Origin of the sequence: Rothia sp. HMSC061C12 (assembly GCF_001815755.1) — a bacterium.
GTDB lineage: Bacteria > Actinomycetota > Actinomycetes > Actinomycetales > Micrococcaceae > Rothia > Rothia mucilaginosa.
In genome coordinates, this window is sequence record NZ_KV821843.1 from 179,499 (window position 1) to 237,169 (window position 57,671).

The 57,671-nt window shown below is 57.5% G+C and carries 43 protein-coding genes (2 of these 43 cut by a window edge); 6 read left to right on the plus strand and 37 right to left on the minus strand.

All coding sequences use genetic code 11. The annotated features are described in order from the left end of the window. The 12 genes from HMPREF3055_RS02275 to rpsJ form a co-directional block, all read right to left on the minus strand. A protein-coding gene (locus tag HMPREF3055_RS02275) for an LPXTG cell wall anchor domain-containing protein (RefSeq protein ID WP_049347278.1) crosses the window boundary here: on the minus strand, positions 1–2,433 show its 5' portion. The gene continues 300 nt to the left of window position 1, outside the view; only the first 2,433 of its 2,733 coding nucleotides appear in the window; its start codon is at positions 2,431–2,433; its stop codon lies off the left edge, out of view. Between the two features lie 473 nt (positions 2,434–2,906). Further along, entirely contained in the window at positions 2,907–3,179 is a 273-nt protein-coding gene (gene rpsQ, locus HMPREF3055_RS02280) for a 30S ribosomal protein S17 (RefSeq protein ID WP_005508401.1), read from the minus strand. After that, positions 3,176–3,415 carry a 50S ribosomal protein L29 gene (gene rpmC, locus HMPREF3055_RS02285; protein WP_005504969.1) on the minus strand — a complete coding sequence of 80 codons (240 nt, stop codon included), beginning with the start codon at positions 3,413–3,415 and terminating at the stop codon, positions 3,176–3,178. Before rpmC ends, rpsQ begins: the two co-directional genes overlap by 4 nt. A 5-nt stretch (positions 3,416–3,420) precedes the next feature. Next, a complete protein-coding gene (gene rplP / locus HMPREF3055_RS02290; RefSeq protein ID WP_005504968.1) occupies positions 3,421–3,840 on the minus strand; it encodes a 50S ribosomal protein L16 in 420 nt (139 codons plus the stop codon). Beyond that, complete coding sequence (gene rpsC, locus HMPREF3055_RS02295; protein ID WP_005504966.1) at positions 3,841–4,638, minus strand: 30S ribosomal protein S3; 798 nt, start codon at positions 4,636–4,638, stop codon at positions 3,841–3,843. It abuts the gene before it with no gap. Further along, a complete protein-coding gene (gene rplV / locus HMPREF3055_RS02300) occupies positions 4,639–5,004 on the minus strand; it encodes a 50S ribosomal protein L22 (protein WP_005504964.1) in 366 nt (121 codons plus the stop codon). 60 nt (positions 5,005–5,064) lie between these two features. Next, complete coding sequence (gene rpsS, locus HMPREF3055_RS02305; RefSeq protein WP_004005282.1) at positions 5,065–5,346, minus strand: 30S ribosomal protein S19; 282 nt, start codon at positions 5,344–5,346, stop codon at positions 5,065–5,067. A gap of 12 nt (positions 5,347–5,358) precedes the next feature. Further along, entirely contained in the window at positions 5,359–6,195 is an 837-nt protein-coding gene (gene rplB / locus HMPREF3055_RS02310; protein WP_005504961.1) for a 50S ribosomal protein L2, read from the minus strand. A gap of 40 nt (positions 6,196–6,235) precedes the next feature. Beyond that, positions 6,236–6,538 carry a 50S ribosomal protein L23 gene (gene rplW, locus HMPREF3055_RS02315; protein WP_005504959.1) on the minus strand — a complete coding sequence of 101 codons (303 nt, stop codon included), beginning with the start codon at positions 6,536–6,538 and terminating at the stop codon, positions 6,236–6,238. Then, the gene (gene rplD, locus HMPREF3055_RS02320; RefSeq protein WP_005504957.1) at positions 6,538–7,155 is read right to left on the minus strand and encodes a 50S ribosomal protein L4; all 618 of its coding nucleotides are present in this window, start codon (positions 7,153–7,155) and stop codon (positions 6,538–6,540) included. The genes rplW and rplD overlap by 1 nt, the downstream gene beginning before the upstream one ends. Before the next feature lie 6 nt (positions 7,156–7,161). Beyond that, positions 7,162–7,818, minus strand: a complete 657-nt coding sequence (gene rplC, locus HMPREF3055_RS02325) for a 50S ribosomal protein L3 (RefSeq protein WP_005504955.1) — start codon at positions 7,816–7,818, stop codon at positions 7,162–7,164. 13 nt (positions 7,819–7,831) lie between these two features. Further along, positions 7,832–8,140: a 30S ribosomal protein S10 gene (gene rpsJ / locus HMPREF3055_RS02330; RefSeq protein ID WP_004005287.1), complete on the minus strand. Its 309-nt coding sequence runs from the start codon at positions 8,138–8,140 to the stop codon at positions 7,832–7,834. A 576-nt stretch (positions 8,141–8,716) separates the two neighbouring features. On the opposite strand from rpsJ, the gene HMPREF3055_RS02335 reads away from it, so the two are divergent. After that, a complete protein-coding gene (locus HMPREF3055_RS02335) occupies positions 8,717–12,046 on the plus strand; it encodes a Fe2+/Zn2+ uptake regulation protein (RefSeq protein ID WP_246824372.1) in 3,330 nt (1,109 codons plus the stop codon). 611 nt (positions 12,047–12,657) lie between these two features. Here the strand turns inward: HMPREF3055_RS02335 and tuf are convergent. From tuf to modA, 22 genes are all read right to left on the minus strand, one after another. Next, positions 12,658–13,848, minus strand: a complete 1,191-nt coding sequence (tuf, locus tag HMPREF3055_RS02340; protein ID WP_005504946.1) for an elongation factor Tu — start codon at positions 13,846–13,848, stop codon at positions 12,658–12,660. A gap of 200 nt (positions 13,849–14,048) precedes the next feature. After that, the gene (fusA, locus tag HMPREF3055_RS02345) at positions 14,049–16,163 is read right to left on the minus strand and encodes an elongation factor G (RefSeq protein ID WP_070737711.1); all 2,115 of its coding nucleotides are present in this window, start codon (positions 16,161–16,163) and stop codon (positions 14,049–14,051) included. Positions 16,164–16,235: 72 nt separating this feature from the next. Beyond that, the gene (gene rpsG, locus HMPREF3055_RS02350; RefSeq protein WP_005504941.1) at positions 16,236–16,706 is read right to left on the minus strand and encodes a 30S ribosomal protein S7; all 471 of its coding nucleotides are present in this window, start codon (positions 16,704–16,706) and stop codon (positions 16,236–16,238) included. Further along, positions 16,706–17,080 carry a 30S ribosomal protein S12 gene (gene rpsL / locus HMPREF3055_RS02355; protein WP_005504939.1) on the minus strand — a complete coding sequence of 125 codons (375 nt, stop codon included), beginning with the start codon at positions 17,078–17,080 and terminating at the stop codon, positions 16,706–16,708. Before rpsL ends, rpsG begins: the two co-directional genes overlap by 1 nt. A 637-nt stretch (positions 17,081–17,717) precedes the next feature. Then, the gene (locus HMPREF3055_RS02360; protein WP_246826878.1) at positions 17,718–19,754 is read right to left on the minus strand and encodes a neutral/alkaline non-lysosomal ceramidase N-terminal domain-containing protein; all 2,037 of its coding nucleotides are present in this window, start codon (positions 19,752–19,754) and stop codon (positions 17,718–17,720) included. 576 nt (positions 19,755–20,330) lie between these two features. Beyond that, positions 20,331–24,233: a DNA-directed RNA polymerase subunit beta' gene (locus tag HMPREF3055_RS02365; protein ID WP_070737719.1), complete on the minus strand. Its 3,903-nt coding sequence runs from the start codon at positions 24,231–24,233 to the stop codon at positions 20,331–20,333. A gap of 110 nt (positions 24,234–24,343) precedes the next feature. Continuing rightward, positions 24,344–27,850 carry a DNA-directed RNA polymerase subunit beta gene (rpoB, locus tag HMPREF3055_RS02370; protein WP_005504932.1) on the minus strand — a complete coding sequence of 1,169 codons (3,507 nt, stop codon included), beginning with the start codon at positions 27,848–27,850 and terminating at the stop codon, positions 24,344–24,346. 257 nt (positions 27,851–28,107) lie between these two features. Continuing rightward, on the minus strand, positions 28,108–29,604 hold the full coding sequence (locus tag HMPREF3055_RS02375) for an L-serine ammonia-lyase (protein ID WP_070737722.1): 1,497 nt from the start codon (positions 29,602–29,604) through the stop codon (positions 28,108–28,110). Positions 29,605–29,880: 276 nt separating this feature from the next. Beyond that, positions 29,881–30,999 (minus strand): glycine cleavage system aminomethyltransferase GcvT, encoded by a 1,119-nt coding sequence (gcvT, locus tag HMPREF3055_RS02380; protein ID WP_070737725.1) that lies wholly within the window; start codon positions 30,997–30,999, stop codon positions 29,881–29,883. 172 nt (positions 31,000–31,171) lie between these two features. Beyond that, positions 31,172–34,012 carry an aminomethyl-transferring glycine dehydrogenase gene (gcvP, locus tag HMPREF3055_RS02385; protein ID WP_049356342.1) on the minus strand — a complete coding sequence of 947 codons (2,841 nt, stop codon included), beginning with the start codon at positions 34,010–34,012 and terminating at the stop codon, positions 31,172–31,174. A 286-nt stretch (positions 34,013–34,298) separates the two neighbouring features. After that, positions 34,299–35,519 carry an MFS transporter gene (locus tag HMPREF3055_RS02390; RefSeq protein ID WP_049347292.1) on the minus strand — a complete coding sequence of 407 codons (1,221 nt, stop codon included), beginning with the start codon at positions 35,517–35,519 and terminating at the stop codon, positions 34,299–34,301. 30 nt (positions 35,520–35,549) lie between these two features. Then, entirely contained in the window at positions 35,550–36,383 is an 834-nt protein-coding gene (narI, locus tag HMPREF3055_RS02395) for a respiratory nitrate reductase subunit gamma (protein WP_049347293.1), read from the minus strand. Between the two features lie 26 nt (positions 36,384–36,409). After that, positions 36,410–37,150: a nitrate reductase molybdenum cofactor assembly chaperone gene (gene narJ, locus HMPREF3055_RS02400; RefSeq protein WP_005504922.1), complete on the minus strand. Its 741-nt coding sequence runs from the start codon at positions 37,148–37,150 to the stop codon at positions 36,410–36,412. Between the two features lie 3 nt (positions 37,151–37,153). Beyond that, complete coding sequence (gene narH / locus HMPREF3055_RS02405; RefSeq protein WP_005504921.1) at positions 37,154–38,767, minus strand: nitrate reductase subunit beta; 1,614 nt, start codon at positions 38,765–38,767, stop codon at positions 37,154–37,156. After that, positions 38,767–42,486, minus strand: a complete 3,720-nt coding sequence (locus HMPREF3055_RS02410; RefSeq protein ID WP_049349235.1) for a nitrate reductase subunit alpha — start codon at positions 42,484–42,486, stop codon at positions 38,767–38,769. The genes narH and HMPREF3055_RS02410 overlap by 1 nt, the downstream gene beginning before the upstream one ends. Positions 42,487–42,564: 78 nt before the next feature. Beyond that, on the minus strand, positions 42,565–43,758 hold the full coding sequence (locus HMPREF3055_RS02415; protein ID WP_070677589.1) for a ThiF family adenylyltransferase: 1,194 nt from the start codon (positions 43,756–43,758) through the stop codon (positions 42,565–42,567). Between the two features lie 113 nt (positions 43,759–43,871). Continuing rightward, the gene (locus tag HMPREF3055_RS02420) at positions 43,872–44,378 is read right to left on the minus strand and encodes a molybdenum cofactor biosynthesis protein MoaE (protein ID WP_049341113.1); all 507 of its coding nucleotides are present in this window, start codon (positions 44,376–44,378) and stop codon (positions 43,872–43,874) included. Next, complete coding sequence (locus tag HMPREF3055_RS02425; protein ID WP_049341111.1) at positions 44,368–44,886, minus strand: MogA/MoaB family molybdenum cofactor biosynthesis protein; 519 nt, start codon at positions 44,884–44,886, stop codon at positions 44,368–44,370. The genes HMPREF3055_RS02420 and HMPREF3055_RS02425 overlap by 11 nt, the downstream gene beginning before the upstream one ends. Before the next feature lie 56 nt (positions 44,887–44,942). Continuing rightward, positions 44,943–45,443 carry a cyclic pyranopterin monophosphate synthase MoaC gene (gene moaC / locus HMPREF3055_RS02430; protein WP_049341109.1) on the minus strand — a complete coding sequence of 167 codons (501 nt, stop codon included), beginning with the start codon at positions 45,441–45,443 and terminating at the stop codon, positions 44,943–44,945. A gap of 106 nt (positions 45,444–45,549) precedes the next feature. Further along, positions 45,550–46,929: a molybdopterin molybdotransferase MoeA gene (locus tag HMPREF3055_RS02435; protein ID WP_070677587.1), complete on the minus strand. Its 1,380-nt coding sequence runs from the start codon at positions 46,927–46,929 to the stop codon at positions 45,550–45,552. A 120-nt stretch (positions 46,930–47,049) separates the two neighbouring features. Further along, the gene (locus HMPREF3055_RS02440; RefSeq protein ID WP_070677585.1) at positions 47,050–47,919 is read right to left on the minus strand and encodes an ABC transporter permease; all 870 of its coding nucleotides are present in this window, start codon (positions 47,917–47,919) and stop codon (positions 47,050–47,052) included. 171 nt (positions 47,920–48,090) lie between these two features. Then, entirely contained in the window at positions 48,091–48,921 is an 831-nt protein-coding gene (gene modA / locus HMPREF3055_RS02445) for a molybdate ABC transporter substrate-binding protein (protein ID WP_070691034.1), read from the minus strand. 225 nt (positions 48,922–49,146) lie between these two features. On the opposite strand from modA, the gene moaA reads away from it, so the two are divergent. From moaA to HMPREF3055_RS02470, 5 genes are all read left to right on the plus strand, one after another. After that, a complete protein-coding gene (gene moaA, locus HMPREF3055_RS02450; RefSeq protein WP_070691037.1) occupies positions 49,147–50,358 on the plus strand; it encodes a GTP 3',8-cyclase MoaA in 1,212 nt (403 codons plus the stop codon). 126 nt (positions 50,359–50,484) lie between these two features. Next, positions 50,485–50,751 (plus strand): MoaD/ThiS family protein, encoded by a 267-nt coding sequence (locus HMPREF3055_RS02455; protein ID WP_049327549.1) that lies wholly within the window; start codon positions 50,485–50,487, stop codon positions 50,749–50,751. A 14-nt stretch (positions 50,752–50,765) separates the two neighbouring features. Then, positions 50,766–51,458 carry a molybdenum cofactor guanylyltransferase gene (locus HMPREF3055_RS02460; RefSeq protein WP_371326329.1) on the plus strand — a complete coding sequence of 231 codons (693 nt, stop codon included), beginning with the start codon at positions 50,766–50,768 and terminating at the stop codon, positions 51,456–51,458. A gap of 138 nt (positions 51,459–51,596) precedes the next feature. Next, positions 51,597–52,910: a molybdopterin molybdotransferase MoeA gene (locus HMPREF3055_RS02465; RefSeq protein WP_049353792.1), complete on the plus strand. Its 1,314-nt coding sequence runs from the start codon at positions 51,597–51,599 to the stop codon at positions 52,908–52,910. 156 nt (positions 52,911–53,066) lie between these two features. Continuing rightward, on the plus strand, positions 53,067–54,143 hold the full coding sequence (locus tag HMPREF3055_RS02470; RefSeq protein WP_049353793.1) for a LacI family DNA-binding transcriptional regulator: 1,077 nt from the start codon (positions 53,067–53,069) through the stop codon (positions 54,141–54,143). A gap of 103 nt (positions 54,144–54,246) precedes the next feature. Here HMPREF3055_RS02470 and HMPREF3055_RS02475 read toward each other — a convergent pair whose 3' ends face one another. The 3 genes from HMPREF3055_RS02475 to HMPREF3055_RS02485 form a co-directional block, all read right to left on the minus strand. Next, positions 54,247–54,900, minus strand: a complete 654-nt coding sequence (locus tag HMPREF3055_RS02475) for a GNAT family N-acetyltransferase (RefSeq protein ID WP_070737731.1) — start codon at positions 54,898–54,900, stop codon at positions 54,247–54,249. A 274-nt stretch (positions 54,901–55,174) separates the two neighbouring features. Further along, positions 55,175–57,172 (minus strand): PTS sucrose transporter subunit IIABC, encoded by a 1,998-nt coding sequence (locus HMPREF3055_RS02480; RefSeq protein ID WP_070737734.1) that lies wholly within the window; start codon positions 57,170–57,172, stop codon positions 55,175–55,177. Between the two features lie 239 nt (positions 57,173–57,411). Continuing rightward, positions 57,412–57,671: the final stretch of a glycoside hydrolase family 32 protein gene (locus HMPREF3055_RS02485; RefSeq protein WP_070737737.1), read on the minus strand. The gene runs 1,282 nt beyond the window's last position; only the last 260 of its 1,542 coding nucleotides appear in the window; the start codon falls outside the window, past its right edge — the gene reads right to left on this strand; it ends in the stop codon at positions 57,412–57,414.

Consider the following 57,671-nt stretch of genomic DNA (forward strand, 5'->3'; position numbering starts at 1 on the left):
CTCAGAGGGGTTAGTTACAGGTGCGTTAGCCGACTCGGATGCCTTCGGTTCCGAAACCTTCGGCGCAGGTGCCTGGTTTTCAACGCTGAAGGTGTATTCTGCAGCCACACCACCGCGCACGTTATCGTTCTCGGTCAGGGAACCGGAGAGCAGGTAGATAGCAACGCTATCGCCGGTCTTCAGTTCTTCAGTCAGGTTAGAGTTTGCCACGGTGGGGCGGTCGATGGTTGCGGTGAAGTTACCGTTTTCGTCCGCCTTGATGTATGCCCAGATGCCTGCGCTATTGCCTTCAACGCCTTCGAGCTTGGGCTCTTCCTTCGCGGAAATAGCGCCCTTGTTCAGCTTGACCGCGATAACGGAGCCCTTACCGTCCAGAGTCTTGAAGCCTTCACCGCGGAAGGTCAGCTTCTGGCCGTCCCAAGTCTTGGGGAAGTAGACCTTAGCGCCGTCCTTGTACTCGTGCACAACCTCATTGGAATTTGCGCTTTCGGAGGGTGCCGGGGTGCTCGGCTCGGGCTTAGCAGACTCGCTCGGAGCCGGAGTAGTCGGCTCAGGCTTAGCAGACTCACTCGGAGCCGGAGTGGGCTCGTTGCCACCAGGCAGGCTCAGCTTAGTACCGGCGGGGTAAGTGGTAGTCACGCCAGAGGGAGCAGCAGCGACCTGGGTAGTTTCTGCCGGTGCGCAGGTCGCAGCGGTGTCTGCCTTCTTCTCTGCAACAGTTGCGGAGAGCGCTTCACCACCACGTGCGGTATCGCCTTCAACCATGGAGCCGGAGAGCAGGAAGACAGATACCTTATCGCCGCTCTTCAGGTTTTCCTTCAGGTTGGAGTTTTCAGTGGTCGGGTACGGCAGCTCAGCGGTGAAGTTACCATTCTCATCTGCCTGGATGTACGCCCAGACGCCGGCGCTGTTGCCCTCAGCACCGTTGAGCTTCGGCTCTTCCTTCGCGGAGATGCGGCCCTTGTTCAGCTTGACTGCGAGTACGGAGCCCTTTGAACCGTCCTGAGTCTTGAAACCTTCGCCACGCAGCTTCAGGGTTTCACCGGTGGTCCAGTCCTTCACGGCGTAGAGCTTAGCGCCGTCGGCGTAGGTCTTCACCAGTTCTTCAGAAGAAGCCTGTGCAGCAGGCTTCGCGGTGGTTTCAACGGTGGTGTTGATCTTCACCATGACGCCGGGAGTAATCGGGGAGTCTGCGTTGTCCTTGCCCTTGGGCTCGGTGCTAGAGGTGCGGTATTCGCCGGTGGTCTTATCGATGGTGTAGTCGGTTTCGATAGCGGAAGCGCCTTCAATGCTGCGTGCTACAGCGTATGCACTGCCGTCTGCGGTGACCAGAACATCATTTGCGCCGCTGGTCGCACCGGTAGACACCTGAGAAACAACGGTGCCGGTTCGTGCATCAACAACACCGACGTTGCCGGTACCGTAATCGGTCACGTACAGCAGGTCACGGGCTTCGTCGGAGGCGAGAGCGAGGGCCTGGTTGCCGAAAGGAATGGTCTTCTTGTAGGCACCAGTTTCCAGGTCGTAGACGGTGATACCGGAGTTAGTGCCCTTACGGTCACCCTGGGTGCTGACGTAGATTTCCTTCAGGGACTTGTCGATAGTGACGTCCGAGGGGTTCAGAGTAGCTTCAGCATTTTCCTTGTGCAGCTGAATGGTCTTCTCAACCTCGTAGCTCTTGGTGTCAATCACCTTCACGGTGCCGGCACTCAAGGAGGGTACGTAGAGCTTGCCATCAGCGGAGTCTACGTGCATGTTCATTGCGATGTCAGATTCGCCCTTGGCGTCGGTGAATTCAATCTTCTTGACCAGGGCGTGCCGAGTGGTGTCGAAGACACTAATGCCGCCGGAGCCAGATACAAAGACCTTGCCGCTGGAGGGGTCGATGCGTACCTCACGAGGGTGGTTGACGTCGCCTTCTGCACTGCTCCAGATAATCTTGTTGGTCGCGGGATCGAAGACAGATACCTTGTTGACGCGGGTCTGGGTCACCCATACGTATCCGGTTGCTTCGTCGTAGGCAATACCGTAGGGAGATTCAATCTGCTTACCGGTCGGTGCGGTAGCGCCACGTGCAATAAAGTCCGTGGTCGGGAACTGGTAGACAGTAGCAAGGCTCGGGGTGGATGCAACGTTCCAGGTGCCGACGCCACCGGTCAGAATCGGCGGGCGGCCGGAGGAGAAGGAAGTGTAGAGGGAGGAGGTTGCTGCCGAGTATGCCAGCTGGTACTGGCCGGGCAGGCCCTGGTACTGGGTAGCGCTCACTGCAATGTGGCGGCATTCCTCAGTGGAGTTCTGGGAGTTCCCGCCGGGAACGGATGCGGAGACGTTTGCCGCAAAGGTAGCGGGAACGGCAGCGAAAGAGCCTGCAACAACGGAAAGTGCGCCAGCAATGGCGAGCAGCTTACGTGAGGGCTTGGGTGAAGAAGTCATGATAATCCTCAATGATGTGTAGTGGTACTTCTCCAAAGGTCGTGCAACCTCCGGAAGGTGCAAAGCCACCCGACTAATTATTAGGAAAGGTTATGCTAAGCAACTATAAAGTTGATAATAAGTCCCTAATCAGGTTGTTTTCAAGTGTTGCTCATCGGATTCCGCAGACCCCAGGCGCCTTACTCACGTATTACTTTTCATTTTTTCGCCCTAATTCCGCCTCCACATGCGTTTTCTTCTCTAGCAGCGTCTACTCATGGATTGCGCCATCAACGCGAGAGAAAAATATTGCTTTCTCGTATGACATATCAAGACATTTATGACAAATGTTGTCTTAGCGCCTGTTATTAGCCCGTGCCATAGGGCGCCCGCCCCGGTTTTTCCCGTACAAAGGTTAAAAGCAAAGAGCCCCTCTCCTACCGAAGTAGGAGAGGGGCTCTTTTACTGCTCTAGCAGAGAGTCATGAAGAGAGCTTACTTAGCCTTCTCGATGATCTCCACGATACGCCAGCGCTTGGAAGCGGACAGCGGACGGGTCTCTGCAATCAGAACGAGGTCACCGATGCCAGCAGCGTTCTGCTCATCGTGTGCCTTGATCTTGGAGCTACGGCGAACGACCTTGCCGTACAGTGCGTGCTTCACGTGGTCCTCGACCTCGACGACAACGGTCTTGTCCATCTTGTCGGAGACAACGTAGCCGCGGCGGGTCTTGCGGTAGCCGCGCTCTTCGTTCTTTACTTCACTCACTTGGACTCACCTTCAGTTGCGGGACGAATACCGAGCTCGCGCTCACGCAGCACGGTGTAGATACGTGCGATGTCGCGCTTGATAGTGCGGCGACGACCTGCGTTAGCCTGACCGGTGACTTCCTGGAAGCGGATGTTGAAGAGTTCCTTCTTCGCTTCGCTCAGCTTTGCAGCCAGCTCTTCGTTGGAGAGCTCTGCGAGCTTATCGATGCTCAGGTCCTTGGATCCTACTGCCATCTCGCTTATTCACCACCTTCGCGGCGACGCACAACACGTGCCTTCATCGGGAGCTTGTGGATTGCCAGGCGCATTGCCTCGCGAGCCACTTCTTCGGACACACCGGAGAGTTCAAACATGACTCGACCCGGCTTGACATTTGCGACCCACCACTCGGGCGAACCCTTACCGGAACCCATACGGGTTTCAGCGGGCTTCTTGGTCAGCGGACGGTCGGGATAAATGTTGATCCAGACCTTACCGCCACGCTTGATGTGACGGGTCATTGCGATACGTGCAGCCTCAATCTGGCGGTTGGTCACGTATGCGGGCGACAGGGCCTGAATGCCCCACTCACCGAAGCTAACCTCGGTGCCGCCCTTTGCGAGACCACTACGCTTGGGGTGGTGCTGCTTGCGGTACTTTACTCGACGGGGAATAAGCATTTATGCCTCACCGTTCTCTGCAGTCTTGGCCTCGACCTTTGCCGAAGCGTTCTCGTTGCGGCGCTCGCGACGAGGACCACGGTTGCCCTGGCGGCGGCGGTCACCATCGCGGCGGTTGCCACGGCGGTTGTTTGCTGCCTGCTGAGCTGCCAGCTCCTTGTCGGTCAGGTCGCCCTTGTAGATCCAGACCTTCACGCCGATGCGACCGAAGGTGGTCTTAGCCTCGAAGAAGCCGTAGTCGATGTTCGCACGCAGGGTGTGCAGGGGCACACGGCCTTCGCGGTAGAACTCGGAACGGGACATTTCAGCGCCACCCAGACGGCCGGAGCACTGGATACGGATACCCTTTGCGCCTGCACGCTGTGCGGACTGGATTGCCTTCTTCATTGCACGGCGGAATGCAACACGCGATGCGAGCTGCTCTGCGATGCTCTGTGCAACCAGCTGAGCGGAGAGGTCGGGGTTAGCAACCTCGAGGATGTTCAGCTGAATCTGCTTGTTGGTGAGCTTCTCGAGCTCGCCGCGGATGCGGTCTGCTTCTGCGCCACGGCGGCCAATCACGATACCGGGACGAGCGGTGTGGATGTCCACACGCACGCGGTCACGGGTACGCTCGATCTCGACCTTTGCAACGCCTGCGCGATCCAGGTTCTTTGCCAGCAGCTCGCGGATCTTTACGTCCTCGCGGACGAAGTCAGCGTAACGCTCGCCGGGCTTGTTGGAATCAGCGAACCACTTGGAGACGTGGTCAGTGGTGATGCCCAGTCGGAAACCGTTCGGGTGAATTTTCTGACCCATTTAGCGGTCCTCCTCCTTCTCCGGGGTAGCAACTACCACGGTGATGTGGCTGGTGCGCTTGTTGATTCGGTATGCGCGACCCTGAGCGCGGGGCTGAATGCGCTTCATGGTCGGGCCCTCGTTCACGAATGCTTCGCTGATGAACAGCTCTTCCTCGCGGAAGGGCAGACCCTGCTGGGTTGCCTTCTGACGAGCGTTAGCTACTGCCGAAGCAACGATCTTGTATACCGGCTCCGAAGCTGCCTGGGGGGCGAACTTCAGAATCGCCAGAGCCTCTTCCGCCTGCTTACCACGGATCAGGTTGACGACACGGCGGGCCTTCATAGGCGTAACGCGAACGAAACGCGCTGATGCCTTGGCTTCCATTGCCTATCTCTCTTTCGTCTATTGCCGAAAGGGAAACGTTAGCTTATCGGTGTGAACCGATTAGCGACGCTTGCCCTTACGGTCGTCCTTCACGTGGCTGCGGAAAGTGCGGGTCGGAGCAAACTCACCGAGCTTGTGACCAACCATCGACTCGGTGATGAACACCGGCACGTGCTTGCGACCGTCGTACACTGCGATGGTGTGACCGAGCATGTCGGGGATAATCATCGAGCGACGCGACCAAGTCTTGATTACGTTCTTGGTGCCCTTCTCGTTCTGAGCTGCAACCTTCAGGTAGAGGTGCTGATCAACGAAAGGGCCCTTCTTCAAACTACGAGGCATGTTTCAGGCTCCTTAGCGCTTCTTGCCAGTACGACGGCGACGAACGATGAGCTTGTCGCTTTCCTTGTTGGGACGGCGGGTACGACCCTCGGGCTTACCGTTGGGGTTAACCGGGTGACGACCACCGGAGGTCTTACCTTCACCACCACCGTGCGGGTGGTCAACCGGGTTCATGACCACACCACGGACGGTCGGGCGGATGCCCTTCCAGCGGTTACGGCCTGCCTTACCCCAGTTGATGTTGGACTGCTCAGCGTTGCCAACTTCACCAACGGTTGCGCGGCAGCGAACATCCACGTTGCGGATTTCTCCGGAGGGCAGACGGAGCTGACCGTACTTACCTTCCTTAGCAACCAGCTGTACAGAAGCACCTGCGGAACGAGCCAGCTTTGCGCCGCCACCGGGGCGGAGCTCGACACAGTGAATCACGGTACCAACGGGGATGTTGCGCAGGGGCAGGTTGTTACCGGGCTTGATGTCAGCTGCGGGGCCGGACTCGACGATGTCGCCCTGAGCGAGCTTGTTCGGAGCGATGATGTAGCGCTTGGAACCATCGAAGTAGTGCAGCAGCGCGATGCGAGCGGTACGGTTGGGATCGTACTCGATGTGTGCAACGCGTGCGTTAACGCCGTCCTTGTCGTGACGACGGAAGTCGATCAGACGGTACTGGCGCTTGTGGCCGCCACCCTTGTGACGGGTGGTGATGCGGCCGGTGTTGTTACGGCCGCCGGTCTTGTGAAGCGGACGAAGCAGGGACTTTTCCGGGGTGGAGCGGGTGATCTCGGAGAAATCAGCAACGCTCGAACCGCGGCGACCCGGGGTCGTCGGCTTGTACTTACGAATACCCATTTAGATATTTCTTCCTTCGTTAAAGTGGTCTCCGCGGGGCTTATGCCTGCGGACCGCCGAAGATGTCGATGGTGCCTTCCTTGAGGGTCACAATCGCACGCTTGGTGTTCTTGCGAGCGCCCCAACCGAAACGGGTGCGCTTGCGCTTGCCCTGACGGTTGATGGTGTTGACGGAAGCAACCTTGACGTCAAAGATCTTCTCGATGGCCTGCTTGATTTCCAGCTTGTTGGAATCGGTAGCGACCTCGAAGGTGTACTTACCTTCGTCGAGCTGACCGTAGCTCTTCTCGGAAACGACGGGAGCGATAATCACGTCGTATACAGACTTGGTGGAAACGCTCATTACTTAGCGCCCTCCTTCTTCTGAGCTGCAGCAACGAATGCGTCGAATGCTGCCTTGGTGAAGACCACGTCGTCAGAAACCAGCACATCGTAGGTGTTGAGCTGATCTGCGTACAGAACGTGGACGTTCTCCAGGTTACGTGCGGACAGAGCCACAACGTCCTCTGCACGAGCAATCACAAGAAGGATGTTCTTGCGCTCGGTGATAGCTGCGAATGCAGCCTTTGCAGCCTTGGTCGAGGGGGTTTCACCGGAGATGAAGTTCTCGACAACGTGGACGCGGTCGTGACGAGCGCGATCAGAGAGAGCACCGCGCAGTGCAGCGGCGATCATCTTCTTGGGGGTGCGCTGTGCGTAGTTACGCGGGGTCGGACCGTGAACAACGCCACCGCCGGTCATGTGCGGTGCACGGATGGAGCCCTGACGTGCGTTACCGGTACCCTTCTGCTTGAAGGGCTTACGGCCTGCACCGGAAACCTCGCCGCGGTTCTTGGTCTTGTGGGTGCCCTGGCGTGCAGCAGCGAGCTGTGCAACGACAACCTGGTGCAGCAGGGGCACGGATGCCTGCGCGTCGAAAATCTCTGCGGGCAGGTCTACCTTAAGGGTCTTAACAGCCATGATGTATTAGGCTCCCTTCACAGCGGTACGAACCAGAACAACGCCGCCCTTGGGACCGGGGATTGCGCCCTTGATCAGCAGGACATTGTTCTCTGCGTCCACACCCTGGATAGTCAGGTTCAAGGTAGTGTGACGTGCTGCGCCCATACGGCCAGCCATGCGCATACCCTTGAACACGCGTGCGGGGTAGGATGCGCCACCGATGGAACCGGGCTTACGGTGGTTCTTGTGCTGACCGTGAGACGCGCCAACACCCTTGAAGCCGTGACGCTTCATAACACCTGCGAAGCCCTTACCCTTGGTCTTACCAACGACGTCGACCTTCTGGCCTGCTTCGAAGAGCTCAACGGTCAGTTCCTGACCGAGGGAATACTCAGAAGCATCTGCGGTACGCAGCTCGACGATGTGGCGACGGGGGGTAACACCGGCCTTCTCGAAGTGACCAGCCAGGGGCTTGGTAACCTTGCGAGAGTCGATTGCACCGAAACCGATCTGAACAGCTTCGTAGCCGTCAGTTTCCTGGTTACGGATCTGGGTAACAACGTTAGAATCAGCCTTGACGACGGTGACGGGCACGAACTTGCCGTCCTCGTCCCAGACCTGGGTCATGCCGAGCTTGGTGCCCAGCAGGCCCTTCACCTGGCGCTCGAATTTGTTAGTCATTAGATGCGATCCTCTACAGCTTGATCTCGATGTTTACGTCTGCCGGCAGGTCGAGACGCATGAGGGCATCAACAGCCTTGGGGGTCGGATCAACAACGTCGATCAGACGCTTGTGCGTACGCATCTCGAAGTGCTCGCGGCTGTCCTTGTACTTGTGGGGAGAACGAATAACACAGTAGACGTTCTTCTCGGTCGGCAGCGGCACGGGGCCAACTACAGTTGCGCCTGCGCCCTTGACCGTTTCGACGATTTTCCGTGCCGAAGAATCGATGACCTCGTGGTCATAGGACTTCAGACGGATGCGGATTTTCTGTCCCGCCATCTGTCGGACTCTCTTTCTTGATGTATTCCCTGTATCGGAGCTTTTGCCCCTTTGTTATAGCGCTTAAGGAACGCGATATATTCATCACGTGCGCCACTCAGAACGGACTGAATCCGGCTTTGCCGGGTTCCTCACCCCGCCTGAGTACCGACCCCCGAACTCGGGCGTGTCGCCTATTTTCTAGACAAACTCGTCCCGTCATCCTTCGGACCGGGTCATACGTGGGCCTACCTTTAGTGCAGGTAGACGCTTTGACAACGTCGTCAATTCTCTCAGAGTTAGAGCCCTGATGCAATACGAACACAAGTTAAGTGCTTAAGAACACTTAACTGTCGCTGTCAACCTGAGGATACTCCCGCGATGTAACTCTCAGGGAGCTTTCAATCTACTTTCAGTAAGTTCCATGCGCTTTATTGCTCTTAATAAAGCTTTTAGGCCTAAAGACTCTCGTATCGTAGAAGTATCACTACAGCCTAAGGAGAAACCATGTCTCAGCCGACACAACCTCATCAGGCATCCTCTAGCTCTCACTCTTCGTCTCAGAGCCCTCAGTATGCTCAGCCGCAAGGTCTCGGCTTGTACGTTCCCCCGTCCCTATCGAGTCCGTATCCTCAGCCTCCTGCGCAGCGACGCCGGGTCAATGAGGATATCTTCCTCAATATTGTTCTGTACATCGGCTCGCTCCTGCTCATCGGCGCTGCAGGTCTTTTTGTCACCTCGGTGACTTCTTCTCAGGATGAAACGGCTATCTTCCGTGTCCTCGCAATGGCGCTTGGAGCAATTGTCTTCTACGGAGCCGGTCTGCTCACCTACCGTTTCGTAGAGCGCCTGCGTATTGCCTCCTACTCTTTTGCAGCAACGGGTCTTGCGTTTATTCCTCTGACCGGCGTTGCTATCTATGTCCTCAAGATTTGGACTGAAGGACGCTACATCTGGCTCCTCACGTCTCTGGTTGGCACTGCAGCTATTGTTGGAGCCTGCGCCCTCATGCGTAACCGTGTGATGGCGTACCTGCTGATTTCGTTCATCGTTTCGGACTCGTTGGCAGCTACGAAGGTGGCGGCTCTGCCTTTCGTTTGGTATTTCGTTTCTCTGACTGCCGTTGCCACTGTTCTGGGTTTGATTCTGCACTTTGCCCCGAATGCTGCCCCGAAGGGTATCCGCGAAGGTCTTGTTGATTCTTCCCGTATTTTCGTCCCGGCTACTGCCGTCGCCATTTTCTTCTTTACCAACGATCTGAGCTACACGGATGCAGGTATTGCCTTTGCGGTCATGTCTGTGCACGCCATTCTGTTCACCTGGCTGAACGGCACGGCGGATTACTACGCCCAGGCACGCATCTACCCGATTGCATCCATTCTCTCCTTCATCATGGACTCGGATCACGGCCCGTGGTTCCCCAGTATCTTCTTCGTCTCTGTTCTGGTTGTTAACCTGATTTCTGCCTACGTATTTATTCCTCGTCTGCAGAAGACTATTGCTGGTTCCGCTCCTGCTGCCGCTGAACAGTCCGAGCAGGTGCAAAGCACCCCGGCTATCCCCTGGGCGAAGGAAGCTCTTCACCAACCCGCTCGCAAGATAGAGTGGTTGCCGGCAATTGACGCATGCGTCGGCGTATTCTTCTCCTTCTTTGCTCTCCTTGATGCCTTCTACACTGCTCACGTCGCTGATAGCGTTACCTACGCAACGCGCTGGAGCACTTTCCTTCCCTATGCAGAGGGTAATCAAGGTGTCTTCCCCGCGCCCTGGGTTATTGGTGTCCTCTGCATTGTCAGTTTCTTGCTGTACCGCAAGGCAATTCAGCCTCTGGTGCTCATGAGTTTTGTAGCGCTCATCCCGGTCATTGGCATGTATGCTTCCCCTGGCAACCAGGGAACGTTCTACCTCTTCTTTGCCGCGGCTGTAGTCATCTATCTGGTCACTGCTAAGGCTCCCGAGGCACGTACTGCTGGAGCGGTACTGAGCAACATCGGTTATGCCATTGGTATGATTCAGCTCTTCCTCGCTCTCATTCCTGAGATGCAGACTTCTGAGTCACTTTTGATGTTTGCGTTGGTCTGCGCCGCTATTGCGCTACTGACTTTTGTCCTCTCTCAGGGCGTTGCAGCGCAGAACGCAAGCTACCGTCTTGTAGAGATGTCGACGTACCTCTTCTTGGGCGTTTTTGCTCTCTTCGTGGGGTACGTAGCTAACCATGCTGATGGCGGAGCACATGGCCGATTCTGGGTTGGTTTCCCTCTCTTCTCGGGTGCCGTCCTCTTCTTGAGCGTCCTGAGCGCTCTTATTCTGGCCCGCGCGCTACGACTTTCGGATGTTGGTTCCTTCCGCTCCACGCTTGTCATGTTTGTCCGTATCGCGTTCTACGCGACTCTGCTTATCGCGACGATTGGCTCGCGACACTACCTGCTGTACGACTTGCAGAAGGAGTACATTGCTGTAGCATTGCCGGCGCTCCTGACCGTCGTTTATGGTGCGCTTGGTTTCTTTATGCCGGTTGGCTCTTCGATTCGTTCGGAGCTACTCACCGTTGCGCGGTTCCCCATCTGCTGGTCGGTCATTCTGCTCGCGATCACCGGCAATATGAAGGAATCGCTCGTAGACTTCCTCGTACTTGCGCTGCTGGCGGTTCAGGCTCTGTGCAGCGTGCTACTCTACGCGTACTCCAAGCGAAACTACGAAGCATACGCGGCGGCGATTTTCTTCACGCTCGGTTCTGTCCTGAGCGCAGGCCGTTTCATTGGCGATTTTGATAATCTTCTGTTCGCGGTAGCAACTCCTGCTATCTTCATCTCTGTATGGGTGCTTGCCCTTATCTTCAGGGTCTCCCGCATGCAGATTGGTGCCTCCATCAGCATCACGACTTTCTGCATCGGTGCTCTGTGGAATCTCTTCAACACGAGGGAAAGCACAATGGAGATGACTCTTCTGGGCTACTACGCTCTGATTGCCGTCATCATCCTGTTCGTTCTGAAGGTCACGCTCCCGGTTGAGGTCTTCGGTGTGAGGGCAAATGTTCGTCCTCGCATCGCTGTTCCGGCCGGTAATACGATGGTTGATTTGCCGATGCACGGCCCGCTGGGTGCCCCCTACGCGCGTTTCATGTCTCGCCGTCCCCTGAGCCAGGGTATCTATGCACCGGTCAATACGCTGCTGATGATTCCCGCTCTGGCGGTGCTGGGATTCTACACCTTCGTTGGGTTGGTTTTTGAGCCCAGGCAGGTGGAGCTCAACGCACTTCTCTGGGGTCTGGGTGCTCTGTCCTTCGTATCTGTCACCAAGGCGAAGAACCTGCCGATTGTCTGCACCACGGCGTTCAGCCTCTTCATCGCCCGTCTGGTCATTGATTACTCGAAGTCCAACCCCCTGAGCGTCATTCTTGAGGTTGCTCTCCTGATTCTGTTGGCTGTTGTGGCAGCCAAGGTTCTCAAGAACTTCATCGCAAAGAGGCCTGTAGATACGCAGGTATCGGATTCTCCTCTGTACTGGGCTTTGGGTCTGCAGGTGTTCCTCACCCTGGTAACGTGGGCAGTTCCCGCTGATGGTCCGGATATCGTGGTGTTGGTACTCGGTATTGCCCTGACTCTCCTGAGCGCTCTGCTGCTCGACCGAGTCTGGACCTATATCGCAACTGCTCTGGTCACCCTCGACCTGGCAATTTTGCTCAACGGTCTGAACCCGCTGACCCTGCTAATCATCTCGATTTTGCTTATTGCCGGCGTTATCTGGCGTCTGCTGGCGCGACAGAATAAGCAGGATGTGGTAGCTCCGCACCAGGGTTCTGAGCAGCTCGAGGACTTCCCGCCGTCTCAGAATCAGCCGGGTATGTACCCTCAGAGCAATGTCCAGATGCAGCAGCCCCCGGCTCCTCAGCAAGGCTACGAGCCTCGTCATGAGGAAAACATCTAGCTATCAGCACGTATAGGTTCTATTCCTACGGCATTCTGTAGTAGGATTACCTATGTCCCTTCCGAGGGGCAGTCATTCGAATTGCGGTTCCCAGCCTTCGGGCTGGGAACCGTTTTTCTTTGTCCGAAGATTTTATATTCCTATCTGAAGGGTCTTTAGACGCTCCCCCGCCGTAAGCCGGTCCGCATGACCCAGATTCTGTCTTCGAGCCAGCAGATCTCTGAACGGAGTAGGCAGTCGTTCCTCTGCTCCCCTGCCCCAGGGCTTTCCACATCCAGGAGTTCAGAATCTACAGCTAGAGGGTACGGATATGTCATACCGCCGCCGGGGAGGGTGTTCCCTGCCGTTACAGATTCACCGTAAACTCCACTATCGGCCACGCATACCCCCTCAGAAGCCTTGAGCGGCTACTAGGACGAACTGATAACGCTCAGAGCGGTTTGGTACAGTCCAGCAGATAATGCCGTTCTCTCCTTTGCCAGAGCCTTCAGCAACCCGCAAAGGGCATAACAAAAGGACCCCCGCAGATGCGGGGGTCCTTGAGTATCGCTACCTGATGGAGAGTCTCCCCTCCGGCAGATCTTTAGCGAATTGTCGTAAATTTACGGCAATTACTTGATGATCTTGGTAACGCGACCCGAACCAACGGTGCGGCCACCCTCACGGATAGCGAAGCCGAGGCCCTCTTCCATTGCGATTTCCTGGATCAGGGTAACGGTCATCTCGGTGTTGTCACCGGGCATAACCATCTCGGTGCCCTCGGGGAGGGTGATAACGCCGGTCACGTCAGTGGTACGGAAGTAGAACTGAGGACGGTAGTTGGAGTAGAAGGGGTTGTGACGGCCACCCTCATCCTTGGAGAGGATGTAGACGTTTGCCTCGAACTCGGTGTGGGGGGTGATGGAGCCCGGCTCCACGACAACCTGACCACGCTCGACATCGTCACGCTTCAGACCACGGAGCAGCAGACCACAGTTCTCGCCTGCCCATGCTTCGTCGAGCTGCTTGTGGAACATCTCGATACCGGTAACGGTGGTCTTCTGGATCGGGCGGATACCGACGATCTCGACCTCGGAGTTGATCTTCAGGGTACCGCGCTCTGCACGACCGGTAACAACGGTGCCACGACCGGTGATGGTGAAGACGTCCTCGATGGGCATGAGGAAGGGCTTGTCCTTCTCACGCACGGGGTCCGGAATGTAGGTGTCGACTGCGTCCATGAGCTCCTCGACCTTAGCAACCCACTCGGGGTCGCCTTCGAGAGCCTTCAGTGCGGAAACGCGAACAACGGGAGCGTTGTCGCCGTCGAACTCCTGCGAGGAGAGGAGGTCACGGACCTCCATCTCGACGAGGTCGAGGAGCTCTTCGTCGTCAACCATGTCTGCCTTGTTCAGTGCAACCAGCAGGGTGGGGACGCCAACCTGGCGAGCGAGCAGAACGTGCTCGCGGGTCTGTGCCATGGGGCCGTCGGTAGCTGCAACCACGAGGATTGCGCCGTCCATCTGAGCCGCACCGGTAATCATGTTCTTGACGTAGTCAGCGTGGCCGGGAGCGTCAACGTGTGCGTAGTGGCGCTTCTCGGTCTGGTACTCGATGTGAGCAATGTTAATGGTAATACCGCGCTGGCGCTCCTCGGGAGCGGAGTCGATCATACCGAAGTCGCGCTTCTCGTTCAGGTCCGGGTACTTGTCAGCCAGAACCTTGGAGATTGCTGCGGTCAGGGTGGTCTTACCGTGGTCAACGTGACCAATGGTACCGACGTTAACGTGAGGCTTGGAGCGCTCGAACTTAGCCTTAGCCAAGAGTGTTCCTCCTAGAACGATTGAAAACATGCACGCGGATCTTCGCTCCGGCGCATCCCGTTATAAAACGGTCTAGCGTCTACAATAGCGGATTACGCCGCAGAGATGAAACTGTTCATGCTCTCAATAATGGATTTAATTGAAAATTTTGGCGTGGGCCACAGGTTTTTGGCCCGTGGCCCACGGACAAGACGCGGAAATTACTCGCCGCGGCTCTTCTGAATGATCTCGTCAGCGACGTTCTTGGGAACCTCGCCGTAGCTATCGAATGCCATCGAGAACACTGCACGACCCTGGGTCTTGCCACGCAGGTCGCCAATGTAACCGAACATTTCGGTCAGGGGCACAATAGCCTTGATGATCTTAACGCCGGATGCGTCCTCCATGGAACGAACCTGGCCACGGCGGGAGTTCAGGTCGCCGATAACGTCGCCCATGTACTCCTCGGGGGTACGAACCTCAACGTCCATCAGCGGCTCGAGCAGGACCGGGTTAGCGCGCTTAGCGCCTTCCTTGAAGACCATCGAACCAGCGATCTTGAACGCCATTTCGGAGGAGTCGACGTCGTGGTAAGCACCGTCGATCAGGGTTGCCTTCACGCCCACCATCGGGTAGCCAGCGAGGACACCGAACTTCATAGCGTCCTGGATACCAGCGTCGACCGAGGGGATGTACTCGCGAGGAACGCGGCCACCGGTGACCTTGTCCTCGAACAGGTACAGCTCTTCGCCATCCAGGGGCAGGGGCTCGAAGGAGACCTGCACCTTTGCGAACTGACCGGAACCACCGGTCTGCTTCTTGTGGGTGTAGTCGACCTTCTCGACTGCCTTCTTGATGGTCTCGCGGTAAGCAACCTGAGGCTTACCAACGTTAGCCTCAACCTTGAACTCACGCTTCATACGGTCAACGATGATGTCCAGGTGCAGCTCACCCATACCACCAATTTCGGTCTGACCGGTTTCTTCGTTCAGCGAAACGGTGAAGGTGGGGTCCTCAGCGGAAAGCTTCTGGATAGCGGTGGACATCTTCTCCTGGTCACCCTTGGTCTTGGGCTCGATAGCCACGAAGATCACGGGGTCGGGGAAGGTCATCGACTCGAGAACGATCGGGTGTGCGGGGTCGCACAGGGTGTCACCAGTGGTGGTGTCCTTCAGACCAATCGCAGCGTAAATGTGACCTGCGGTAATCTCCTCAACAGGGTTCTCCTTGTTGGAGTGCATCTGGAAGAGCTTACCGATGCGCTCCTTCTTACCCTTGGTGGAGTTCAGAACCTGCTGGCCCTGAGCTGCAACACCGGAGTACACGCGGGTGTAGGTCAGCTGACCGTAGAACGGGTGAGCTGCAACCTTGAATGCCAGTGCTGCGAAGGGCTCGTCAGCGGATGCCTTACGGGTCAGCTTCTCTTCCTCGTTGGAGGGGTTGGAGCCGACAACGTCCGGAACGTCCAGCGGGGAGGGCAGGTACTCAATCACAGCGTCCAGCATGGGCTGAACACCACGGTTCTTGAATGCAGAACCACAGAGAACGGGGAATGCCTCGCCTGCGATCACGAGCTGACGGATACCAGCCTTGATCTCGGGGATGGACAGCTCGCCCTCTTCGAGGTACTTCTCCATAAGCTCTTCGCTAGCCTCAGCAACAGCCTCAACCAGCTCAGCGCGGTACTGCTCAGCCTTCTCAACCAGGTCAGCGGGGATGTCCTGAACCTCGTAGGAGGCACCCATGGTCACGTCACCCTTGGCGTCGCCAGGCCAGACGTATGCCTTCATTTCGAGCAGGTCAACAACACCGAGGAAGTCGCTCTCAGCGCCGATGGGGAGCTGAACAACCAGCGGGCGTGCACCCAGACGGTCGATGATGGTCTGAACGGTGAAGTAGAAGTCAGCACCCATCTTGTCCATCTTGTTGACGAAGCAGATACGGGGGACATCGTACTTGTCAGCCTGGCGCCAAACGGTCTCAGACTGGGGCTCAACACCTTCCTTGCCGTCGAACACAGCAACTGCGCCGTCGAGGACGCGCAGGGAGCGCTCAACCTCAACGGTGAAGTCGACGTGACCGGGGGTGTCGATAATGTTGATCTGGTTGTCCTTCCAGAAGCAGGTGGTTGCTGCGGAGGTAATGGTAATACCTCGCTCCTGCTCCTGAGCCATCCAGTCCATAGTGGAAGCGCCGTCGTGGGTCTCACCGATCTTGTGGTTAATACCGGTGTAGAACAGAATGCGCTCAGTGGTGGTGGTCTTACCGGCGTCGATGTGCGCCATAATACCGATGTTGCGGACCTTGTTAAGGTCGGTGAACACGTCAAGTGCCACGTTATTCTCCCTAAATGAGATACTCCGAAAGCCTGCCGACTCGAATCGACTCGGCAGGCTCTAAACGGAGAATTACCAGCGGTAGTGTGCGAAGGCCTTGTTGGACTCGGCCATCTTGTGAGTGTCCTCGCGACGCTTCACAGCGGCACCGAGACCGTTGGACGCATCCAGGATCTCGTTCATCAGACGCTCAGTCATGGTCTTCTCGCGGCGCTGCTTCGAGAAGCCAACGAGCCAGCGAAGAGCCAGAGCGGTGGAACGGCCGGGGCGAACCTCAACCGGAACCTGGTAGGTTGCACCGCCAACGCGGCGGGAGCGAACCTCGAGAGAAGGCTTGATGTTGTCCATTGCCTTCTTCAGGGTTGCGACCGGGTCAGAACCGGTCTTCTTCTCGACACCCTCGAGGGCGCCGTAGACGATGCGCTCTGCGACGGACTTCTTGCCGTCCAGCAGAACCTTGTTGATCAGCTGAGTGACCAGAGCAGAACCGTAAACAGGATCGTTTACGAGGGGACGCTTGGGAGCGGGACCCTTACGAGGCATTACTTCTTCTCCTTCTTAGCGCCGTAGCGGGAGCGAGCCTGGCCGCGACCCTTAACACCCTGGGTATCCAGAGCGCCACGAACGATCTTGTAGCGAACACCGGGGAGGTCCTTCACACGACCACCGCGAACGAGCACGATCGAGTGCTCCTGCAGGTTGTGACCCTCACCGGGGATGTATGCGGTAACCTCGACGCCGCCGTTGAGCTTGACACGAGCGACCTTACGCAGTGCCGAGTTCGGCTTCTTCGGGGTGGTGGTGTACACACGGGTGCACACGCCACGCTTCATGGGGTTGCCCTTCAGTGCGGGCGCCTTGGTCTTAACGACCTTGGGAGTCCGGCCCTTGCGGACCAGCTGCTGAATAGTAGGCACGTTTTCTCCGTTGCTTGATCAGGTTTCTCGTTAGAGAAGCCCGTATAAACTTACTGGCCCCCATCACGTTGGATGGGTGCTCTCGGTTATCAGAAACGCTCGGATGCATATCCGGTTGGTTTCTATAGGTTCCTCGACATCTCGGCGAGTTCTCAGGGCTAAAATTCCCCACCATCAGAGGTGAAAAAGTTTTTGGGCACGCTTAAAAATGGCATTTAGGCGTCAGCAAAAAGCAACGCCAAAGGACGGTATCCATACTGCCATTGATTCATCATGCCCGTGCCCTCGGGAAATATCCCGCGTAAACCCACCGGGGGTGGATCCTTGTGCACCGAGCTCAAGTACTTCGGATAAGACTATACAGGTTAAATCCCGCTTAATCTAGCGCCAGAGCGGAGATTCTTTGCTTTTAAGCCCCCATCCAAGGGTAAAAGCTAATGATTTGCCTCACTTAAATTACATTGTTGGGATTCACCCCTCCCCTGCACCCTCTCTGAGGCGATCCAAAGCAGAAAGCCGCCAAGAATCACACACACGATTCTTGACGGCTTCAATACTTGCGGGAGGCGAGCACAGAACCGCGCCCGCCTCCCGCAAGAGAATATTCAGTTATAGGTCCGCCACAGCAGCTACTGGACTACGCCACCTGGAAGACTCGAGTCTGCCCCTCAAACGGGGTGATAGTCTTCGAATTCTTCTTAGCATTGCCGTAGTAGCGGATGCGGTACTGCCCCTTAGGAGTATTAGCCGGCACCTTCCAGCGAACCGTCACCTGAGACGCCGAAACGCCAATGCGCTTCCATTCAAAGAAGGTATCCGGGTTGTTATCGGCGGTGTAGTACTTCCAGGTATTACCCACACGACGCTCAATCACGAAATAGCTACCGTCGTGATGAATATTGTTATTCGGGTGAGCACCCGCAAAACGAGCAGTCACCTCTTCGCGGCCGGCAATAGCGTCCTGAGGCTGCTGAGTGACCTGGCCGTAACGCACACCGAACATGGGGGTATCGTAGACGACCTTACCCTGCAGACTCGCTACCGGGCGACGATCATTCGGACGGTCACCAATACTCAGAGGGGTACCGTTCTTCAGCGAGGTTCCGACAATATTAATGGTCTGGCGGAACGCGCTGGAGGTGTAACGACCGAAGAGGGTCGCGCCACCTTCATACTGCTGAGAGTCATATTCTTCAGGGGTCGTCACGTAGTGGTCGTAGGCGTTGGTGTAGCCTTGCAGAATAATGTGTGATTCGGGAACACCGAAGAGCTTGGCAGCATCCTGACGGTATTGCACACCCACCGCGCCGGTGAACTCACCGGGCATACCCAGCAGGTAGTAGTCACCGAAGCGCATAATCTGCACCGGATACTTTTCTTGAATGATCGTTCCATTTTTTGCAGAGAAGAGAATACCCTTCGGCTGCTGGCAACGCGTCTGCGCGGCACTCGGCGTGAACACCAAAGTACCCAGAATAGAGGGGCGACCAGAGCCTTCCTTATAAACAGCCCAACCACCGCCACCGTCCTCAGTGGAGCCGGCACCAAACGGAGTACCCAAGAAACCCTGACAGGTACGCTCATTATGGCCGCTACCGGTGTACTTCGCATCCACAGTCATACCCGAGAAATTGAAGTACGAAATACGCGAATCCAGACCCTTACCCACAGGGGTACCTGCACTCTTGAGCTGAGAACGCACAGCATTAGCCTGCTTCTCACCCTGAATCTTCACGTTCTTGAACTGGTCATTAGTGGGACCCTGACCAGGCTTCAACCAAGTATTCGGAGAAACATCACCAGCATTAGCATTTGCAAACGCCGCAACGAAACCATCATCACTACCGGGAACATTGCGATCAACGCCGTGATCCTGAGTCTCCAGCAGGTACTCCGCGTAACCCTTGTTGTCGCTCGAAATCAAGGTGTTCTTCGAGGTCAAAGACGTCGGGTGAATTGCGAACCAGTTCAACACCGCACGAGTCTTACCGTTACGTTCCAGACGCAGAGTCATATTGGTCGGATCGGTACCGCCGGGCAGCTTAGAACGCAACTGGGGAGAATCCAGATTAAACGCCTCACGGGAACGGTTAGCACCAACACCGGTCAGCTTCGAAGAAGAAATCGTCAGGTTACCCGGAGCCAGGTCCTTAGTTGCCTGGCGGATTGCCTTCAGCGAACCATCCACCTGAGCATTGAAAGTGTCCTGATGGAAACCCAGAGTGGTGATGTTGTACAGGCTCTGGTGCGTAATACCACCGGGGGTCGCATGGGTGTGGGTAGCGGTAATCATAATGTTCGACTCATCGTACGCAGAACCAAACTCAGCGCGGATACGCTTCACCAGCTCATCACGCAAAGACTGCCAACTGGTCAACGTATCGAGTACAACAATGAGGTTGCGCTTACCCGAAGCTCGATCCACAGCGATGAAAGCGCGTGCGTACTGGCGAGTATGCACACCGCTACCCTTCTGAGAAGAGTCACCATAGCCCATGAAGCCAACTTCACCGGGCTCACCGGTAATATCCGCCGCACCCGCACCTACCAGGTAGGGGGTAGCACTAGCGCTCTGAGAAGCAGGGGCCGCGGTCGCAACCTGACCGGCGGGAAGAATTGCGGAAGCCGCAATAAGGCATGCTGCACCAATGCGAGCAAGAGAATGGGTAGGCACCTTAAAACGCGAAAAAACAGAGGAGCGCTTTTGCTCCCCTGCAGACAAAGAGGAATTCTGTTCAGACATCTGAGATTGAGATGCTCCGGAAGGCAGTCGGGTGCCACTAGTAGTCACCCGTCCGGAAGTGATTGGAGTGATATGCATGCCTTCAAGAATAGAACCTAGCCAAAAGGCTTTCCAGTTGAATTAGCATTGTTCAAATCAAGAACATTTGTTCCATATATACCCCAAAGAAAAACGAGTGGATATTCTATATATTGCAGTCCTAGTGCGGTTTCTAGGGAGATTTAGAATATTTGACCGCCATCTAATTTCTTGCGCAGTCAAGCAATTTTCTCATCATGAAAAATGATGCACTCCAATGATTTTTTTATAAATAAATTCACCCACTAGGCATAAAATCTACAACCTCACATTGAAGGGTAAAGAATATTAAAGCCACACTTAAAAGAAACCTCCACCTCCTCATGAAACAAAAACGCGGATACCCGAGACAAACTCGAGTATCCGCGTTCTTTATCAAGGACCAGGCCGGGAGCCTAAACCCCCAACCTACCCCTCACGGCAGAAGCCTTAGTCCAGACCACGACCGTACTCATCCAGCGAAACAGCCATAAAGCCGCCGTTGCCGTAAGTGTACACCTCGTTATCCATCTGGAACGCGCTCTGGTAGCCACCGAAAGTGTCCAGAGCCTGCATACGCTCAGCAGTAGCCTGGGCGCTGGGCTCAACCTCAATATCGTTGTAACGTGCCAGACCGGTACCGGCGGGAACCAGCTTACCGATGATCACGTTCTCCTTCAGGCCGAGCAGCGGGTCAGTCTTCGCCTCCATAGCAGCCTGAGTCAGGACGCGGGTGGTCTCCTGGAAGGAGGCCGCCGACAGCCAGGACTCGGTAGCCAGCGAAGCCTTGGTAATACCCATCATTTCCGGACGACCAGCTGCGGGCTTCTTGCCCTCAACCAGTGCCTTACGGTTAGCAGTCTGGAAAGCAATGTTATCAACCAGCTCACCAGGCAGCAGATCGGTATCACCGGACTCAATCACGGTCACGCGACGCAGCATCTGGCGAACAATAACCTCAACGTGCTTGTCGTGGATTTCCACACCCTGCGACTTGTACACGCCCTGAACCTCGCTCACCAGGTGCTTCTGAGCCTCACGAGGACCACGAATACGCAGAACCTCCTTCGGATCAACAGAACCGGTAGCCAGCTGATCGCCAACCTGAACGTGATCGCCGTTCTGCAGCTTAGAAGCGGCACGACGCAGAACAGTGTAGGACTGGGGCTCGGAACCATCGTCCGGGGTCACCACAATCTTGTAGGACTTCTCGGTATCCTCAATGGTCACGCGACCGGACACCTCAGAAATCGGGGCAACACCCTTGGGGGTACGAGCCTCGAACAGCTCCTGAATACGGGGCAGACCCTGAGTAATATCGTCAGCCGAAGCCACACCACCGGTGTGGAAGGTACGCATGGTCAGCTGGGTACCGGGCTCACCAATCGACTGAGCCGCAATAATACCAACAGCCTCACCAATGTCCACCAGAACGTTCGAAGCCATCGAACGACCGTAGCACAGTGCACACACACCAATAGCGGACTCACAGGTCAGAACCGAACGGACGCGAACGTCCTTCACGCCTGCCTTGAAGAGCTTCTCAATGAGCTCATCAGAGACATCCGAGCCAGCAGTAGCCAGAACGTTGCCTGCCTCATCCTTCACGTCAACCGCAAGGGTACGACCGTGAATCGAAGTCTCGACGTCCTGGTGCAGACCGCCATCCTCATCAATCAGAGGCAGAACCAGACCACGGCGAGTGCCACAGTCGTGCTCGCGAACGATAACGTCCTGCGAAACGTCCACCAGACGACGAGTCAGGTAACCCGAGTTAGCGGTACGCAGCGCGGTATCAGCCAGACCCTTACGTGCACCGTGGGTCGCGATGAAGTACTCCAGAACCGACAGGCCCTCACGGTACGAGGACTTAATCGGGCGAGGCATAATCTCGCCCTTCGGGTTCGACACCAGACCACGGATACCCGCAATCTGACGGACCTGCATCCAGTTACCACGTGCACCGGAGGTCACCATACGGTAAATGGTGTTCAGACCACCGTGAGAGCTCAAGTTCTCACGCATAGCCTCTGCAACCACGTCGGTAGCCTCGGTCCAAACCTTAATCAGCTCCTGACGACGCTCTTCGTCATCGATGGTACCAATCTCGAAGTCGTCCTGAATTGCAGCAGCCTGCTTCTCGTAGCGCTCCATAATTGCCGGCTTCGCAGCGGGAGTAGCAATATCGGAAACAGCCACGGTCACGCCCGAACGAGAAGCCCAGTAGAAACCGGAGTTCTTCAGGTTGTCCAGAGCACGAGCCACAACATCCATCGGGTAACGCTCAGCCAGATCATTAATCAGGCTACCCAGGCCCTTCTTATCTGCCACGCCAGAGAACCAGGGGTAATCCTTCGGCAGAGCCTGGTTGAACAGAACCTGACCAACAGTGCAGTCCAGCAGCACAGAATCGCCGGGCTGGTAACCCTCCGGTGCTTCCCAATTCTCGGGAGCAACGAACTGGTCACCATCAAGGCGAATCTTCACCTTGGTGTACAGCTCAATCTCGTGACGATCCATCGCCATCAGAGCCTCAGCCACCGAGGAGAATGCGTGACCCTCGTTCTTCTGACCATCGCGGGGGCTGGTCAGGTGGTACAGACCAATGATCATATCCTGCGAGGGGACAGCAACAGGGCGGCCGTCCGAAGGCTTCAGGATGTTGTTCGAGGACAGCATGAGGATACGAGCCTCAGCCTGAGCCTCGGGAGACAGCGGCAGGTGAACTGCCATCTGGTCACCGTCGAAGTCAGCGTTGAACGCGGAGCAAACCAGCGGGTGCAGCTGAATAGCCTTACCCTCAACCAGCTTCGGCTCAAACGCCTGAATACCAAGGCGGTGCAGGGTAGGTGCGCGGTTCAGCAGAACCGGGTGCTCAGCAATAACCTCTTCCAGAACGTCCCAAACCTGCGGGCGGAAACGCTCAACCATACGCTTAGCGCTCTTAATGTTCTGAGCGTGGCTCAGCTCCACCAGACGCTTCATGACGAAGGGCTTGAACAGCTCCAGAGCCATCTGCTTGGGCAGACCACACTGGTGCATCTGCAGCTGAGGACCAACCACAATCACGGAACGACCCGAGTAGTCAACACGCTTACCGAGCAGGTTCTGACGGAAACGACCCTGCTTACCCTTCAGCATGTCAGACAGAGACTTCAGGGGGCGGTTACCGGGGCCGGTCACCGGGCGACCGCGACGACCGTTATCGAACAGCGAGTCCACAGCTTCCTGCAGCATACGCTTCTCGTTATTCACGATAATCTCGGGAGCACCCAGCTCCAGCAGACGCTTCAAACGGTTGTTACGGTTAATCACACGACGGTACAGGTCGTTCAGGTCGGAGGTCGCGAAACGGCCACCGTCCAGCTGAACCATCGGACGCAGTTCCGGCGGAATAACCGGAACAACATCCAGGACCATACCCAGCGGGGAGTTGTTAGTGGTCAGGAAGGCGTTAACAACCTTCAGACGCTTCAGAGCACGGGTCTTCTTCTGACCCTTACCGGTCTGAATGATCTCCTTCAGAGCCTCAGACTCAGCCTCCAGGTCGAAGGACTCCAGACGGTTCTTAATAGCCTCTGCGCCCATCGCACCCTCAAAGTACAGACCGTACTTATCAATCATGGAACGGTACAGAGCCTCGTCACCCTCAAGGTCAGCAACCTTCAGGTTCTTGAAGCGATCCCACACGCGATCCAGGTGCTCAGCCTCACGCTCGTAACGCTTACGCACCGACGCGAGCTGACGCTCAGCGTTATCACGCAGCTTACGCTTCTCAGCAGCCTTGCCGCCCTCTGCCTCAATACGAGCCAGCTCCGCCTCAACCTCACGGCTAATAGCGTTCACATCAGCGTTCAGAGCAGCCTCAAGCTCCTGCTTCTCACGGTCGTGAGCAGCCTGCAGCATCGGCAGATCCTCATGACGAGCTTCCTCATCAACCTTAGTGATCATGTACGCAGCGAAGTAAATGACCTTCTCCAGGTCCTTCGGAGCCAGATCCAGCAGGTAACCCAGGCGGGAAGGAACACCCTTGAAGTACCAAATGTGGGTAACAGGAGCAGCCAGCTCAATGTGACCCATACGCTCACGACGTACCTTAGAGCGGGTCACCTCAACACCACAGCGCTCACACACAATGCCCTTGAAGCGCACGCGCTTGTACTTACCGCAGTAGCACTCCCAGTCCTTGGTGGGGCCGAAGATACGCTCGTCGAAGAGACCGTCCTTCTCGGGCTTCAGGGTACGGTAGTTGATGGTCTCGGGCTTCTTAACCTCACCAAAAGACCAACGACGGATGTCGTCGGCGGTGGCGAGGCCAATTCGCATCAAACCAAGCGAAGATTCGTTGGACATATCGGTCCTAATCTCTTTCTGTAAGTTTCTGAAGACTTGGGTTAGCGGGCGGGAACCCCACAACGCACGCGAGCGCATGCGGGGCTCCCCACCCTAGAAGGAGGCGGTGCTTATGCCTCGTCGACGGAGCTAGGCTCGTCGTGGGTCAGGCTCACGCCCATATCTTCTGCTGCCCGGAAGCCTTCTTCCTCCGAGTCGCTCATCTCAATAATCTTGCCGTCGGTGGAGAGCACCTCGACGTTCAGGCACAGAGACTGCATTTCCTTGATAAGAACCTTGAAGGATTCGGGGATACCCGGCTCAGGGATGTTCTCGCCCTTCACGATAGCCTCGTAAACCTTCACACGGCCCGCCACGTCATCGGACTTGACGGTCAGGATTTCCTGCAGGGTGTATGCGGCGCCGTATGCTTCCAGCGCCCACACTTCCATCTCACCGAAGCGCTGACCACCGAACTGCGCCTTACCACCCAGAGGCTGCTGGGTAATCATCGAGTACGGACCGGTGGAACGAGCGTGAATCTTGTCATCCACCAGGTGGTGCAGCTTCAGGATGTACTGGTAACCAACCGAAATCGGATCCGGGAACGGCTCACCGGAACGGCCGTCAATCAGACGTGCCTTACCGGAACGGTTGATCAGACGGTCACCATCGCGGTTCGGGTTCGAGTGGTCCATAAGGTCGAACAGTTCGTCCTCGTGGGCACCGTCGAACACCGGGGTTGCGAGGCGGGTCGGGCCGGATTCCTTCGGGAAGTTCGGCATGTGCTTAAGCCACTCGGGCTCGCCCTCAATCTTCCAACCCTGCTTAGCCAGCCAACCGGTGTGGACTTCCAGAACCTGACCAATGTTCATACGACCGGGCACGCCCAGCGGGTTCAGGATGACGTCCACGGGGGTACCGTCTTCCAGGAAGGGCATATCCTCGATCGGCAGGATCTTGGAAATAACACCCTTGTTACCGTGGCGGCCTGCAAGCTTGTCGCCGTCGGTAATCTTACGCTTCTGAGCCACGTACACGCGGACCAGCTGGTTCACGCCCGGGGGCAGATCGTCCTCATCGTTGTTCTCGCGGTCGAAGATACGGATACCGATGACGGTACCGGACTCGCCGTGAGGAACCTTCAGGGAGGTGTCGCGAACCTCGCGAGACTTCTCGCCGAAGATTGCGCGCAGCAGGCGCTCCTCGGGGGTCAGCTCGGTCTCGCCCTTGGGGGTGACCTTACCGACGAGGATGTCGCCAGCCTCAACCTCAGCACCGATGTGGATGATGCCGCGCTCGTCCAGAGCCGAGAGAACATCCTCGGACACGTTCGGAATGTCGCGGGTAATCTCCTCGGGGCCCAGCTTGGTGTCGCGGGCGTCAATCTCGTGCTCCTCAATGTGAATCGAGGTCAGCACGTCCTCAGAAACCATGCGCTGGGAGAGGATGATTGCATCCTCGTAGTTCAGGCCTTCCCACGGCATGTATGCCACGAGCAGGTTCTTACCCAGTGCCAGCTCGCCACCGTCGGTGGAGGGGCCATCAGCAATAACGTCGCGGTACTCGACGCGCTGGCCTTCCTTCACCACAACGCGCTGGTTGTAGCAGTTACCCGGGTTCGAGCGGGAGAACTTCATGATCGGGTAGGTGGAGACAGAGCCGTCGTCGTTACGGACGATAACGGTCTTAGCGTCCACGGAGGAAACCACACCGGGCTTCTTCGCGAGCACGGAGTCACCGGAGTCCAGTGCTGCGTACTTCTCCATACCGGTACCAACCACGGGAGCCTCAGACTCCAGCAGGGGCACAGCCTGACGCTGCATGTTAGCACCCATCAGTGCTCGGTTAGCGTCGTCGTGCTCCAGGTAAGGAATCAGAGCGGTAGCAACAGACACCATCTGGCGCGGGGAGACGTCCATGTACTGAACGGCGCCGGGAGCAACCAGAACAGCTTCGCCAGAACCATCGCCCGCACGGCAGAGAACCTCGTTCTCAGCGAAGGTGCGGTCAGCGTTCAGCGGTGCGTTTGCCTGTGCGATAACAACAGACTTCTCGTCGTCAGCAGTCAGGTAGCGGACCTCATCGGTCACGCGGCCATCAGTCACCACGCGGTAGGGGGTCTCAATGAAACCGAAGGAGTTGATGCGACCGTAGGTTGCCAGCGAACCAATCAGACCAATGTTCGGGCCTTCAGGGGTTTCAATGGGGCACATACGACCGTAGTGCGAGGGGTGGACGTCTCGAACTTCCATGCCTGCACGGTCACGGGACAGACCGCCCGGGCCCAGTGCGGACAGACGACGCTTGTGGGTCAGACCTGCCAGCGGGTTGTTCTGGTCCATGAACTGCGACAGCTGAGAAGTACCGAAAAACTCCTTGATAGCCGCCACGACGGGGCGGATGTTCACCAGGGACTGCGGGGTGATAGCGTCCACGTCCTGGGTGGTCATGCGCTCGCGAACCACGCGCTCCATACGGGACAGACCGGTACGGATCTGGTTCTCAATCAGCTCGCCCACGGTGCGGATACGACGGTTACCGAAGTGGTCGATGTCGTCGATATCAATCTTGAGGGAGATCTCCTCGCCGTCACGGACGCCGGGGATGCTGGTCTCGCCTGCGTGCAGAGCGCAGAGGTAACGAATCATCTGAGCGATGTCGTCCTGGCTCAGAACAGAAGCCTCAGGGGAATCCATGGGAACGTCCACACCGAGCTTACGGTTCAGCTTGTAACGGCCAACCTTCGCCAGGTCGTAGCGGCGCGGGGTGAAGTACATGTTGTCCAGCAGAGCCTGGGCAGCTTCAACCGTCGGGGGCTCACCCGGACGCAGCTTGCGGTAGATGTCCAGCAGAGCCTCGTCGCGGTCCTTGACGGAGTCCTTCTCCAGAGTTGCGCGGATGGAGTCGTACTGACCGAACTCAGCCAGAATCTTGGACTCGGTCCAGCCCAGAGCCTTCAGCAGAACAGTCACGGACTGCTTACGCTTGCGGTCCAGACGCACGCCAACCTGGTCGCGCTTATCAATCTCAAGCTCGAACCATGCACCGCGGGAAGGAATCACGCGGGCAGAGTAAATGTCCTTATCGGAGGTACGGTCCGGAGCCTTCTCGAAGTAAGCACCGGGGGAACGCACCAGCTGAGAAACGACCACACGCTCAGTACCGTTAATAACGAAGGTACCGGCCTCGGTCATCAGGGGGAAGTCACCCATGAACAGGGTCTGCTGCTTGACCTCGCCGGTAGCGAGGTTCATAAATTCAGCCTTAATGTACAGCGGAGCCGAGTAGGTTGCGTCGCGGTCCTTGCACTCCTCAACAGAGTACTTGGGGTCCGCAAACTCAGGCTCAGAGAAGGAGAGCTGCATAGTCTCCTGGAAGTCACGAATCGGGGAGATTTCTTCAAAAATCTCAGCCAGACCGGACTGAGCGGGGACAGAAGTGTCACCAGCAGCCTGCGCCTTCTCCAGACGCTCCGCCCAGCGCTCGTTACCAACGAGGCGGTCGAAGCTATCGGTCTGGATAGCAAGCAGGTTGGGAACCTTCAGCGGTTCGTTAATCTTCGCGAATGAAATTCGGCGCGAGACGTTCTCTGCGCCGTTAGCGGCGTCATGGTTAGAGGTGCTCGAAGCGACCAAAATGGGGATCCTTCCACAGACATGTCTGTTAGCAATCAGCCTCCCGGCGACATTACCGGCGACACGACAACCTCAGCCCCCGAATAAAACGGTGCTCGAAGCTATAGAGTCGGACGGAAAAACGTCACCTTCAGCCCGTGCCCACCGCTATATGAAGGCACAAAGGTTAGGGAAAGCGTAAATACTAACGATACAGGAAGAAAGCCCTTCTGTCTACCACACCCTCATCAGGAGTGCAAACCTGCCGCAGCGTGCACCTAGCATTCCACCACATTCACAGCCAAACCACCCATGGACGTCTCCTTATAACGGTGAGACATATCCAAACCGGTCTGACGCATCGTCTCAATCACCTGATCCAACGACACACGGTGCGTACCATCACCACGCAACGCCATACGAGCCGCCGTCACAGCATTCGACGCAGCCATCGCATTACGCTCAATACACGGAATCTGCACCAAACCACCCACCGGGTCACACGTCAGACCCAGGTTGTGTTCCATCGCAATCTCAGCCGCATTCTCGACCTGCTCGGGAGTACCACCCATCACCTGCGCCAAACCAGCAGCAGCCATCGAGGAGGCACTGCCCACCTCACCCTGGCAACCCACCTCAGCACCAGAAATCGACGCGCGCTTCTTATACAGCACACCCACAGCAGCAGACGCCAAGAAGAAATCAACAACCGCCTGATCACGAGCAGCCTGACCGCAATGGCGGATACCCTGCGTGTAATTCATCGCGTAATGCAGCACCGCAGGAATAATACCCGCAGCACCATTCGTCGGAGCAGTCACCACACGACCACCAAAAGCGTTCTCCTCATTGACCGCCAAAGCAATCAGGTTCACCCAGTCAATAGCGAACTCAGGAGACTTCGAAGGATCCTCCACCATCAAATCACGATGCCACGCACCCGCACGGCAACGCACCTTCAGAGGCCCCGGCAAATAACCCACACGCGCCAGAGAAGAGCCAATGCACTCCTTCATCACACGGTAGATATGCAAGATGCCATCACGGACCTCCTGCTCCGAACGCAGAGAACATTCATTCGTCATCTTCAACTGCGCAATCGACAGACCAGACTCATTCGCCATCTCCAGCAGCTCAGCAGCCGAACCAAACGGATACGGAGGGTTCATCAGCGACGCACAACCGGTCGCCTCCTCATCACCCTCAACAATGAAACCGCCACCAATCGAATAGTAAGTGCGCTCCAACAGCAGCTGCTCACCCGCAAACGCCGCAATCTTCATACCGTTCGTATGACGCGGAAGAACCGTCAATGGACGCAGAGTCATATCCAGCTCACGGTAATTCACCACCGGGCCGTACACCTTCTGCCCTTCACCACCGGGCGCAGTCACACCGTACGCAGAGGACGGGTAACCAGCAAGCGGCAAAGTACCATCCACGCTATTGCGCTCAATCATCGCCTCAGAATCAGCGATATTGATAGTCTCCGGAACAAAACCACACAGGCCCTTCAACGCAGCACTCATCGTACCGTGACCAGCACCCGTAGCCGCCAACGAACCATACAGGTCAACATGCACACCCGTCACACGGTCCAGCAGACCCTCATCAATCAGCTCCGCCACAAAACGGTTCGAAGCGCGCATCGGCCCCACCGTATGCGAGCTCGAAGGGCCCACACCAACGCTGAACATCTCAAAAACACTGATGTCATACGGCAGAGCCTCTGCCTTCTTCTGGGCGCTACTGGGTGCGCTCTGGTTAATAGCCACGTTCTGTCCTTCAAATAAATAATGTCTGTGCACCGCACCAAAAGATACGCGCCCCTCAACGGAGGAACCACACATCAACCTGCGGTCTATAAGTGCGGACAATCACCTTTGACTGGCCGCTCTAATCCTAACGCACTTCAGAACCAGCACAAACTAAGGCTCAGAACACCTCACACACTCCCCCGCCGCTCAACGCCCACCTCACGGCGCAGAAAAGGCGCCGTGCCCACACAGGACACGACGCCTCTGCCCTACAGATTACCTGCAGAAAAACTCTTACTTCTCACGCTTGTAGAACGGCAGAGCCACAACATCAAACGGAGCACGCTTACCGCGGATATCAACATCCACAGTAGAACCAACCTCAGAGAACTCACGGTTCACCAGCGCCATAGCAATCGGGAAGCCCAGAGTCGGGGAAGGAATACCGGAGGTAACCTCACCAATCTCATTGCCCTCAGCATCCACCAGCTTAGAACCGGCACGAGCAGGACGCTTCGCCTGAGCCTTCAAACCAACCAGGATACGCTTCGACTCGCTCTTAGCCAGCTCAGCCAAAGCCTCACGACCAACGAAGTCAGCCGCCTTCTTCTCCAGAGCAATCTCGACCAGACGGCCCAGACCGGACTCAAACGGAGTAATCTCAAGACCCAGCTCATGACCGTACAGCGGCATACCAGCCTCAAGACGCAGGGAGTCACGAGAGGCCAGGCCGGCAGGAATCATACCAAAAGGCTCACCAGCAGCAGCCAGCTTATCCCACAGCTCAACAGCGTTCTCATTCGGAACAAACAGCTCGAAGCCGTCCTCACCGGTGTAACCGGTACGAGCCAGCAGAACATCAACACCGGCAACAGTCAGCGGCACCGAAGCGTAGTACTTCAGCTCGCGGACAGCCTCCTCATCAGAAACACCAGCAGCCAGCAGAATCTCCTCAGCACGAGGACCCTGAACAGCCACCAGAGAAGTCTGATCCGACTCGTTCACGAACTCAACGTTGAAATCGCCCAGGCGCTCGCTCATCGCAGCAAAGTCAGTGTCAATGTTCGAAGCGTTCGGAACGACCATGAACTCCTCATCGCCCAGACGGTAAGTAATCAGGTCGTCAATGACGCCGCCCTTGTCGTTGACCAGGATCGAGTACTTTGCCTTACCGACCTTCAGGATGGACATATTCGACACCAGAGCGTAATCCAGGAACGCACCCGCATCCGGACCGGTCACACGGAACTCACCCATGTGGGACAGGTCGAAAATACCGGCACGAGTACGGACCGCCTCATGCTCAGCAACGTCGTTAGCATACTTCAGGGGCATATCCCAGCCACCAAAGTCGGTGAAAGAAGCGCCCAGCTTCTCGTGAACCGGGTACAGGGAGGTCTTCTTGGGGGACATTAGGTTCTCCTCACGCACAGCCTTGTGCTGTTATCGTTCAATCGTCGTAGATTTAGTTCACCCCCACAGACACGAGATACGCTGCGGAGGCGACCCCCACCCGCCCCCAGAAACCTGAGGACGGGTGAGGCAGGTAGACCGCTACAGCCTACCCAGGAGCGTTACAGGCTCCTTATGCTTCCAGGTCGAAAGCCTCCATCGGGGGGCATTCGCACACGAAGTTACGGTCACCGCCAGCGCCATCAATACGACCCACCGAGGTGAAGTACTTGTTAGCGCGCAGGCTCGGGACAGGGAAAGCTGCCTGAGTACGGCTGTAGGGGCGATCCCACTCATCAGCGCTCACCACATCAACGGTGTGCGGTGCGTTGCGCAGAACCGAATCATCCACAGCGACCTTGCCCTCAGCCACCTCGATAATCTCGTCGTAGATGGTCTCCATTGCCTCAATGAAGCGGTCCAGCTCTTCCTTCGACTCAGACTCAGTCGGCTCAACCATCAGGGTGCCCGGAACCGGGAACGCCAGAGTCGGAGCGTGGAAGCCGAAGTCCATCAGACGCTTGCAGACGTCCTCAGCAGTCACGTGAGACTGATCGGTCAGCTGACGCAGGTCCAGGATGCACTCGTGAGCGACCAGACCGCCGGGGCCGGTGTACAGCACCGGGTACTTGTCGTTGAGCTTCTTCGCAATGTAGTTAGCGTTCAGCACCGCGTACTGCGAAGAGTCCTTCAGACCCTGAGCACCAGTCATCGCAATGTACATCCAGCTAATCGGCAGAACACCGGCAGAACCGAAGAACGCCTGAGAAATCGGCAGTGCAGCATCGTTGGGGAGCTTACCTTCAGCATCAGCGCGGTATGCGTCGCCGGGCAGGAACTTCGCCAGGTGCTCACGAACAGCCAGCGGGCCAACACCGGGGCCGCCACCACCGTGAGGAATGGAGAAGGTCTTGTGCAGGTTCAGGTGCGAAACGTCGCCGCCGAACTTACCGGGCTGAGCGAAGCCCATCTGAGCGTTCAGGTTCGCGCCATCCAGGTACACCTGGCCGCCAGCCTCGTGAACCAGCTGGCAAACCTCAGCAACCTGCTCCTCAAACACACCGTGAGTGGAAGGGTAGGTAATCATGATGCCGGCAACCTTGGGGCCGTACTTCTCAATCTTTGCCTTCAGGTCGTCAACATCAATCGAACCGTCAGCCGCAGTTGCCACACCGGCAACCTTCAGACCAGCCAGAGCAGCAGATGCCGCGTTGGTGCCGTGAGCAGACAGCGGAATCAGGACGGTATCGCGCTCGTGGTCACCGTTAGCCTCATGGAAGGAACGGATAGCGCGCAGACCAGCGTACTCACCGGTCGCACCCGAGTTCGGCTGCAGCGAGATAGCATCGTAACCGGTAATAGCAACCAGCCACTCGCTCAAATCCTTAATCAGCTCGTGCCAGCCCTCTGCCTGGTCCTCCGGGACCAGCGGGTGGATGTTCGCGAACTCAGGCCAGGAGATGGGCTCCATCTCAGCGGCCGCGTTCAGCTTCATGGTGCACGAACCCAGCGGAATCATGGTGCGGTCAAGTGCCAGGTCCTTATCAGCGAGGTGACGCAGGTAGCGCATCATCTCGGTCTCGGAGCGGTACTTGTGGAAAATCGGGTGCTGCATGTACTCATCGGTACGCAGCAGCTCAGCGGGCAGATCGTACTGTGCATCTGCCTCACCCAGGGTGCCGCCCAGAGCCTCAACCAGGCCCTTGAGCAGCTCCTCACCATGAGACTCACCCACGGAAATACCAACACGGTTCTCGTCGAAGCGGCGGATGTTCACGCCAGCTTCCAGAGCCTTCGCAACCAGCTCGTCAGCACGGCCAGCAGCCTCCACCACAACGGTGTCGAAGAAAGTATCGTGGGCGATACCGTAGCCCGCAGCCTTCAGCGCGGTAGCAACACGAGCGGCGTTGGTGTGCAGGCGGTTCGCGATAGCGCGCAGGCCCTCAGGACCGTGGTACATCGCGTAAGCGCCAGCAACAATCGCCAGCAGAGCCTGAGCAGTACAAATATTGGAAGTAGCCTTCTCACGGCGGATGTGCTGCTCACGAGTCTGCAGAGCCAGACGGTAAGCAGGCTTACCGGCAGAGTCCTTAGAAACACCCACCAGACGGCCAGGCATGGTACGCTCCATACCCTTGTGAACAGCCATGTACGCAGCGTGGGGGCCACCGAAGAAGAAAGGCAGACCGAAACGCTGAGTATTACCCACAGCGATATCAGCGCCCAGCTCACCAGGGGACTTCAGCAGGGTCAGAGCCAGCAGGTCAGCAGCAACGGTAACCAGAGCGTTACGCTCCTTAGCAGCCTTAATCAACGGCTCAATATCGCGGATATCGCCTTCATTGCCGGGGTACGCCAGGATGACACCGTACAGGTCACCCTCGGGCAGACCCTCAGAGAAATCAGTAATCACGAAAGGAATGCCGAGCATCTCTGCACGTCCACGAGTCACCGAAATAACCTGAGGCAGGCAACGGGAGTCAATAGCGAAGAAGCCGTTCTTCACCTTGCGGTTTGCACGGTGCATCATGACAGCTGCTTCAGCCACTGCGGACGCCTCATCCAGCAGGGAGGAGTTTGCAATCTCCAGGCCGGTCAGCTCCATCACGGTGTTCTGGAAGTTCAGCAGAGCCTCCAGGCGGCCCTGAGAAATCTCAGCCTGGTACGGGGTGTAAGAAGTGTAGAAACCGGGGTTTTCCAGAATGTTACGGCGCAGAACCGCGGGAGTTACAGCGTCATAGTATCCGGCACCAATCATCTGGGCGAGAACCTTATTCTTCGCAGCGTAGCCGGCAATCTTTGCCTGAGCCTCATGCTCCGACAGCGGAGCAGGCAGCTGCAATTCGCCGTCAAGGCGAATCTGGGAGGGGACGACAGCGTCCATCAGCGCATCCAGGGAAGAGTATCCCAGGGTTTCGAGCATCTGCTCTGCGTCTGCGGAACGGGGGCCGAGATGACGATCAATAAAGGACATAGGATTCTCCTATTGGTCGGCGCAAACCGTAGAGGGGTCACGTCGCGCTATTGCGACGAGTCGAACACTTTAAAGTGTCCCACATCTCCACAAAGTTTCGCCAGCTTTACCAACATTCGACATGCCCAAACATCAAACTCTTCTGCCCCGCCAAAGCCCACCCCTGTTAGAGGACAAAACAGCAGAAAAGCACAAAGTCCGGCTCGTTCCCTCCGAAGAGAAAACGAGCCGGACTCAGTCAAAGCAAACTTCATATACACCCTGCAGAAGGATGTACTAGAAGACCCTACTTAGCGTGGTTAGGCTTGCCACCGTGCGGCACGAGGAATGCCGACAGGAAGGCGAGGAACGCGGTCACGGCCAGCAGCATCAGACCGATGAAGTAGTTGTTCTCAGCCTGGTTGTAGGTTGCACCCATCACCAGCGGCGGGAAGAAACCACCCAGAGCGCCAGCAGCAGCAACCACACCGGACACCGCACCAACGTTCTTCGGATCAGCCGCACGAGCCACCCAGCCGAAGACCGAGCCGTGGCCCAGACCCAGAAGAGCAGCCATCAGGATGAAAACAGCACCATACACGTGCTCAGCATCAGGCTGGAACGCGGTAATAACTGCCAGGATCACCACACCACCCAGGGAGATGAGGGTGATAATCTTCGGACCGAACTTATCAGCCAGCACACCACCGAAGGGACGAGCAATCACGGCAGCAGCCGCGAAGCCAGCCGCACGCATACCAGCGTCGTTAGCGTTGAAGTTGTAGATGTTGCTCAGGTAAGTGGGCAGGTAGTTCGAGAATGCCACGAACGCACCGAACACAACAGCGTAGAGGAAGCACAGCTGCCAAGTGGTCTTCACCTTGAATGCCTGAACAATCTTCGGCATCAGCGGAGTAACCTCACGGCCGATGGTTGCCGGAGAATCCTTCAAGAAGAAGAAAGAGATAGCAGCGGTTACAGCACAGATAACAGCAATCAGAACGTGAGTCTGGAAGTAACCAATACCCTGCACCAGGCGGGGGGTAGCGAATGCAGAAATTGCAGTACCCACCATGCCGGCACCGAACACACCGGTCGCAAAACCCTTCTTGGAAGCGTCATACCATGCGGAACTGAAGGGAATACCCACAGCGAACACGGTACCCGCAATACCCAGGAAGAACGCCACAACAAGCAGCATGGGCAGCGAGTTCATCTGACCAGCAACACCAACCAGGAAGACCAGGGGTGCGCTAATCGCCAGAACAGCGGTGAACATAATACGACCACCGTAGCGGTCAGTCAGACCACCAACGGGAATACGGCCGATAGCGCCGATGAAAATCGGCATAGCAACCAGAAGGCTGGTCATACCAGCGTCCAGGTGCATCTGCTTTGCGTACATCTTCGCCAGCGGGCCAACGATGGTCCATGCCCAGAAACCAATGGTCGAGATGAACGTTGCCAGCAGAACGTTACGGAGCTGACCATTCTTCAGGTCGTAGCTCGGTGCAACAGGGGTGCTCATATTTCCTCTTTTGCAATATGGATATGTGTATTAGCGGTCGGCGCGCTCACGCGGGAGAGTACCTACCGGATCCCAACCTCGACGTGCACCAACACGCTGGCCGCCACGAGAGCGGTACACGGTGTAGGGGCGGAAGAGGTAGTGCAGGGGCACAGTCAGTGCGTGCACCAGGCGGGTAAAGGGCCAAATGATGAACAGAACCATAGCCACCACGATGTGAATCTTGAAAGCCACGGGAATATTCACCATCAAAGCTACCTCAGGGTGGAAGTAGAACAGCGAACGGAACCACACAGAAATGGTCTCACGGTAGTTGAAGTGAACCTCGTGACCATTCACCGGAGGCAAACCGCCCGAGGGGTTCACTGCCGAAATCAGAGTAGCCGCAGTACCGGCGAGAATCACCAGAACCAAAACGACATACATGAAAACGTCATTACGAGTGGTAGCCGAACGCACACGAGAGTTCGAAACACGGCGACCAATCAGAACGAACATACCAACAATGGTTGCGACCGCAGCAACAGAACCGCCGACCAGCGCCACAATGTGGTAAGTGTCATCCGAAACGACCAGGTCGGTGAATGCCTTAGGCACCACCAGACCACCAACGTGGCCAAGGAAAACGGCCGCAAGACCGTAATGGAACAGGGGCGAAGCGATGCGCAACAGCTTCGATTCATAGACCTGGGACGAGCGGGTAGTCCATCCGAACTGGTCAGTACGGTAACGCCAAATGGTGCCACCAATCAGAATGACCAGTGCAACATAGGGCAGAACGCCCCACAGCAGGATGTCAACAATACCCGGATCGGCTACAGCCTGTGCAGCATGTCCTGCGTTCTCAGAAGCAAGTACGTACACGTGTTGTCTCCTCACAAGGGATAAAACTAGTTAGAACGAGCCGAAGCCTGCTGGAGCAGCTGATGATCAGCGTAGCCATTCAGGCCAACAGTCTCGACGGGAGGGCCGTAGCCAGCCATCTTCTGGACCTCCTCCTGAGTCTGCGGAGAGACGCCAGGAAGGGTATCGCAGATGCTCTGCAACAACCCGTAGTGGGGCAGATTTCCGTCCTTCATGGACAGACGAAGAAGCTCAAGGGACGGACGGTACGCCTGCAAAGCGGAACGGCCCTTACGGCGATCCACCAACGCACAGAACTCCAGCACCAGCGGCAGGTAGTCCGGAAGCTCACCATTCAAAACGGTCAACATACCGGAGTCGCGGTACATCTGCTTAAAACGCAGAAGAGTCTCACCACGGCGGCGGGTATCGCCATCGGTCCAGTAGGACAGATGCAGAGAATGACGACGCGAAAGGTCGTACTCCTGCACGTACTCGGACTGCACATCCTCCAGGTCCTTAGAAGTCAGCCACTGCTGAACCGCATCAACGGCAGCAATGAAAGCCTCATCCTGGGTGGAAGCGGTAATCTCCACCAGTTCAGGCAGAACCTTCAGAGTCTCCTCATCGGGGTAGCCCAGGAGCATACCGCTCACCTGGTAAATCACCGAGTCCTTATCCTCGCCGGGACCGTAATCGATATCAAACGGGTTCTCCGGCTGAGCCGGCTCCGAGACAGTAGCCTCGGAACCGGCCTTGCCCATGAGCTTGGAAAAGAATCCAGCCACTTATTACTTCTTTCCGGTGGTATTCGGGAAGAGGCCGTCAGGACGGGAAGAACCGTCCCAGCTGAACAAGCTGACCTTGTTGTTAGCCTCGTAGACACCGGTGGACACGGGGGTCGGGCGACCCTCCATGTCGTTGAACGCATCGCCGTACATGCCGGGTCCGCCATCCACGCTCAAGGAGCAGCCCATTTCCTCAAGGTTGTGGGCGTCTTCCATGTGAGCCTTCGGAATGACGTAACGCTCGTTGTACTTAGCGATAGCCATCAGGCGGTACATCTCGTACACCTGCTGACCAGTCATGCCAACTGCCTGAGCAATCTCCTCGTTGCCTTCGCCACCGAGGTTGATGTCACGCATGTACGAACGCATCGCAGCCAGGCGGCGCAGAACGTTAGTAACAACCTCAGTGTCACCAGCGGTGAACAGCTCAGCCAAGTACTCAACCGGAATACGGAGAGACTCAATAGCACCGAACAGGTTGTTGCTGTTCTCTGCATCGTGGCCCTGCTCCTTGAGCAGGTCAACAATCGGAGACAGCGGCGGCACGTACCAAACCATGGGCATGGTGCGGTACTCGGGGTGCAGGGGCAGAGCCACCTTCCACTCCTTCGCCAGCTTGTACACGGGCGACTTCTGAGCTGCAGTAATCCACGCATCGGGGATGTCGTTCTTACGAGCCTGCTCAATCACAGCCGGATCCGAAGGATCAAGCATCAGCGACAGCTGAGCCTCGTAGAGATCCTTCTCATCCTCGACCGAAGCAGCCTCAGTCACGCGGTCTGCATCGTAGAGGAAGATACCGATGTAGCGCATACGACCAACACAGGTCTCAGCACACACGGTCGGAATACCAGCCTCAATACGGGGGTAGCAGAAGGTACACTTCTCAGCCTTACCCGTCTTGTGGTTGAAGTACACCTTCTTGTAGGGGCAACCGGTGATGCACTGACGCCAACCGCGGCAACGGTCCTGGTCAACCAGAACGATACCGTCCTCAGCGCGCTTGTAGATAGCGCCGGAGGGGCAAGAAGCCATGCAGGAGGGGTTCAAGCAGTGCTCACAAATACGAGGCAGGTAGAACATGAAGGTCTGCTCGAACTCGAACTTAATCTTGTCCTCAGCCTTCTTGCGAACCTTCTCAACCAGCGGGTCCAGGTGACCGTACTCGGTCGCACCAGCCAGGTTGTCGTCCCAGTTCATACCCCACTCGACCTTGGTGTCCTCACCGGTGATGAGGGAGACCGGCTTAGCAGCCGGGAAGTCATCACCCAGAGGAGCACTGGTCAGGTTCTGGTAATCGTAGGTCCAGGGCTCGTAGTAGTCGTTCAGCTCGGGCTGAATCGGGGAAGCGAAGATCGTGAAGAGCTTCTGGAAGCGGTTACCGCTCTTGAGCTCCAAACGACCGCGCTTGTTCAGCACCCAGCCGCCCTTCCACTTCTCCTGATCCTCGTAACGGCGGGGGTAACCCTGACCGGGACGAGTCTCAACGTTGTTGAACCAGACGTACTCGGTACCGGCTCGGTTCGTCCATGCCTGCTTACAGGTCACGGAGCAGGTGTGGCAGCCGATGCACTTATCGAGCGCCATCACCATAGCAACTTGTGCCATAACGCGCATTAGAAAGTTACCTCCTGGGACTTACGGCGACGGATGTACGAGACGATGTCTCGCTGGTTACCGGTCGGTCCAAGATAGTTGAAGGCGAACGCCTGGTGAGCGTAGCCACCAATCATGTGGGTGGGCTTCAGAAGAATACGGGTCACCGAGTTGTGAATACCACCGCGCTTACCGGTGACTTCAGACTTCGGGCTAACCATACGCTCCTGAGCGTGGTAGACGTAGCAAACGCCCTCGGGCATACGGTGCGAAACAACCGCACGGCCGACGAAGACACCATTGGTGTTCACACACTCAATCCACTCGCCATCCTTGACGCCAATCTTCTCAGCGTCCTGCGGGCTCATCCATGCAGTCGGACCGCCACGGAACATGCTCAGCATGTAGTGGTTATCGAAGTACTGCGAGTGAATTGCCCACTTGTTGTGCGGGGTCAGGTAGCGAACAGCAACCGAAACACCATCGGTAGTACCGAGCTCAGGCTCGTTGTACAGGCCGGTCATATCCAGCGGCGGACGGTAAATCGGCAGAGCCTCGCCCATTTCGTGCATCCAGTCGTGGTCGAGGAAGAAGTGCATACGGCCGGTCAGGGTGTGGAACGGCTTCTTCTTCTCGATGTTGACGGTGAACGGAGCGTAACGGCGACCACCGGTCTCCGAACCGGACCACTCGGGGGAGGTCATCACGGGCTGCGGTGCGGCCTGGGTCATGGGGAAGGTGATACGACGTTCCTCGTTACCTTCTGCCAGGTCCATCAGGTGCAGACCGGTCTGCTTCTCAAGCTCCTTGAAGCCCTTGACAGCGACCTCACCGTTGGAGGTACCGGAAATCATGAGGATTGCTTCAGAAATCTTCACGTCGGTATCCAGTGCCGGACGACCTGCGCCCTTACCGGAGTCCATCACACCGAATTCCTTAGCCATCTTCGCGACTTCGTCCTTCAGGTCGTAAGTGATGAACTTGGTGGTTGCACCGAGCTTATCGAACAGCGGGCCAACGGTGGTGTACATGTCGTACAGTGCGCCGTAGTCGCGCTCGACGGTGACGAAGTTCGGCATGTTCTTGCCGGGTACGCCCACCATACCGGGGGTGTTCTTCCAGTCGGGTGCGTGGCCGCCGGGCTGAGCAATCTGGCCGGGGGTGTCGTGCAACAGCGGGACCGAAACGATGTCCTTACGGACGCCGAGGTGCTTCTTAGCCAGGCGGCTGAACTCAAACGCCAGTGCCTTGAAGGTCTCGTGGTCGGTCTTTGCCTCCCACGGCGGGTCAATTGCCGGGGAGAACGCGTGCAGGAACGGGTGCATATCGGTCGAGGAGATATCGTGCTTCTCGTACCAGGTAGCAGTCGGCAGAACGATGTCAGACAGCAGGGTCGTGGAGGTCATACGGAAGTCCGAGGTGACCAGCAGATCCAGCTTGCCCTGAGGCGCGTCGTCAACCCACTTCACTTCGTTCGGCAGCTTCTCCGAGTCGGAGCCCTGGACGTTGTCCATGCTACCGACCAGGTGCTTCAGGAAGTAGCTCTCACCCTTAGCGGAGGAACCGAACAGGTTCGAACGCCACAGGGTCAGGGTACGAGGCCAGTTGACGGGGTTGTCAACGTCCTCAACGGAGAACTCCAGATCACCGGAGTTCAGACGCTGTGCAATGTAGTCCGCGTTCGAGGAAGCCTCGCCGCGTGCCACAGCCTGCTCTGCCTTGTCTGCCAGGTCCAGCGAGTTCTCAGGGAACTGCGGGTAGAACGGCATCCAGCCCATACGGGTAGAACGTGCCACAACGTCAGCAGTGTGAACGTCGCGCAGCTCGCCCTTAGCCAGCGGGGACTGCAGGTAGTCGGTGGAGTACGCATCCTGACGGAACTGGTCAGTGTGCATATACCAGAAGCCGGTACCAATCATGTGACGCGGCGGGCGGCTCCAGTCCAGAGCGTTCGCGATGTTGGTCAGACCGGTCAGAGGACGTGCCTTCTCCTGGCCCACGTAGTGAGCCCAACCGCCACCGTTACGGCCCTGGCAACCGGTCAGGTTCAGCAGAGCGAGGATAGCGCGGTAGGTGGTGTCAGCGTGGTACCACTGGCAAATACCTGCACCGAAGATGACCATGGAGCGACCGCCGGAATCCAGGGCGCTCTTGGCGAACTCGCGGGCAACGCGAATAACAGCCTCGGCGGGGACAGAAGTAATCTGCTCCTGCCATGCCGGGGTATTCTGAACGTTCCAGTCCTCGTAGTCCTTAGCCCAGGTACCGGGCAGACCCTCACGGCCCACACCGTACTGTGCCAGCATGATATCGAAGACGGTAGTAACTTCGTGACCATCAACGTAGGTTACGGGCACGCCGCGGGTAATGACGTCGCCGTGACCCTTCGGGTTATCGAAGGTCGGCATCTTAATCTCAACCGCTGCGGACTGGCCCTGAGGCAGGTCGCGAATCGACAGAATCGGCTTACGACCCTGCAAATCCAGGTTCCACTTGCCCTGGTCTTCCTGAGCGTAACGGTGACCCATGGTGCCGTTGGGCACGAAGACCTCGCCGGTCTCGCGGTCCATCAGGACGGGCTTGAAGTCAGCGTTAGCCTGCTCAGCCTCGCCAGCGAGCTTTGCAGCGGTCAGGAACTTGGAGGGAACCTTAATGCCGTCTTCACGGGTTTCCAGGGTGACCAGGAAGGGAAGGTCGGTGTAGGTCAGGGAGAAGTCCTCGAAGAACTCGACACGCTGGTCGACGTAGTTCTCCTTAAGGATGACGTGGCCCATCGCCATTGCCAGTGCCGCGTCGGTACCTGCCTGGGCGGGCAGCCACTCGTCAGCGAACTTGGTGTTGTCGGCGTAGTCGGGGCTCACGGTGACAACCTTGGTACCGCGGTAGCGGACCTCGGAGACCCAGTGAGCATCCGGGGTACGGGTCAGCGGAACGTTTGCACCCCACATGATGAGGTATGCAGCGTCCCACCAGTCGCCGGACTCGGGAACGTCGGTCTGGTCGCCGAAGACCTGCGGGGAAGCCACGGGGAGGTCAGCGTACCAGTCGTAGAAGCTGGTCATGACGCCACCGGCCAGCTGGATGTAGCGAACACCCGCGCTGAAGGACGCCATGGACATTGCCGGAATCGGGGTGAAGCCGGTGTTACGGTCGGGGCCGTAGTACTTGATGGTGTGCACGTGAGCAGCAGCCATCAGCTCGAGAGCCTCAGCCCAGGTCGAGCGCACCAGACCACCCTTACCACGTGCGTTCACGTAGCGTGCACGCTTGGCGGGGTCGGACACGATGGAGTGGAAGGCGTCCACGGGATCGTTGTGGATTGCCTTCGCTTCGCGGTACATCTCCAGCAGGAGACCGCGAACGTAGGGGTACTTAACGCGAGTGGGAGAGTAGGTGTACCACGAGAATGCTGCACCGCGGGGGCAACCGCGGGGCTCGTACTCGGGGCGGTCGGGACCAACCGAGGGGTAATCGGTTTCCTGTGCTTCCCAGGTGATAATGCCGTCCTTGACGTACACCTTCCAGGAGCAGGAGCCGGTGCAGTTCACGCCGTGGGTAGAGCGAACTTCCTTATCGTGGCTCCAACGGTCGCGGTAGAAGGCGTCACCTTCGCGGCCGCCTTCACGGAAGACGGCGCGGCCGTCTTCAGTCTCATCCCAGCGGGAGAAGAACTTACCGAACTTGATCAGCTGATCGGTAAGGGGGCCATCCGGGCCCTTAATCTGTGATGCTTGTTCCATACTGCCCAATATATCGGAAATTTGGCATAGAAAATACGAGATAAAAACCTTGCCTAATTCATGCGAAATAAGGGTGTTTTAGACCGTAAGCCAGGCGGAAATTCCACCCTCAAGCATGTACACAGAACGCTCCTCCAGAGGCGCTATTTCACGAGCCGCTTCAACCGTTCGGGTGTATCCGGTGCAGTAAATAACGATTTTCTGGGCATTTGCGGGGATTTTACGCTCAATTAGGGCTTTGAGGGAGTCATTTCGAGCCGCTTCAAGCAATTCAGTGAGGGGTAGATTAATGGCACCGTCAATCGCAAAGGCATTGAACTCCACCTGCTCACGGACATCCAAAAGGGCAATATTTTCACCCGATGACATCTTTTTAAGGTCCTGAGCGCTCATCGAGCGGGGCTTCGAGTCAGCAGAAGAGCTTGTAAAATCCTGAGAAATATTACGAATTGTTACATGATTTTTGGGCTTATGACTCGTTTCTTGGGGCAAAACAGCGCTTTTCTTAGGTACAGCTTGCACGCTAGCTACAAGAGGTATATATTCCCACCTTCCGCTTAATGCCGAATATAGGCCAACCTCACCCATGAGCGGCTCCCCCCCCCCGGTCAGCAGCTTCACCGCCTCCATGGCCATCGCAGCACCCACCACGCCAGCCATAGCACCCACCACGCCAGCAGTACTACACGACGGCACGCTACCGGCAGCAGGAGCATGAGGGTACAAATCCTCATACACCGGACCGCGACCAGCCCAAAACACACTCAGCTGCGCATCAAAACCAAGAATCGCAGCCCACACATGCGCAATCCCAGCACGCGCAGCCGCCGCCGACACCACATAACGCGACTCGAAATTATCGCTACCATCCAGCACCAGGTCAGCGCCAGACAGAAGCTCATCAACATTCGCCTCCGTCAAACGCTCACGCACAGGCACAACCTCAATAAAAGGATTCAGCGAGCGCAAAGACTCTGCGGCAGACTCAGCCTTAGAATTACCCACTCTGGCGTGCGTATGAATCACCTGGCGGTGCAGATTCGAAGCATCCACGAAGTCATCATCAACCACCACAATCTGACCGACCCCGGCACCCGCCAGGTACAGCAGCGCCGGAGCACCCAAACCGCCAGCGCCCAGCACCACCACGCGTGCGCCCTTGAGCGCCAGCTGAGCCTCGTAGCCCATTTCGGGCAGAATCAGCTGACGAGAATAGAACGCACGCTCAGCGGCAGAGAGCGCGCCCGTGCCGGTTGAAGGCTGAGAAGACATAGGGATTCCTCGCGTCTAGTGGTAGAGGTGACTTGAGCATTCAAGGAGAATAAGCCTGCCCGAGAGAAATCCCCCTGACAGGCTTATATAGAGATATCAGAATATTCAGAAGGCTAAGCGGGCGAAGTATCCACACCAACCCACTCGATGCTTCCATCGAGCAGTTCCTGTTCCTTCCAAATCGGCACACGAGCCTTCACCCGGTCAGCCACCAGCTCACAGGCATCAAACGCGCGGCCACGGTGAGCAGCCGCCGCCATCACGGTCAGAGCCGACTCACCAATAGCAATCGGCCCCACACGATGCACAGCCCACAGACGCACACCGTCCAGCTCGGCAGCAACCTCGGCGGCAACCTCCGCAATATACTCACGAGCCTGCGGATGCGCGCTATAGGACAGCCCGCGAACCGCACTACCGTGATCATGGTTACGTACAATGCCGTCAAAAATTACCAGGGCACCCATGGCGTCGGTCATGACCTCAGCCTTAGCCGCAGCGTACAGCGGCTCCAGGGGCGCCTCCGTAATATCGGTGAACACCACGGTCGAGCCGCTCGGCTCAACACCGTGCGCACCCGAATGGTCCAGGGATTCTTCGTTCTGCGGCTTAGTGGTCATGGTAGTCCTCCATCTGACGGCAAATGTGCTCAACAAGCGGGTCGAGGGTTGCCACGCCGTCCTTCACGCCACCGCGCGAACCGGGCAGGGTCATCACGAAGGTGCGGTCAATGACGCCCGCCACGCCGCGTGAAAGCACCGCCGCGGGAATGTTCTTCAGACCGTTCATCCAGAAGGCATGCATAACGCCGGGAACTTCCTTGTCCAGGTGGGGGCGAACCGCCTCCACGGTCTGGTCGTCAGAGTTCAGACCGGTACCACCGCTGGTCAGGATGAAGGTCGGCAGGTTACCGTTCTTCTTACCTTCGGTCACCAGGGTGTTGAAGTACTCGACAATATCGCGGTCTTCAATGACCACGGCATCCGGGGTGTCGAAGCCGCGCGAGCGCAGCCACTCCACGGCGATGGGGCCGGACTTATCCTCGTACACGCCGCGGGCTGCGCGGGTGGAGGCGACAATAACCAGACCGGTGAGGTTCTCGGGCATGGTGTAGTCTTCGCTACTCATTGGCTTTCCTTTTCTGTATCTATCAGATGACGGTGGGGGCGGTGCACCGCCGTAGCTTAGGATTCCTCGCGGACGGACCAGTCGCCGGACTTGCCGCCGCTCTTCTCCAGAACACGGATATCGGTAATTACGGCGTACTTATCGACTGCCTTGATCATGTCGAAAACGGTCAGTGCCGCCGAGGAGACGGCGGTGAGCGCCTCCATCTCTACGCCGGTGACGCCGCGGGTCTTCACGGAGGCCTCAATACGCACGAAGTCGGTGCCGCGCTCAAAGTCCACCGTGATCTTGCCCAGGGGCAGCGGGTGGCAGAGGGGAATGATTTCCGGGGTGCGCTTAGCGCCCATGATGCCGGCAACACGTGCAACGGGAAGAGCGTCGCCCTTGGGCAGGTCAGCGTCAAAAATCATGGCAATCACGTCTTCGCGGGTGCGCACGGTTGCTTCAGCCAGGGCGGTGCGGGTGGTAACTGACTTCTCCGTAACGTCCACCATGTGTGCCGAGCCGTCGGCGCGCACGTGAGTCAGTTCCTGGTTGGGCTGAGAGGTAGAGGTCATCGTTTCTCCTGGCTTCTGCGCGGTATTCTTCTGCCGCGAATCGTTACTTAGTGTGAGTCTCAATTATTCCTTGTCGTTCGACCAAGGAACAATGCGGGGCGGGGGCTTAGTTATCGGTGAGGCGGATGCGGTGGTAGGGTACCGCTTCTCCCCCGGTGTAGGTGGTTCCGGGCGCCAGCTCAATGAGCACGTCCGCCTGTGCGGCGCGGTGTAACAGGTGCGAGCCGGAGAGCACGTCGGGGTAGAGTTCCACCCGGTAGGTTCCGGGCTCGACCTCGACCATGCCGAGGGTTCCGCGCAGGAACTGGCGCTTGGTTGCCGGGGCGGTGATCGGGGTTTCGGTGACGAGCACGCCTCGCGGTGCGTTGTTCAGGGTTGCCTGTTCGGAGGCAACCGCATAGGGCACACCGTAGGGGCCGCCTGCACGCAGGTAGGGGCGCAGAATCAGCGCGTACGAGATGAGGGTGCTCACCGGGTTGCCGGGGAAGGAAATCATGGGCACGCGATGGCCCTTGAAGTCGAGAACGTTTACGCCCTGCGGTCCGCCGGGCTGCTGGCTCACGTGACCAAACCAGGAGACGGGCACCAGGATGTCGGCTTCGTGTGCCTTGGCGATGGCGTTGCGCACCACTTCGTATTTACCGTGGCTAATACCGCCCGAGGTGATGATGATGTCCGGCGCGAAGCTCTCGTATTCTGCCGCGAGACGGTGCAGCAACTCGATGGGGTTATCACCAATAGCGATGCGGCGCACCTCAGCGCCGTCTTCACGGAGCATAGCGGTCAGCATGGGCCCGTTCGCGTCAAAAATCTGCCCCTGAGCCAGCTCCTGCGAGGTAGCGGTGCCGTCTTCTTCAACACCGGAAAGAATCTCGTCGCCGCCGGTGCATACGAGCACGCGGGGGCCTGCCGCGACGGTCAGGCGCGCATAACCCTGGGATGCGAGCGCACCGAGCAGAGCCGGGGTGATGCGTTCACCGGCGCGTGCGAGTACCTGGCCGGTGACGACGTCTTCGCCGCGGCGGCGTACGAACTGTCCGGGTTTGCCGGTGGCGAGTTTGACCTTTTCGCTGGGGCGGCCGAAGGATTCGGGCAGGTCCGGGTATTCGATACGTTCGGACTGCTCGACCGGGATGACGGCGTCGTAGCCCTTGGGGATGGGTGCGCCGGTCATGATGGGGTAGGTCAGGTCGTCGGAGGAGCGGGAGCGCTGCAGCGGACGCCCTGCGGGAATCTCGCGGCCGACGGTGAAGATGCGGTCCTCGCGGTCAACGGCTGCCGCGGTGAGGGCGTAGCCGTCCATTTGGGAGTTGTCGAAGCTGGGCACGTCCATGCGTGCGGTGACGTCTTGGGCGAGAATGCGTCCTGCCGCGTGGTAGAGGGGAACCGTTTCTGCGGTGCCGATGAAGACTTCACGCAACAGTAGCGCCAGGTAGGCGCGGTATTCCTCGGTGCTGGGGGTTCCATTGAATTCGGGGGAAATCATGGCGGTTCCAATCGTGCGGCAATAGTTAAGAACAGTGTACGGGTGCGGTTGTGAGCTGGTAAACGCAGTTTCGCCTAATAGTCTTCAGATGGCGCTGCGGTTCCTTGGGACGGGCCGGTTTTATCGGGTGCTTTCGCGCAGTTTTTTGAGGGCGCGAGCTAGACCGAGGACACCGAAGATTCCCAGGTAGAGGCTGATGAGAATTAGCGCGCTTCCGAGGGCGCTGGGGATGTCGCTGCTGTTGATGGCTAGGTCAATGGCGAGGGGTATGGTTTGGGTTTTGCCTTGCACATTGCCTGCGAAGGTGACGGTTGCGCCGTACTCGCCAAGCGCGCGAGCGAAGGAAAGTAGGAAAGCAGTCGCAAGGCCGGGCGCTGCGAGAGGCAGGAGCACTTTAAAGGTGGTCTCTGCCGGTCCGGCGCCTTCAACAAGAGCGATTTCTTCATAATCGCGGGGAATAGCCTGCAGGGTGGTAACTGCGGTGGCGACAAAGAAAGGCAGGGCAACGAAGACCTGGGCGATAATCACCGCGTTCGAGGTAAACGGAATAGAGATTCCAGCCTGGTAGAGGTAGGTGCCGATCATGCCTTTGCGTCCCCAGAAGAAGAGCAGACCGAGGCCGGAGACCACCGGTGAGAGAATCACCGGGGTGTAGATGATGGCGTAGAGGACCGACCCGAAGCGGTGCATCCGCGAGCGGTTGAGCACTTTGGAGAGCACGAGCGCCAGGGGAGCACCGAGGAGGCCGCAGATAAGGGTGGATGCGGCGGCCGTGCTGAGAGAGAGGTTGGCAGCCCCGAGAACCTGCGGGGTAAAGATGGTACCCAGCTGACTCCAGGGAATATTAATGAAAAGCCCGAGGAGCGGACCTGCAATGAGGAAAATACCCAGAGTTGCCGGGATGAGGAAGAGCCGGGGAACAGATGCGAAAAGCTTCTCTCGGGAGGTGCGCGCTCGGCGGCTGGTGGGCGCGGTAGCGGTGTCTGACATGGGTATTTCTACTTGTTGTGCTAGGGGTCTTCTGCAGTGGTTATTGGTGTGCGTCGGAAAATATGTTCAGGATGCGGTGGCATGCTTGTTGAGCGTGCCACCGCATCCTGCGGGGTGTGTCCCGTTGCCTCGTTATAGCTGTTTCAGCTGAGAAGCGTGGGGTGCTAATGACTACTTGGTGGTGTTGAAGCCGTAGTCGGAGAGGATCTTCTTAGCCTCGTCGGAGGTCTTCAGCCACTCGTTGAACTTCTTTGCAGCCTCGGAGGAGGAGCCGGTCTTGCTCAGCGCTGCGGGGTATTCGTTGGGCTCAACATCGGTCAGCTCGATGGAGCCGAGGTTTGCACCCTTCTTCTTGGCTGCTGCGAGGTCGGTGGTGTAGATGAAGCCTGCATCTGCGTTACCGGTGGACACCTTGGTTGCCACGTCGGTGACCTTACCCTCGGTGGTTGCGTTCTTGAGGGTGATGTCGTGCTTCTTCAGCTCTTCGTGCGCCAGGGTGCCGCAGGGGACGTCTTCCTTGCAGACTGCGACGACGCCTTCGGTGGTCTTCAGGTCGTCGAGGCTGTTGATCTTGCCGGGGTTGCCTTCAGCGGTGACAAGGACCAGCTTGTTGGTGACCAGGACGTTGGTTTCAGAGTTGGAGAACTCGTTCAGCTTCTTAGCCTTGTCCATGTTCTTGGTGTCTGCGGTGATGAGCATGTCGGGGGTTGCGCCCTGCTCGATCTGGGTGACGAGCTTTGCGGAGCCTTCGTAGACGAAGGTGATGTCAACGCCGGGGTTTGCTGCTTCGTATGCCTTCTCCAGGTCTGCGCCTGCGTTGTTCAGGGATGCTGCGGCGAAGACCTGGATCTTGCCGGAGGATGCCTGGGTACCTGCTGCGGAGGCAGAGGAGGAGCTACCTGCGGAGGCAGTGGAAGAGGAGGAGCTCTGGGTGGAGCCGCAACCGGTCAGTGCGAGAGTTGCTGCAGCGAGTGCGCTGAGGGCAGCAAGAGGAGTCTTCATGTGTGTCCTTTGGTCGTACTACTTATGGAGGTGAGGTGGGTCCATGCGCGGGCTCTTTGTGACGTTTTGTGTACACCCCTAGCTTGCACACGTTTTGTTGCGTCGTCACAGTTTTCTACGGTGGCGTAGCTGTAACTTACCCTTCACACACTATGTAAGGGGCGCCGGAACATGGAATAATCATATTGTCACCTGAAATATGCAAATTTTCCACATAGGTTTTCCATGGCGTATACGGCAAATTCGGCCTCTTCTGAACTCATTTCTGGCCCAGTGTTAAGCACCTTATCTTCTGCGGAGGGTAACGGAGCTGCTTTTGTGACGCCCGAAAAATCTGAGAGTGGCGCAAAGCCTCAGCGTAAGCTCCCGAATATTACGAACAGCGGTCCGCTCCTGGACCGCTGGGGTCGCGTGTCTACCGACCTGCGAATCTCTCTAACCGATAAATGTAATCTTCGTTGCATTTATTGCATGCCGGCGGATGGTTTGCAGTGGCTCCCGAAGGAAAACCTGCTCTCCGCCGAGGAGATTGCACGCCTGGCAGATATTGCGATTACTGAGCTGGGTGTTGAGGAAATCCGCTTTACCGGCGGTGAGCCGCTGGTCCGCGCCGATTTGGTGGACATCATTTCGCGTATTCATGAGGCGCACCCGAGCATCCCCCTGGCGATTACGACGAACGGTATCGGTCTGGAGAAGCGCGCTGCCGCCCTGGCTGAGGCTGGTCTTACCCGTATCAACGTTTCCCTGGACACGATTTGCCGTGAGACCTTCGCTGAGCTGACCCGCCGCGATAAGCTCGACGCCGTGTTGAAGGGTATCGACGGAGCCGCCGAAGCCGGTCTGTGGCCCATCAAGATTAATGCTGTGCTGATGCCGGGCCTGAATGATGACCAGGCTCCCGACCTTCTGCGTTGGGCACTGGCGGGCGGCTACCAGTTGCGTTTCATTGAGCAGATGCCGCTGGATGCCGATAACCGTTGGACCCGCGAGGGCACTATTACTGCCGCTGAGATTCGCGAGAAGCTGTCGGCTGAGTACGTCCTGGGTTCGGTGGCTGAGGCGCGTGGTGACTCCCCCGCTCAGCTGTGGGAGGTGTACCCGCTCGGTACTGCCCTGGATGATGCGGGCTTCCCCGTCGACGGTACCGAGTCTCTGGGTCGTGTGGGCATCATCGCCTCGGTGACGGAGTCGTTCTGCAATGCGTGCACCCGCACCCGCCTGACGGCGGACGGCAAGATTCGCTCGTGTTTGTTCTCTGACACTGAGACTGACCTGATGCAGCTTCTACGTTCCGGTGCTGACGATCAGCAGCTGGCTCTGCGTTGGCGTGAAGGCATGTGGTTCAAGCCGCGCGCTCACGGCAAGGAAGACGCTGACTTCGATATTGAGGAGTTCGCCAAGGCGAGCCGCTCGATGAGCGCTATTGGCGGCTAAGGAAACTACCCTATTTATTAGCCGGATATACACCCAAATATGCGTGGGACAAGGTCTTTTACTGCCACCTTACCCCCTGGCTTTCGGCTACCCTACTCAGAGTTTATTCAAGGATTGAGGAGCATTATGCAGGTTCATTTTTTCGCTGCCGCGCGTTCTGCGGCGGGTACCGCGCAGCTGTCGGTGCCCCTGGCTGAGCTGCCGTCTGCAACTCTTGGCGCGCTGATTGAGCATCTGGGCCAGAGCTTGGAGGGCACAACCCCTTCGGGTCTGACTCTTGCGCAGGTCATGGAGCAGTGCTCGTTCCTGGTCAATGGTGCCCGTTCTGATGCGCAGGCTCCGCTGCAGGATGCCGATCGTGTGGACGTTCTGCCTCCCTTTGCGGGTGGATAATGCGGGCGGATAAGATGCCCGGTTCCCGGCTCCCCGCCGAGGGCGATTTTTCGTGCGCCGCGGTCGTAGTTGCCGGAGGCGCTTCTCGCCGCCTGAACCACGTGCCGAAGGCGTCTCTGTCTGATGGCACGAATACCCTGCTGGGTTGTGCCCTGGAGGCGGTGGCCACCGCATCCCCGCGCGTGGTGGTGGGTCCGGAGAGCCTACCCTTGCCGTCGGGGGTGTTGCGCACTCGTGAGGATCCGCCGTTTTCGGGTCCTGCTGCGGCGATTCATGCCGGGTTGGAGTGTATTGCGGCCGATTGCGAGCGCTCTCAGGTGCCTCTGCCCGAATGGTGCCTGATTTTGGGTGTGGATACTCCGCGTATTGCTCCGGCGGTTCAGCAGTTACTTACCGCTGCGCGGGGTGCCGAGCAGACCGCGACTACCTTCTCCACCACCGGTTCTGAAGCGCCCAGTGACTCTGAAGCTTCTGAGGGCTTCTGGGGTGTCTCTGAGGGCATCTATCAGCCCCTGGTGGGTATTTACCATTTTGAGGCGATCCGTTCGGTCTTTTCGACCGGTACCACCGACGCTTCTGTTCGTTCTTTTTTGCGCCGTTTGAACCCGGCGGCGGTTCAGATGTCTGCCACTGACACCGCCGATGTTGATACGTGGGAGCAGGCGCAGGCTCTCGGCTATACGACTTCACTCTGGTCGAGTTATTAGCATCTGAGGCGCCCAGAAGCGCTAGTTGCCAAGCTACGAGTAACCTAGGTAGTAGGTTAGAGCTCTGGGCACCGCATTCGGTAGCGTTTTTGAGCTCGCGCGCTGTTGCGCGTCCCGCACACACTTTTACGAGGTACGATGTCTCACCATATTCCTTCTGTTTCGTGGCAGCAGGCCCGCCAGATTCTGCATGAGCAGGGCCTGGACATTGCGCATCATGTGAAGACGGAGTCTTTGCCGCTGTTGGCGACGATTGGCCACTATTTGGCAGATGATGTTTATTCGATGATGCCGGTGCCCCACTACAGCTCTTCCGCGATGGACGGTTACGCTGTGACGGGTGCACCTCCGTGGCGTCTGGTGACGCCGGCGTATCCGGAGGATTCTCGCGCGAATATTCACCGTCTGACGGTGCCGATTGTTCCGGGTGAGGCGACCCCGATTCTGACGGGCGGTTTAATCCCGGAGGGTGCCGAGGCGATTGTGCGTGAGGAGCATTCCCGCCTGTATGAGGGTGCGGAGGGTTCTTCTCGTCCGGGCATGGGTTCCCATTTGGAGACTCAGGCAAGCATTCATTACCTGGATATGGCGGAGGGTTTTGAGCCTCCAGCACCGGGTGCTGATATTCGCCATGCTGGTGCTGAGCTGGAACGTGGCGAGTTGTTGGCGCGCCACGGTGACCGTGTGTCTGCTCGTATGGCGGCATTCTTGGGCACGAATGGTTTTGATGAGTTGCCGGTGTATGCCCCGATTCCGGTGCGTTGCGCGTTTACGGGTAATGAGGTCATTACCTTTGGTGTGCCTGCGCCAGGTCAGGTGCGTGATGCCTTTGGCGGCTTCATGGAGCATGCGATTATTTCTGCTGGTTGCGAGGCGCGCCCGTCGATTCGCCTGGCGGATGTTGAGTCTGAGTTCCGCACGTTCTTGTCCACATCGACGGCTCGTGTGCTGGTGTTTACGGGCGGGTCGAGTACTTCGGGTGTTGATTTGGTGCGTAAGGTGCTCAACGATATGGGTGCGACGTACCTGTTTGAGTCGGTAGATGTGCGTCCGGGTCATCCTGCGTTGGCTGCGCGTTTGCCGGTTCCGGAGAAGGGTCCGAATTCGGGTCGTGAGCGTTTTGTGTTGGGTCTGCCGGGTAATCCTTTGGCGGCGTACACGGCTTTGTATTCGTATTTGCCGCCGCTTTTGGCTGGTATGAGGGATATGCCTCTTCCTGAGCTAGATTCGGCGGTTCTGGGTGATCCGGTGGATACTTTGCGTAAGTCGGCGGGGGCTCGTCTGCTTCCGGTGTCGGTGCGTGATGGTGTGGCGTATCCTCTGCCGAAGTCGGCGTCGCATATGCTGTCCTCGTTGGCGGCGGCTACTCACTGCGCAGTGTTGGATGATTCTTCGGTGCGAGGTTCTGCGCATGAGGTGGGGGCTCGCGTTCCGGTTATTCCGGTGCTGTAGACCGGCACGGCAAATCGGTGCGGTTGGCAGCACAGGGGAAAAGCGCTTTTTCTAGTTTTTTGAGGCCTCGTCTGATTTTCGAGGCTCCGTTAGCTCCTGTGAAGAAGGTATAGTAGAAAGATATGTCAATCGTTTAACATATCGAAGGGAGCCCCCGTGGCAAAGCCCAAACTCAGCGACGTTGCAGCCCTAGCGGGCGTCTCCCCCACCACGGTCTCCCGCGTACTCAATAACCGCGGCTACCTGAGCGAAAATACCCGCACCAAGGTCCACGAGGCGATGCGGGAACTCGGCTACCGCCCCAATGCCATCGCCCGTAGCCTGCAGGGTCAGCGCTCGCAGATGGTGGGCCTTATCTTCCCCACGGTTGCGAACCCCTTCTACGGGGAGATGGTGTACCGCCTCGAAAGCCACCTTGCCGAAGAGGGCTACCGGGTCATTCTCTGCAATAGCGACGATCACCCCGAGCAAGAAAAGCGCTATCTGGAGATGCTCTTCTCCAATCAGGTGGACGGCATCATCAGCGGCGCCCACTCAGATGCGCTGGTTAACATTCCGCATGCGCAGGCTCCCCTGGTGACCGTAGACCGTCTCGAAAGTGGTTTCTACCCGAATATTCGCTCCGATAACTACGGAGGTGCCCGCGCCGCCACGGAGCACCTCATCGCCACGGGTGCGCAGAATATTGTGCACGTAACTTCTACCCTGGGTGAGCATAATGAGCGTCAGCGCGGCTACCGTGAGGCAATGCTTGAGGCGGGGCTCATGCCGGAGTTTGTAGAGCTGGGCTTCCGCCCTTCGCTGGGCATTAAGCGCGAGGTGCTCTACCGCTACCTGGATGAGCGTGCCGATAGCCCCGAGCCGGTGGACGCGGTCTTCGCCTCCAACGATAATTACGCCGCACTCACCCTGGGGTGGGCGCGTGCTCGAGGCATTCGCGTTCCTGAGGATTTCCAGGTGATTGGCTATGACGGCACGCAGAGCGTTCAGTTACTCATGCCGGAACTAGCGACCGTGGTTCAGCCGATTGAGGGTATAGCGAAGCGTACCGCGCAGCGTCTGCTGGAGTTGGTTGAGCTGCAACAGGGAGAATCCGCGGAGGAAGCTGCTCCCCCGATGAGCCAGCCTGAGGATGTACTCCCCGTTGAGCTCCATCTGGGGGCTACGGTGCGTTCCATCCCAGATCTGGATCAGATTCAGCCTGATATGTCTGCTCCGGATGAGCTCCAATAAGAATCTCGTCTTCTGAGAATAAAAATCCGCCCCACCGTGCGAGTGCTCACGGTGGGGCGGATTTTGTATATACATTTATCGGTTTTGTGAGCGTCCGGAAGTTTTAGGAGTTGCGCTGCACAATCTCGGTCGGGCCGGTTCCGGGGTAGACCATGCCAACGGCGTGCGCCTTGGAGAAGATACCGTGGAGCGGGCCGAGGGAGAAGAATCCGCGGCGCTCGTAGAGGCGTGCACTGTCGTAGGTCGAGGCTTCGAGGTAGGCGGGGTAGTCGCCAATGCGTTCGGTGCCGTAGTCGAGTAGCTTCGAGCCGATGCCGCGACCGCGGAATTCTTCGAGCACACCGATGTTGAAGAGGTACCAATGCTTGTAGGCGGGGCGGTACTTGAGGAGATGCAGCTCCATCGTGATGGCTCGTAGCAGGGTTTTACAGCCGAGAGCCTTGTAGTAGGCGCCTATCTGCTTGAGTTCGTTGAGGAAGGATCCTTCCTGGGATTCGGGGGTGCTCCAGAGGCAGACGCCGACAATTTTGCCGGTGGATTCGTCGATGCCAATGTCGATGCGTCCACGGTCCCGGAAGTTGCCATAGACCTGCAGGGTCATAATGGCGCGGAGCTTGGCAAGTTCCTGTCGGCGGCTACCACCTGCAATGACTGCCATCATGGCGGGGTCTCCGTCGAATGCGGCAATCAGCACCTCGAGCGCATCTGCATATTCATGAGACTCGGCGGTGCGGACGGTATAGGAAGCTGAGGTCATATTCACCCTTTACAAAAGCTTGAAACTATACATAAATATTAGCTGGATTATTCACTCCTGGCTAATAAATTCTGCCTTATCAAGACATTTTTCATAGCCATGCATCGAATGTGTGCCAGCTTATATTGCACCAATATGCATAAATTTTACGAATATTTATTCATGTTATTTTTGCATTACTTTGTAGGAAAATTTGAACACCCCGCACCAGCTCTAGGAAGAGCGGTACGGGGTGTACATCACGTTGAGGTTATCTACTCACTAAGAGTGCAGACTATGCGTTAGCCTTTGCCTTCAGTGCAACCTTCAGGAGTGAATCTGCGCTGGTGACAGATGTGCCCGAAGCCTGGACATCCTCAACCGAGGCAGCTGCCTTCTTGGCATTGGTAATCACCATGGGGGTTGCCAGCGGGTAGCCTGCCGCCTTGATGGCGGGAATATCGAACTCGGCGATGACGTCGCCGCGCTTAACGGTGTCGCCCTTAGCAACCTTGGGCTCGAAGTGCTTGCCGTCGAGCTCAACGGTGTCCATGCCGATGTGCATCAGCAGATCCAGGCCATCCTCGGTGCGCAGACCGTATGCGTGGCCGGTGGGGAATGCAACGGTAATCTTGCCGTCAGCCGGCGCGTAGAGCTTACCTTCGGTGGGCTCCACTGCGGTGCCTGCACCCAGTGCGCCGGAGGAGAAGGTGGGATCCTTGACGTCAGCCAGCAGAACCACGGAACCGACCATATGGGAGCCGATTTCGACGCTCTCGCCAGCCTCAGTTGCTACAGCGGCAGCGGGAGCTGCAGCAGCTGCTGCGGGAGTAGCGGGAACAGGAGCGGCGGGTGCCTCAGCCTCCTCAGTGTTGCCAGCCTCAACCTTCTTACCCCAGATGAAGGAGGCAACGAAAGCGATGACGGTGGTCAGGATGAGGCAGCCGAAGAAGCCCGGGATACCAGCGCCAACAGTCGGTTCAATCGAGGGGAAGCCAAGGTAACCAGCGGCGCCAAGCTTACCCGCCTTAATTCCAAGAATAGAAGTAAACATCGAACCAATACCCGCGGAGACGATTGCAATGTAGAAGGGCCAGCGCAGAGCCAGGTTCACACCAAACATTGCGGGCTCGGTAATGCCGAGGAATGCGGAGGGTGCAGATGCCGAAGCAATACCCTTGATCTTCTTGTTCTTGGTGGTCAGTGCGACACCGGCTGCGGCAGCACCCTGCGCCACGTTAGACATGGAGGCAACGACGAAGATGAAGGAACCACCGGTAGCCCACAGGCTCATCTCGATGGGCGGGAATGCCTGGTGCATACCGGTCATCACGATGAATGCGTAGAAGGTACCGAAGAGCAGACCGCCGAGCGGGCCGGCAACGGTGTAGAGCCAGTTGATGCTTTCACCCAGCCAGGTGCCCAGCTGGAACATCGGGGGTCCGACCAACAGGAAGGTCAGGAAGCCGGTGATCAGGATGGTGAGGGTCGGGGTGAAGATGAAGTCGATGGTTCCCTTGAGGACCTTGTGGAAGAACTTCTCGACGTGGGACAGGATAAATGCGACCAGCATGATGGGCAGCACGGTACCCTGGTAGCCCGCCTGCTGAACCTGCAGACCGAAGAGGTTCCAGTACTTCATCGGGTCGGTGCCTTCAGCACCTGCCAGGGATGCTGCGACGTTGTAGCCATTCATCAGGGCCGGGGATACCATTGCGGCACCCATGGTCATACCCAGGTAGGGGTTACCGCCGAAGACCTTGGTGGCGGAGAAGCCGACCAGCACGGGCAGGAAGGCGAAGGGAGCTGCGGAGAGCAGGTTGACGATATCCGCGAAGTCAGCCCATTCAGGGAAAAGTTCAATAACTGCCTGGGGGCCAAAAATACCCTTAGAGGTCAGGAGGCTATTGAGCGCCATCAGCATACCGCCACCGACCAGCACCGGGATGAGCGGCACGAAGATGTCAGCAATGGTCTTGATGAAGCGGGAGACAATGTTGCCCTGCTTGGAAGCAATTTCCTTGAGCTCGTCCTTGGATGCCTCGGGTGCGCCAGCAGCGATGAGATGCTTGTGAACCTCGTTGACGTCGCCGGGGCCGACGATAATCTGGAACTGGCCAGCGTTAAGGAAGCTGCCCTTGAGGTCTTCGTCGTTGTCGATTGCCGTCTGGTCGACCTTGTCCTGGTTCTTCAGGACGAGGCGAAGGCGGGTTGCGCAGTGTGCGGCTGCAACGATATTGCCGGCGCCCCCGACGTCCTTCAGCACGCGCTGTGCCACTGACTTGTGGTCCACGCTCGCTCTCCTTTGTTTGGAGCACCACCGTATGATGCTTTGTGAATGAGGTGAGATATGTCTGTGTGTGCATGTCATGCATATGTCATACGTTTGACATATCGGATGTAAAACATGGTATCACGGGAAAGTTCTTAAAAGCGAGGGCCCACCCTCCACACGGAAAGTGAGCCCTCAGACATATTCAGAAATTACCGGAAACCACCCGTGCGGGCGGCTCCTAACGCTTAGAAAACGGCTTAGAGACGGCCATACTCCAGGGACAGCACCTCGCCATCGGTCAGGCGGACGCGGCGTTTATCGCCCTTGAAGAAGGTGCGAGCGGTCATGACCTCAGCGCCCATGGATGCGACCAGCTTGCCACCCACGTACAGTTCGGTAGCCGAGCCGTCCACGAGCAGGTCAAACTCGCGAATCTTCGAACGCTTCAGGGTACGGCGGCGCAGGCTACCGCCCTCGGTGTAGCGGGTACCGCCACGGTCCATCTGCACAAAGTCCT

Coding starts and splice junctions, on each gene's coding strand:
- rpmC (WP_005504969.1), bottom strand. CDS start 3,415: ATGGCAGTAGGATCCAAGGACCTGAGCATCGATAAGCTCGCAGAGCTC.
- rplP (WP_005504968.1), bottom strand. CDS start 3,840: ATGCTTATTCCCCGTCGAGTAAAGTACCGCAAGCAGCACCACCCCAAG.
- rpsC (WP_005504966.1), bottom strand. CDS start 4,638: ATGGGTCAGAAAATTCACCCGAACGGTTTCCGACTGGGCATCACCACT.
- rplV (WP_005504964.1), bottom strand. CDS start 5,004: ATGGAAGCCAAGGCATCAGCGCGTTTCGTTCGCGTTACGCCTATGAAG.
- rpsS (WP_004005282.1), bottom strand. CDS start 5,346: ATGCCTCGTAGTTTGAAGAAGGGCCCTTTCGTTGATCAGCACCTCTAC.
- rplB (WP_005504961.1), bottom strand. CDS start 6,195: ATGGGTATTCGTAAGTACAAGCCGACGACCCCGGGTCGCCGCGGTTCG.
- rplW (WP_005504959.1), bottom strand. CDS start 6,538: ATGAGCGTTTCCACCAAGTCTGTATACGACGTGATTATCGCTCCCGTC.
- rplD (WP_005504957.1), bottom strand. CDS start 7,155: ATGGCTGTTAAGACCCTTAAGGTAGACCTGCCCGCAGAGATTTTCGAC.
- rplC (WP_005504955.1), bottom strand. CDS start 7,818: ATGACTAACAAATTCGAGCGCCAGGTGAAGGGCCTGCTGGGCACCAAG.
- rpsJ (WP_004005287.1), bottom strand. CDS start 8,140: ATGGCGGGACAGAAAATCCGCATCCGTCTGAAGTCCTATGACCACGAG.
- rpsG (WP_005504941.1), bottom strand. CDS start 16,706: ATGCCTCGTAAGGGTCCCGCTCCCAAGCGTCCCCTCGTAAACGATCCT.
- HMPREF3055_RS02365 (WP_070737719.1), bottom strand. CDS start 24,233: ATGTCCAACGAATCTTCGCTTGGTTTGATGCGAATTGGCCTCGCCACC.
- gcvT (WP_070737725.1), bottom strand. CDS start 30,999: ATGTCCCCCAAGAAGACCTCCCTGTACCCGGTTCACGAGAAGCTGGGC.
- gcvP (WP_049356342.1), bottom strand. CDS start 34,012: ATGTCCTTTATTGATCGTCATCTCGGCCCCCGTTCCGCAGACGCAGAG.
- HMPREF3055_RS02390 (WP_049347292.1), bottom strand. CDS start 35,519: ATGAGCACCCCTGTTGCACCGAGCTACGACCTGAAGAATGGTCAGCTC.
- narH (WP_005504921.1), bottom strand. CDS start 38,767: ATGCGCGTTATGGCACAAGTTGCTATGGTGATGGCGCTCGATAAGTGC.
- HMPREF3055_RS02410 (WP_049349235.1), bottom strand. CDS start 42,486: ATGGAACAAGCATCACAGATTAAGGGCCCGGATGGCCCCCTTACCGAT.
- HMPREF3055_RS02415 (WP_070677589.1), bottom strand. CDS start 43,758: ATGTCTTCTCAGCCTTCAACCGGCACGGGCGCGCTCTCTGCCGCTGAG.
- HMPREF3055_RS02420 (WP_049341113.1), bottom strand. CDS start 44,378: ATGACCACTAAGCCGCAGAACGAAGAATCCCTGGACCATTCGGGTGCG.
- HMPREF3055_RS02425 (WP_049341111.1), bottom strand. CDS start 44,886: ATGAGTAGCGAAGACTACACCATGCCCGAGAACCTCACCGGTCTGGTT.
- moaC (WP_049341109.1), bottom strand. CDS start 45,443: ATGACCTCTACCTCTCAGCCCAACCAGGAACTGACTCACGTGCGCGCC.
- HMPREF3055_RS02435 (WP_070677587.1), bottom strand. CDS start 46,929: ATGATTTCCCCCGAATTCAATGGAACCCCCAGCACCGAGGAATACCGC.
- HMPREF3055_RS02440 (WP_070677585.1), bottom strand. CDS start 47,919: ATGTCAGACACCGCTACCGCGCCCACCAGCCGCCGAGCGCGCACCTCC.
- modA (WP_070691034.1), bottom strand. CDS start 48,921: ATGAAGACTCCTCTTGCTGCCCTCAGCGCACTCGCTGCAGCAACTCTC.
- moaA (WP_070691037.1), top strand. CDS start 49,147: ATGGCGTATACGGCAAATTCGGCCTCTTCTGAACTCATTTCTGGCCCA.
- HMPREF3055_RS02455 (WP_049327549.1), top strand. CDS start 50,485: ATGCAGGTTCATTTTTTCGCTGCCGCGCGTTCTGCGGCGGGTACCGCG.
- HMPREF3055_RS02460 (WP_371326329.1), top strand. CDS start 50,766: ATGCCCGGTTCCCGGCTCCCCGCCGAGGGCGATTTTTCGTGCGCCGCG.
- HMPREF3055_RS02465 (WP_049353792.1), top strand. CDS start 51,597: ATGTCTCACCATATTCCTTCTGTTTCGTGGCAGCAGGCCCGCCAGATT.
- HMPREF3055_RS02475 (WP_070737731.1), bottom strand. CDS start 54,900: ATGACCTCAGCTTCCTATACCGTCCGCACCGCCGAGTCTCATGAATAT.